We start from the raw sequence: 53,378 nt of genomic DNA, 5'->3' as shown, positions 1-53,378 counted from the left end.
GGTTAATCCACAGCACTTTAAAAACTGGTTTACAAGCTGCTGCTACTGTACTTCATAAACCTGGAATCGGCTGTAATTTGTATTGTGGAACAGGCATCTTGCCTGTTCCTGACAGAAAATAATTTTATTGTGGAACAGGCATCTTGCCTGTTCCTGACAGAGGTATCAGAAAATCCACGAATTTTTGGTTGAGCGATTTACAGTGGGGAGTGGGTTTACGAGATTATCTGTTTTAGCCAATTATAGTTGGGGAAACCCGCCCATACAAAGCACAACAAAAAATTATTACAATTGCTATTTAAATTCATCCAATTTAGCCTTAATAGCCTGCATATCTTGCCACATAAACCATTTCGGAGTCTCCGGTTCACGGGAGGGGTTTCGCAGCAAGTACGATGGGTGAAAAATTGGCATACACAAACGATTTTCCCATTCAATCCATTGACCTCGGATTTTACTAATTGGTCGCTTGTCGCTTAGCAAACCTTTGAGGGCTGTTGCACCGGTTAATAAAATAATTTTGGGGTCTAAGATGCGAATTTGTTCGAGCAAGTATGGTTTGCAAGCTTCGATTTCTTTTGCTGTCGGAGGGCGGTTGTTGGGAGGGCGACATTTGATGACGTTGGCAATGAATACGTCGGTTTCTGCACTCAATCCCACGGATTCTAAAATCTTATCTAACAGTTTGCCCGATCGCCCGACGAAGGGCAATCCGGTTTCATCTTCGTTTTGTCCGGGTGCTTCTCCCACAATCAAAATTGAGGCTTGAGGATTGCCGCGCCCGATGACAGCGTGAGTGCGCGTATTGCCCAATTCGCAGCGGTAGCAGCGGTTGCAGTGATCGCCGATTTGTTCCATATTTTGATAAGTGCCGGGAGGGATGGGAATTTTGGCATTTGCTGGTATTGAGTCTGTTTGGAAAGTGGCACTTTGATTGTTGTCAAAAAGGCTGAGTTGCAAGTCGCTGGACATACATTTTACAATTAGGGAGAGATTTTGGAGTCTAGAGTTTATAGTTTAGATCGGGTTTGGTGATTTGAGATTGGCTAGATGCTTGTGTGCGATGCTGTCGATTCGCTACGGGATAGCTACGCTCGATCGCACAATCTCCAATTAACACTGGCACAATCTCCAATTGTTTGGTTGAGCTCGTACAGGCAAAAATATGTTCTCTAACCCGTTTTTTGACGATCGCGCCGATGCAGGCGAAAAACTGGCCGAGGCAGTTGTGGACGAGTTCGGCAAGTTGAGTTTAATGACACAGAAGGCGGTGAAACCGATTGTTTACGCCTTGCCGCGCGGGGGTTTGCCCGTTGCTGTGCCGATTGCGCGTCGCTTGGGCTGTCCTTTGGATGTGGTTGTTGCCAAGAAAATTACTCGCCCCGATAATTTAGAATTGGCGATCGGGGCTGCAACTGCTGATGGTCACGTCCTCTGGGAAAAGCAAAAGCAGCACAATTTACGCTTGCAAAAATCAGCACTGCCCCTGGCTCAAAATAATGCTCAATCTCTGCTGGCAGATTTGTCTCCTGGACGCCCAAATATCAGCGCCGCTGGGGCTTTGGCGATTTTGGTAGATGACGGGATTGCTACGGGGATGACGATGGCTGTGGCGGCTAAGGCTTTGGAGTCGCAGCAACCGCTGGCTTTGTGGATTTGCGCGCCTGTCGCCCCGGCAGATTTAATGGGATTTTTGGCCCAAATGGGCGATAAGTTGATCGTTCTGGAGACTCCTCACCCTTTTTACAGTGTCAGTCGCTTTTATGGGCAATTTCCGCAGGTTGAGACGGCGGAGGCTTTAAGGTGTTTGCAGCAACAAACTGAATGGCGATCGTAGGTTAAGCTAGAAGGCTAAATCCAAAAGCTCGATCGCTAACACATGAGACCTTGGCAATATTGGTTGGACACTTTGATTCTGTCTACTCAGCACAATCCGCCTCGGTTTGTTGAGTTGGTGATGTTGACTTTGGCGATGATTTTGCTTGGGCTGTGGAGTGTAACATTGCAGTGGCAATATTTAACGCTGTCTCTGAGTTATATAATTGGTTCGTCTTTTTCAATTTTGGTGCGGGAATCGATCGGCCCGCGACCTCAATTTCAGCTAACTCACCTGACAGCATTGCTGTTATTAATTATCAGTTTTTATAGTTTTGCTGAACTAATTAGATAGTTAAGGCAGTTTTGACTTGTAGAGGTAAACTTTATAATGTAATTGCGAAGGTGGTGAAGCAATTGCATAACTTATATAGCAATCCTCAGCGGCTTGTGAACTAGATGTTTTTTTGAACGAACCGCGAAGCCGTTCCCGAAGGGTAGGAAGAGAAGAGAAGATCGAGAGTTCACCAATAATTAGCCCTCATCCTACATTCTCATGGGATTGATGTAAAATTATGCGGTTCCCGGCAGGATCGAAGGCATAGATTTCTAGACCGTGAGAAGCTTTGATAATTTCTCCGTTGGGCGGATAACCTAAAGCCCAAATTCGGGCGATCGCAGTTTCGATATCGCTGACTTCCAAACACAGACTCATGCCTGTTTTTGCTCGATTTGCAAATTCTGATTTGTGGGAATCTTTGGGTTTGAATATGCCGAGTCTTAAGCCTGGGAGTTGAAATTCAGCATAAGTATTGGGAATATAAGGGTTTGGTTCTATGTCTAGAAAATTTTTGTAAAATTTAACGAGAACTTCCTTATCAAGGTCTGCTAAAGTCACTAGGGCGGCGCTGTAGTGGAAACTCATATAAATTGGTAATGGGGAATTGGTAAGGGAAAATTAATAATATTATAACTTTCTATCTCTTTAAAATCCTCCAATTCGTCCGACTATTTGGATTTTACCTTGTCGATCGCTTTTGAGAATCACAGCTTCGCCGCTTTGCGGTACAATATCAGTGATAGCGGTAATATTTACTTGATGAGTTACCATAATAACCGCGCCTTTAGTGTTGCGGTTGTCAACAATCAACTTGCGAATTGCTGCTGTTTGTCTGGCTTCTTTGCTGCTGTCGCTAAAGAACGAGTTCAGCGCTGGGAACGGTTCGACTTTGCCTATATTTATCAGTTTTGCTGTTTCCAAACACCGACACCACTGACTGGATAAAACTCTGCCCACTTTGATGTTGCGGTTGCGAAATTCGGCTCCAATTTGCTTGGCTTGCGTTCTTCCTTGTGCTGATAAATTGCGCTGGGTGGAACAGTCACCCAACTTAAAGTTAGCAGGATCTCCCGTACCTGGGGCGATCGCGTGTCGCATTACTACAACCAACCCCGTCTCATCCCGCTGCAACAATTGCCACCCTGCTTGAGTTTGCGTGTTCGTTGCTGCGTCAGAACTGGCAGTTGCAGAAATTAAGCCGATCGACAATACTAAAGCTAGCGATCCGAAAAACCATTTCCAGTTGAGGTCAATCCGCGCAGCCATTGGTGCAGAAGTTAGGAATTAACTTATCATATTATAATACAACAAATATTGCTCTATGGAACTCACCAATTTTATTGCTCTGTCTGTCATTATTGCCCTCGTGCTGGGGATTGGGTTTGGAACAATGACTTGGGCTTACTTCGGCAAGGGCAGCATTTCTGTACTCTTTAAAGAACCAATTTTAACTTACCCAGAATTTCCCGATACCGACAGCGGCAGTAAAGCTTCCGTTTATTTTCAACAAGGAATTGAGGCTTATCAGTCGGGAAATTACCGCAAAGCTAAAGATAAATTTACCAGTGCTGTAGAACAAGTTTCAACTTTAGCAGAAGCTTACCACAATCGCGCCTTGGCTTGTGCGAATTTGCGCTCGGATGAGGAGGCAGTTGCAGATTTGATCCGTGCCAGCGAATTATACCAACAGCAGGAAGCTGGATTTGCAATCGACACGATTAAACAAAATCTTGCCGCCTTGAAGCAGCGCAAATTAGAACGAGAAAAACAACAAGCAGTTGCGCCATAAATTATTATGTTCGGTCAGTGGAACTCAACCCAAACCTAGAGTTGTGGTCTGAAAAACCCGGTTTCTTTGTGGTTGGGAGAAACCGGGTTTGTTTACAGAAGTTTTATTAAAGTTGAAAATCAAGATTTAACCTTCTCCTATTCAACTAAATTGTTCTGGAAGCTTCTATTTGGTCGATTTTAGCAATCATCATTTCTCGGCTAGGTGCCACAACTCGATAATTAGTAATGGGATCGTAAGCTTCCCACTCTTGAGTCACTTCGCTGTCTTGCCACAAAAACCATTCCCGGTAAATTTCGCCGTCATCAATGTCGCCACACAATGGCAGCCAATCATCTCCTCCCAAATTATCAAAATCTCCTCCTACTAAATCAATCCAAGCTGCAAGGATACAAGAGTCAATAGCATTATTGTTAACAGCAACGGTGTTATATTCAATAGAAGTTTCGGGAAAACAAAGTGTGGATTTCATAAGCTGTACCTGAATGTTATGTTATTAATTTATAAAAAAATCCTCTAGGTCAGTGACAGCAGAAGGCCACTATCCTAACCTCCACAGTTCCCACGTCGAAAAACCTTGACACCCAAAGCGCTCAAATGCCTCTGCTGTATGACTTGAGACCGCTTTGAGTCAAGTCGCTACACAGGCTAAATTGAGCCACTTTGCCAAGTGGCATAGAAGAAAGCCCGATCGGCCAAATATTGCTGGCGAAGGCTCTCGCGCATTGAGGAGCAAAGACAGCGCGACTGCCAATTGTATACTGGGTAAGTTGGCGAGTTTCCGTACAGTTTTTGTGGTAAAATTAGCAGTAACCGGACTTTCGTACCGACAGCCTCGTTTGGTCAAAATCTTTCCAACGAGCTTTCCAATCGTGGTGCGATCGCCAGTTTTAATTTATTGTTAATTTTGCGAAGTCCCGATCAACTGTTAGGGAAAAAAAATTATGCAAGCAACCAACCAAGAAAGAATTATCGATCTGACAATCCACTATACCAACGGCAAACAGCAACACTTCCAGTTCAGTGCGCCAGAGGGAACAGTAGGAGAGCAAGCAACTTTAGGCACTCGCCTGCACAAAATGTTGACAGCAGACCCGATAATTCTCGAATTGGCAGATAAACTGGTAGTTATCCCAGTTCACAACATACAAAGTATTGAAATATCGCCGATTCCTCCCAAATTGCCAGAGGGTGTCATTTCCCCAATGCGAGAAATTAAGAAATAGCTAAGGTGTTCGGCATCTAAATTCAACTGCAAAGACGGGCAAGAGACCCACCCCACGCAAGCTTTTAATAAACAGCAATGTCCCAATTAAAGGCGCGAAAACTTATTACAGCTAACAGATTGAAATTACCCAAAAACTTGTCGATCGCAGGGACGATATATGTCGCGTGAGTGAGGGGAATAATTGCAGGTTTTACAGACTTTAACTTACCCGAAAAAATGCTAGAGCTCCACTGCCACACTACTTATTCCGACGGCACTCTCACCCCTGCCGAACTCGTAGCCGCCGCCGCGTCTTCGGGGGTTCGCGCCTTGGCCGTCACCGATCACGATACGATGTCAGGTTGGGATGAAGCCTTCGCCGCCGCTGCTTTGCACGGTATCGAAATAGTCCCCGGACTCGAACTCAGCACCGTTCACAACGGCCGATCGCTGCACATTTTAGGTTTTTATCCCGATGCAAATAAGTTGCGCGTTCCTTTGAACGATCGCCTGGAAGGAAGGTTTCGCCGATCGCAGGAAATGGTCGAAAAATTAGCAGCAATGGGATACGCGATCGAACTGCCAAAAACATCCCCAGGAATGGCACCGGGAAGGCCTCACATTGCCTCTGCACTTGTAAAAGCCGGTCACGCCAAATCATCGCGGGAAGCATTCGATCGCTGGCTGGGAGATGACGGCCCGGCTTATGTTCATTACGAGAAATTCTCGATCGTCGAAGGCATCGATTTACTGAAGAGTTGCGGCGCAGTACCAGTGTGGGCTCATCCTTATTTATTTCGCGGCGGTGCTGTTGAGGAAGTCTTAAAAGAATTAGTAGATGCTGGTTTAATGGGAGTTGAAGTATACCATCCCAGCCACAGTTCTAGCCAAATCCAAAAGTTGAAAGATTTGTGTCTTCATTACGGTTTGCTGGCAACTGGTGGCAGCGACTATCACGGCCCCGATCCTGAAAGGAAAGCAGCAGATAGCACCCAATTGAATATGCTGCATTTGCCGTTAGAATTGCTCGAACCGATTAAAGTTGCTGCGGCGAGTTTGAAATAGTTTTTTAGGACAAATTTTGCCGACGTATTCAGTGGTCAAAAAAAGCAATCGTTTAGTTTTTGAGTGAGGAATTTGCACGAAGTAAGTCCTTAGAAGAAGACCGAGGTCAAGCAGAATATAAATTAATATGAAGTTAAAGGCAATTGCAGGCAAGTTGATTTTACAATGTTACTAAAGCAACTTGCCAAACGGAGCTTATTATGAGTGCAGAAGACAGAGCGAAGGCGATCGGCAAAAATTTAGAAGGCAAAGCTCAGGAAATTTTCGGTAATATCACGGGCAACAGAAAAGACCAGGTTGAAGGCAAAGCCAAACAAGCCGAAGCCTCCGCCCGCCACGCAGCAGAAGATGCTAAAGATGCTGTAAAAAATCTGACGAATAAAGCCAAAAGGTCGATCGACAAATTGTAGAAACCGCGCTATACCAAATCCTGGCTAATAGAATTCGCTTCATATCAAATCCTTTGCTATCAATAGGGTTTGATATGATTTATTTTTGGAATGTGCATAAAACGGGGCGACTCCTGCGATATCTCTTCAAAAGCGCAATGGAGAAGTCCCTATGATTGTCAATTTTACACCGGATTAATTTCGTAGTAAGGACTTCAGTCCTTATTGCATTACCTTTACGAAAAATTTTTGCTCAATTCTGCATAAAGCCGCCAAAACCTGCGATATCAGAGTATCAACACGCAAAAACTGGACTATGACGAGACATGATACCCCCGTCGAACCCTTAGCAGGTTTAGTTCCTGTAGGGGCAAGTTTCAACTTGTTGCTTCCAGCCACGGGTTGGGAACTCAAACCGATTTCCTTGGCTTTGTTATTGCTCGCACGTTACAGCACTATTTTCCCTGGGATAATCGAATTATCTCGATGTCATCCGAACGTGCCTGTGAACACCGACGAACAGTTACGCCAACTTCTACAACTCTTGAAAGACTCGCAAGAGAGTAGTAAGGAACAAGAAAGACTCAAAAATCAATTGTGCCAACTCATTCCCCATTTGCCCGGAATTCGCAAGCATCCTTATCCTAATATTGATTTAGAGGAAATGATGCAGGAAGCTTATTGCGGTTTTCTCAAAACGCTTTCGGCATTTTTGAGGGGAATTGACCTCGACAATCTCGCTGCTGATGTGTTGCGAACCCGAGTGGTTCAGCGGTTCAATAAAACTCTCAAGAACAAAGTCTATGAGCAATATCGCCGGATGCAGCAACAGATTTTTAGTGTTAGTTTTGATGCTCCGATTACGAGCAAGCGAGGTGAAAAGTTTGAGGCTCAAGAACCGATAGACCATACCACTAAAAATGGAATTGAGCAACTCATCGAGAGAGAACAAGCTCAAAATAAGCAGCGCATCGGCCACCAACTATGGCAGTGTATTGAAGACGATCCGATGGGAGAACTGCGAAACAGTTATCCCAATGAAAAAATAGATAAGAAGAAGCCAAATAATCCCGAAAATCGCCGCCCTCGACCGGATGCCAATTCTCACGTACTCGCACTGCGATTGCTGTTGCAAGACCCTCCAGATAAATTGTCAAAAATTGCCAGAGAGTTAAACATTGACTATCAAACTCTCAACTCTCACTGGAAAAGAACAGGTTTGGCTCTCGTCAAAGAGATTGCACTTAAGTTTGGATATCAACCCGAGGAATAATGGTGAATAGCATAGATACTTATTTGTTAGAAATTCCTCTGGAGCAAACTGCCCGCAATTTGGCTCTGCAATTTGCTTCAGAGCAAGCTAATCCGCAAAAAGGCAAGCGGGTTTATTTTAATACCCTGGCGGTTTGGGCGGTTAACTATTTCTTGGAATGGATGGAAATGGAAACCGATATTGATGGCGGTGATAGTTGGAATCCAGTAATGCGGGCGGTTGTGGATGTGGGCGATTTGGTTTTGCCGGGAATTGGCAAGATAGAATGCTGTCCGGTTCAGCTCGGAGAATGGGCTATTTCTCTGCCGGAAGTGCGGGAAAATCGCATTGCCTATATCGTCGTTCAGTTTGCCGAACCTTTCGATAAGGTGAAACTTTTGGGCTTTATTCCGGCTGTGGAAATTCTGGATGAAACTGAAGAGATTTCTCTAACTAATCTCAAACCAGTTGAGGAGTTGTGGGAGTATTTGGATCGGATTGAGTTGGCAATTCCGCTAGTGCAAAATGAAATTGAAGAGTTGCTATCTGATTTGGAAGAAAATGACCCGGCACAAGCACAAGTTCGGGAAAAATTGCAAAATAAATCTATTTCTGAAATAGTGGCAATTTTGAATAAAGTTTTGCACAGTAGTGAGAAATCTGACTGGGGCTATGAAGGGGGGAAGGCTTTAGCGGGAAGTGGTTATAGTAGTCGAGGTTTGGGAAATAGAGATATATCTTTCTCTGGTGATAAATCTTCACCTGTGGAGAAAGCTTCAGATATTGAGGAGGATGTGAAAGCGGAACTGAATTTGATTGCTGAAGATTTGTTGGAGAAATTAGCTGAAATTTGGGGAGATGGTGATGATTTTGCCTTGTCATAAATCGGCAATCTCTCAGAAATCTGGATAAATTGCTATGACTTGTAGGGGCGGGTTCACTAACCATATCTGATAAAAATCTACAATCTAAAAAACCCGCCCCATCTCTCAATACGAAAAAACAATTAAAATATTGCGTTTTTGGTTTTTTTGCATGGGGTGGGGGCGGGTTTTGGAGATTGTTTGTTGTTGGCGATTATAGGTGGTGAACCCGCCTCTACAAAATGGGAAGGATGTACATGAGATTTCTCGTTGGGTGGGGGCGGGTTTTTGAGTTTGTTTGTTTTTGGCGCTGATGGTGGGTGAACCCGCCCCTACAACATTCCAAAGACAAATATCTAGAATTTTTCAGGATATTTGCATAATTATCCCCCAAATTGCCGATCGATATATATACAGAATAAAGGGAAACTCTAATGGATGAACAACGCATCGCCGCCTATCTCGAACTGATTCAAGCCCTGCTTGAGTGCCCTAGCGGTGAAGAGGAGGATATTCTCAACGCCAATCGAGACTTAGTTGATGCCAATTTTGTGCAAGTCATGGCAGCGGAAGCGGAGAAGATGGCAGCAGAGGGCAACTCCAAGGCAGGTTGGTTGCAGAATCTAGCGGCACAATTGGCAAACTTTGTCGGCAGTACAGCAACTCCTCAAGAGTATTTTTCTTTCTTGATGGAGGTGTTGCAAGCAACGTCAGACAGTGGCGGAGATCCTCAAGTCGTATATCGTATTTTACAGCAAAATTTCGACAAATTGGATTTAAAATTTGCTCGAATCTTACAAGCTTGGGCTACATCCAAATTCACAAAAGTTACCTCAGAAGAAGCTGCAGCCATTGCAGCAGATATTGTCTCTTTTGGCAATTTAATTAATCAGTTTCCTCTGGGGCGGCGGGCAGGGAATTTAGAAATAGGTATTGCTTGTTATAGCACAGCATCAGAAGTCTATACCCGCGAGGATTATCCCAAAAATTGGGCAGCGACTCAAAACAATTTGGGGAATGCCTATAGGGACAGAATAGAAGGAGTCAGGGCAGGGAATATAGAAGAGGCGATCGCCTGTTATCGGGAAGCATTAAAAGTCTATACCCGCGAGAATTATCCCGAAAATTGGGCAATGACTCAAAACAATTGGGGGAATGCCTATAGTGGCAGAATAGAAGGAGTCAGGGCAAAGAATATAGAAGAGGCGATCGCCTGTTATCGGGAAGCATTAAAAGTCCGTATTCCCGAGAATTATCCCGAACAATGGGCAATGACTCAAAACAATTTGGGGGCTGCCTATAGTGACAGAATAGAGGGAGTCAGGGCAAAGAATATAGAAGAGGCGATCGCCTGTTATCGGGAAGCATTAAAAGTCTATACCCCTGAGAATTATCCCGAAAATTGGGCAATAACTCAAAACAATTTGGGGGTTGCCTATAGTCATAGAATAGAGGGAGTCAGGGCGACGAATATAGAACTGGCGCTCGCCTGTTATCGGGAAGCTTTAAAAGTCTATACCCGCGAGAATTATCCCGAAAAGTGGGCAGCGACTCAAAACAATTTGGGGCCTGCCTATAGTAACAGAATAGAAGGAGTCAGGGCAAAGAATATAGAAGAGGCGCTCGCTTGTTATCGCGAGGCTTTAAAAGTCTATACCCCTGAGAATTATCCCGAATATTGGGCAGCGACTCAAAACAATTTGGGGCCTGCCTATAGTGACAGAATAGAAGGAGTTAGGGGGGCCAATATAGAAGAGGCGATCGCTTGTTATCGGGAAGCATTAAAAGTCTATACCCCCGAGGCTTATCCCGCAAATTGGGCAGCGACTCAAAATAATTTGGGGAATACCTATAGTGACAGAATAGAGGGAGTCAGGGCGGCGAATATAGAAGAGGCGATCGCCTGTTTTCGCTTAGCATTAGAAATTCGCACTCCTGCTGCTTTTCCTTTAAACTGTCTCACAACCGGAAGAAACCTCGGCAATACCGCTTTCACTGCTGGTCTCTGGGATATCGCCCTGGAAGGATTCGAGAAAGCAATTCAAGCAGTAGAAAAAAGTAGAAGTTGGGCAACTTCCGACGATATCCGCCAGCAGATTTTAGCAGAATCGATCGATGTTTACGAAAAGGCAATTCAAGCTTGCGTCAACAGCAACCAACTGGAAAAAGCCATAGAATATTGCGACAGAACCCGGGCTCAGCGGTTAGTCGATTTAATGCACAGCAATGATTTGTATGCTAGCAGCGAAATTCCACCCGCCGTGCAAAAGTATTTGCAGGAATTTGAGGCCAAGCAGCGGGAAATTGACGCAGAAGTTGAACAACTCCGCAAACCTTCTGAAGGTCATAAAGAATTAGCCGGTGTGGGGAGTCAGTCGCGCAGTCGGGCAGAGTTATCTGCTTACACGGAGAAGATTCAAGAATTGGAAGCCCAGAAACAGCGAATCTGGGAAAATATTCGCAGTTTAGATCCAGTTTTAGCTGGACAAGTTCAAGTCGATCCGATGCAGTTTGCGAAAATGCAGAAACTTATTGACAATTCGCAGACGGTGATTCTCTGTTTTTATACCACGACTGATAACACTCATGTTTTTGTGATTTACAAGGATAAAGCGCCGCAGATTCACACTTGTCAGGGAGAGGGTTTGGGAAAATTTCAGAAGTGGATTCGCGAGAGTTGGTTGTTGCCTTATTTGCTGGATCGGAAAATTTGGCAACAGGGGATGGATGAGTTTTTGTCTCAGTTGTCGCAGCGGTTGAAAGTTGATGACTTGATTAATAATTGTTTGGATGGGATTGAGGAATTGATTGTGATTCCGCATCTGTTTTTGCATCAGATTCCGCTGGCGGCATTGCCGATAGAACCCCCCCACTCCACCCTGCTTAGCAAGGGGGGGCCGGGGGGGGTTCTTAGCGATTATTTCCTGATTCGTTACGTTCCCAGTTGCAGAATTTTGGAGTATTGCAGTAAAGATGAAAGCATAGAATCGCCGAAATACGGGATTGTGGAAAATGCCACTGATGATTTGTACTTCACTCCTTTTGAGTGCGAACAAATTGCCGAAATTGTGACCAAACCTGAGCGCTTAAAAGGAAGTCAAGAAGCAACAGTCGCAGCCTATCGAAACCTGATCCAAAAAGTGAATGTAATTCACTCCAGCCACCACGCTGTCTCGCGTTTGGACAATCCTTTAGAATCGCGATTGTTTTTAGGAGACGGGAGTATCACGTTAGGGGAATTGATGACACCTGGTTGGCGCTTGCCGCAGTTATCCGATGTGTTTATGTCCTGCTGCGAAACTAATTTAGGAGGGACGGAAATTACCGATAATCTTCTTAGTTTGGGAACGGGGTTTTTGTGTGCGGGGGCGCGGAGTGTGGTCAGCACTTTGTGGGCGGTAGATGATTTCGCTACTTCGCTATTTTCGATTTTTTACTATCAGTATCGTCGGGAAGGTTTGAGTCGTCCAGAGGCTTTGCGACGGGCACAGGTGAGGTTGCGGACAATTTCGGGTGCGGAGTTGAAAGAGCTTTATCAACCGCAAATCGATCCGTTGCTTCAGAGAATTATTGGGGATTTAAAGTCAAAATTGGCTGTGGTTCAAAAGGAAAAACAAAAGTTAAAATTGCTGCAGAAATTTTACCACAAGGAGACGGATGAGTTTAATAAGTTGGGGGCGGAGTTGAAGAAAATAACGAAGCGGGAGAATCAGATTCAGAAACAGAAGAAAAGATATGAAAGTTTGAAAGAAAATATTTACACTCTGTCAAATCCTTTTGATGATTTGAGTTATTGGTCGGGATTTATTTGTCAGGGTTTGCATTGATTTGTGGTGTTTGATGGTGTTAACAAACACGTCTGACACACATTCCGGCGGGGATTGAAATCCCCGCCTCATAGCGCAAGTCCTCTAAAGAGGACTAATGAATTTAACAGTCCTCTTCAGAGGACTTTCGCTATGAGACAGGGAATTAATTCCCTGTCGGACTTTCGGTTTCACCTGCTATTTCACCTACATTTATCGGCCTTAATCCCCGTTCACCTGCGCTTAAAAATCGGGTTCCGCAGCTAAAAGCTCGATCGACAAATCCATCTGTTTTTTCCCACGCGCCAAAAACCTTTCGCACTCCTGCCAACACTCCACAGCCACCCCAAACTGCTCGAAAACCTCCTCTAGAGGCAACTCTCCCGATTCCACCCGATCGATAATCGCTTCAATTCGATCGACCGTTTCCTCATAATTCCAGTCAGACTGGCGCAACTGCGAATCAATCATAACTTTTCTTCTGCATCCAATACTTCTACAATCTTAACTTTCAGCACGCCCCGACTCAACCTCACAGTCAATTCCTCTCCCAATTCCAAACCGTCAGTTGTGCGGACGATCGTACCGTCACTTTGGATTACCGCTGCATAACCCCTTTGCAATACCGCTGCCGGATTCAGTGCGGATAACTTTTCTTGCAATACTTCTAGTTTACCAGTTGCTTGCCGCAAAGTTCGGGATGTCGCAGGTAAGCGTTTTAAGCGATTTTGTAACAGTTGCAAATGCTCTTCTTCTGTCTGAAATCTTGCCCGCACAGCGTTTGCTAAATTGACCATTCGCTGCTTGTGTTCAAAATAAATATCTGCTAAAATTGGTACAGCTTGAGCGGCCGCCGCAGTCGGAGTGTGGGCTCGTTTATCTGCTACTAAATCGGCTAGAGATTCGTCTCTTTCGTGTCCGATACCAGTGATAATTGGAATCGCACAATTCGCGATCGCCCTGACAACTCTCTCATCATTAAAACAAGCCAAATCTTCCGCAGAACCGCCGCCGCGCGCTAAAACGATCACATCCGCCCTACCGTCCAATTCTACCCGGGCGATCGCCCTAGCAATCGCAGCAGCAGCCAATTCTCCCTGCACTCCTGTCGGCGACAGCAACACCCGCAAACCGGGATATCTTTGGGCTAGAGTGCGCTGAATGTCTCCCCAAGCAGCGCCTGTATCGGATGTCACCACGGCCACAATTTGCGGGTGTGCGGGAATCGGGCGCTTTCTGGCGGGATCGAAGAAACCCTCAGCATCCAAGCGCGATCGCAATTGCTGCAACCGCAAAGCCTGCAATCCTTCCCCAGCCGGTAGCGATTGCACAACTGTCAACTGGTACTCGCCGCGATTTTTGTAAACCCGGATGCTTCCCAAAACCAGCAACTGTTCGCCTTTTTCCGGGATTTGCACCAATTTTTGCCGCTGAGAATTCCACACCACGCAGCGAATCGCAGCGCTTTTGTCAGTGTCGCACAGAGTGAAAAAGCAGCCGCTGGGGTGGTGCGAAACGTTCGACACCTCGCCTGTCAGCCAAACTGATTGCAGGTTGCGATCGCCCTCCAACAACTCTTGCAGGTATGATGTTAGTCCGGCAACAGATAAAGCTGTATCGGGAAGAATTGAAGTCATCCAATTTTAGATTTGAGATTTGAGATTTTAGATTTAGGCTACTATCAATACTTCGGACAGTGTGTGATTGCCAAGGGTAAAATAAGCGTTTCAGGGCGAGTGCAGAATCCACTTGCTAACGGAAAATCAAGGGTTTCCGAGTAGGATCTCAAAATAGTCCGGACTATTGTAGTATATCTAAGGTAATTTATTTGTAGGCTGAGCGGGCAATCGTAAATTTAACTGCAAACAAACTAATGATATCAGATACAATGACTTCGATGAATGTCCTGCGCCAAGAGGCTGCGGCGATCGGCATTACTGAGGAAGAAGCCAGAAAATATGGCGACCTCCGACATAAAAGAACTTGGTCTTTGGCGATCGAACATCACCTGTCAATGCAAGATTTTGCCGATCGCATAGAACAATCCTTCACAACTTCCGAACCCGATTCCTCCACCGCACTCAACCACTCTCAGACTGCGGAGTCGAAAGACTATGGTATTCAGCTAACAGCGAACCTAGGCGAATCTAGAGTAACCAGGGAGAACCAAACAGCCTCTGTTGCTTCGCCACAACAGCAAGCAGAAGAAATCGGGCGATCGCACACACATTCCGACCACCGCAGCAACCAAAACCGAGGTTTTAAACAAGTAGTTCAAAATCATATTAAAGCATTAACAATTGCATCCGCCTCCCGCACAAATCTGCCCCATTCACAACTGGGCAATTGGGTTTGTCCTGAGTGTGGGCCGGAGGGCGAATTGGGATGTTTCCTCTGCGCCGGAGAAGGCAATGTAGGGGACATTGCAGCTATTGGCTGGACGCTAGCTTATATGGAAATGTTGGGCTGTTCTGCTCGCGAAATTGAACCCTTGAGAAAAAATTCGCCTTCATTGAATATTCTGGAATTGAATTTAAAAGTTTGTGTTGCTATCAAACAAAGTAGCGAAGTTTTAGCCAGGACAGAGAAATGGGTAATTAGTCATTAGTTACCTGAAAGCTCAACCAAATTAAGTATTGATTCTAGCTTTTTCAAAGCAACTTCCAAATCATCATTAACAACTTGGAAATCGAATTCCCCTGCTGCTTCAATTTCCTCTTTAGCCCGCACCAACCGACGGGCGATCGCAGTTTCGGAATCTTGACCCCGGCTCCGCAGCCGCCGCTCCAATTCTTCCCAAGAAGGAGGTAAAATAAAAATTCGCAGCGCCTCTGCAAACTTATTCCTAATTTGCCTAGCCCCTTCCAACTCTATTTCTAGGATTACCCATTTTCCCTCACCAATTCCTTGCTTGAGACCAAAATAAGGAGTACCGTAAAAATTACCGGCAAACTCAGCCCATTCCGCCAACTCTCCAGCCTCAACCATTTGTTCAAAGCGGCTGCGGCTGACAAAATAGTAGTGCTGTCCCTCAATTTCTCCCTCACGGGGCGATCGAGTTGTCACGGATACCGAAAGATATAATTCGGGATGGCGATTGAGGAGCGATCGTACTAAGGTGCCTTTCCCCACACCGCTAGGCCCCGTCAGAACAATTAATTTACCGGATTTCATTTTTAGAATAGAAACGTGTAACAATTTAAGTTTCCGCTTACTTTAGACTGTAAGCGCTCAAATTGCAACTGACCAACCTCAATCATCCCGACCTTGACCGTCTTTGCTGATCACAAAACGATTAGCAACCGTTTCCGGCTGAATCGCCGAGAGGATGACGTGACTCGAATCTGTAATAATTACCGCTCTCGTGCGGCGCCCGTAAGTTGCGTCTACCAGTTGTCCCCGCTCCCGCGCATCAGTAATAATCCGCTTAATTGGCGCTGACTCGGGACTGACAATGGCAATCACTCGATTAGCAGACACAATGTTACCAAAACCGATATTAATTAATTGAATATCCATGAAATTCTTAATCTGTAGGTGAACGATTGACTATCAATCCTTACTTTTGATCATATAATATACAAAGATTTTTTCTGATAATCCTCAAATTAATCCCAACTAAGTTTTTTAGTTTATACCTAAAATTTTCACCCTTTTGACGCCTAGTACCCCGTGCTTTATCAAAAATTTAAAAAAGACTCGCTGTTGCCACTCTATCTTAAAGATTCGGTAAAAGCGTCGATTTTTATTTGCAAATAAAAGCATTAGCTGTATAAAGAAAACAACCCGTAAATGTTGCGATATATAAATTTAATTTCCGCGAGATGTAATTCAAGTATAATCAGTGCTCAATAACAGTAAATATTCCCAAATCGAAGTCTATACTAACAGTATTGAGACTGATGCTGCTTTGAGGAGCTTTCCAACCTCAACTAAAAGCTGCTGGCGATCGCACTTTCTGCCCAATTTTTACCCAATGATTGGCGATGATGTGCCAAACTACAGATGTTTATTGCATGAGGTTCTACAATAAAATGGGCGGGTAGTGAAAATTTTAGTCCTATTAATACCAATAAAAAAAGTGTGGCTCCACTTATCAATCTTCTAACAATAAAACTTACGCAAAAAGTTGTTTTACGCATGAATTATAGCGTGTTCCCGGTTTAGGAAGTGTAGGGACACGGCATTGCCGTGTCCCTACGGGGAACCAACGATCTGTTGTGTGCTTCATAAACCTGGAATCTGCTGGATAGCGATAAGACTTCATGCACACCGCACCCTAGACATACAGGATCTGCCTAAATCTTGTTTAACAAAAAACAGGGATTAATGCCGATAAATTCATCCGCATTAATCCCCAGTTATTCCACAGTAGATTAAGGCAGATTAAGCCGCAACTAAACCGCTGTGTCTCAACAAAGCTTTAGTGCTAGGTTCGCGTCCCCGGAAAGTTTTAAACACTTCCATCGGGTGCAAACTGCCGCCCAATCCTAATACTGTATCTCGGAAGCGCTTGCCTGTAGAGGCGATCGCACTTTCATCTTCCAAACCCGCTTCCTCAAACGCCGCAAAAGCATCAGCGCTGAGAACTTCCGCCCATTTATAACTGTAATACCCCGCCGCATACCCGCCCGCAAAAATGTGTCCGAAAGCGCACAAAAATGCGTCTTCTTCCAGAGGAGGCAAAACAGTGGTAGTTTTAGCGATACGGTTGCGGACATCGGCCACAGTTTCGCTGCCGCCCGATCGATAGCGGTGGTGCAATTCGATGTCAACGCTGCTAAAATGTACTTGCCTGAGCATGACGGTGCCGCTCATGTAGTGGCGCGCTGCTAGCAGTTTTTGGTAATAGTGTTCCGGCAAAGTTTCCCCGGTTTCGTAATGCTTGGCCATCCCGAACAAAGTCGCGCGATCATAACACCAATTTTCCATAAATTGACTGGGCAATTCCACCGCATCCCACTCAACATTATTGATGCCCGAAGCCCCCGGATAGTCTACCGTTGTCAGCATATGCTGCAAACCGTGACCGAATTCGTGAAACAAAGTTTCGACTTCCAAGAAAGTCATTAAACTCGGTTTCCCGTCAACCGGAGGACTTTGGTTGCACACCAAATAAGCCACCGGCAACCGCGTAGTTGTTTTTCCCGCTTCGACAAATTTAGCGCGCACCACGCACTCGTCCATCCAAGCACCGCCGCGCTTTTCCTCGGGGCGGCTGTAGGGGTCTAAATAGAAATTGGCGATCGTATTTCCTGCTTCATCATCTATTTGGAAATAGCGCACATCTTTGTGCCACACAGGAGTTTGACCGTCCGCCGCAGTTACTGTCACGCCGAACAGCCGCTTTACTAATCCAAATAACCCCTCTAATACCTGTGGCAAAGCAAAATAAGGCCGCAATTCTTCGGCACTAAAAGCAAACTTTTCTTCCCGGCGCCGTTCCGACCAAAAACCTACATCCCAGTGCTTCAAATCTCCAGCTTCCGGCGCGCCTTTTTCTGCAGCAAAATCTTTCAATTCTTCTAAATCTTTAACAGCCGCATCATAACTAGCCTGGCGCAATTCTTCTAACAAAGCTTCCACTGCTGCAACGTCGGGAGCCATTTTGCTGGCCAAGCTCAATTCGGCATAACTGCTAAACCCGAGCAAAGCAGCTTTTTCCTGGCGCAAAGCCAAAATGCGATCGGTCAACGGCCAGTTATTCAATTCTCCGCTACTTGCTCTGCCGATAAAAGCTTTGTACAACTTTTCGCGCAAGTCGCGGCGGGTGCTGTGCTGCATGAAAGGGCCGTAACTGGGAAAGTCTAAAGTAATCCGCCAAGGGCCGTTTTCGGCATCCGCATTTTCTTCGCCGGCGCTGCGAGCGGCTTGAGCTGCTAAACTCAACAAACTCGGCGGCAAACCGTCAATTTCGTCTTTGTTTGTGAGGGTGATGCTGAATGCTTTGGTAGCGTCGAGGACGTGATTGGAAAATTGGGTAGTAATTTCGGCCAATTCTAATTGAATGGCATTAAAACGCTCTTTTTGCTCGCCTTCTAAACCGACGCCGGAGAGTTGGGCGTCTCGGAGAGAGGCTTCGACAATTCGCTTTTGAGCTGACTCTAAGCTGTCCCAATTTTCGCTAGCCCGCAGCGCTTTAAAAGCTTCATAAAGCGGTTTGCTTTGACTGAGCTTGCTCCAAAATTTTACTACTTCCGGCTGCACTGTTTCGTGAGCCGATCGCAATTCCGGGCTATTTTTCACACCCATCAAATGTCCGACAATGCTCCAGCTCCAATTTAAACGCTCTCCGAGTCGCTGCAATGGTTCTACTAAGCCGCTCCAAGTCGGCTCTACAGACCATTCTAACTCAGCTAGCGAGGCTTCTAGTTCGGTCAGCAGTTGGGTAACAGCGGGGACTACGTGTTGTGGTTCGATCGCGTCAAATGGAGGCAATCCTTGACCGATTAGTAACGGGTTATCAGCAATAGTTACGGTTGCAGTCATTTAATTTTCTTGTAACAGGTTGAAAACAGGTGAACTAGACAGATTAGCTTTTCATTTTTTAACACAGTTGTCGAAAAAATTGGGTTCGATCGGGCGTGAGTCGCAGAATCTCAGAGTCGAAAAATCTTCCTTCTGACTGATGACTAATGACTGCTGACTAATGACTACTGACGATTCTCTGGTGTGTGCTGCAACTCCTTGACAACCGAGATTAAGCGCTTGAGGTGAGGTTTGACAACTTCTTGCTGCTCGTGTTCCAAACGGTGGATTTGAGCTTGGACAATAGACAAATCTGCAGTCGATTGGTGCGCGGGAGCTTGCAGTTGGCTTTGCAAATTGGCCATGACTTTCTGGATTTCCAAAAATCGAGTATTTACTACTTCCCAGTCGTCTCTGGTGATAGAAGTTTCTGTCAAGCCTTGCGTCGCGCTTTGCAGTTGCTCTATAGCCTGTTCCACAGCTTGGAGATTCGCCCGTTGGCCAACCGATAAATCTTGCAGTTGTTCGCTCACCTGCTGGCGGACATCGAGCACAGCAGACGCCACGATTTCTTGCAAAGAAGCTACCGACTCTCCTAAACTCAGCAACTGCCGCTGGATATCGAGAGAATCCTCAAAGCCCTCTGCCCTAGGCATTGTCGCCATTTGCTGGCGCAGCGCTGCAATATCTGCAGACAACTGCCTGCGTAATTTAACAATTACCGTCACCGCCGTTTTTTCGACTTTATTGACAGACTTTTGGACTTGGGCCATTTCCGAATGTTGATGCACCCGCACTTGCTGCTCGAAGCGATACCGGTTAGCAACATTCAGCGACAAAGCCAAGGTTAGGGGAGCCACCCCGTAAAAAGCTTGACCCGACACAGCCACCGCGAGGGAACCCACACCAGAGGCCGCCAGAGAGGCGTACTCTGCCAGCTCCAGCCAGTGCCTTTGAGGAAAACTTGGTCTCAAGTGGTTTGCAACAGAGGGTTTTGGCTTCCGCACGGCTCTTTGGGTCATAGTATTTGCTCGTTGTTGGTAAGGTTGCGAGATTGGGTGGAGCATCGATTTATATCCTTTTTTCAGTTATATGTTTTAGATTATTTCTTGGCACTCTTCTATTTTTACCTTTGTGAGTAAGTTAAGGATGACTGCCATATTATTATGTATTTGGGAGCCTGTGACGATCGCGCCCAATTCCGGCTGTTAAAAGGTTCGCCCCAACGCGCCCTCTATTTTACAGGACGCGGGCGCGATCGGGTTCGGGCGATCAACAATAGCTGTCCAGGCTAACCGAAAAATTCCTAAGACTATTTGAGATTTTAGATTTTAGATTAAAAGTTGAAAAAATGCGACCTACTGAGGGCGAGCGTCGTTTGGAGGTTGTCGGGAGTTGCCTTTTTGTTCGCGCATTGGTATAATCTACTCTTTCTCAATTGACCCTCTAAAATTTACTGCCAAAATTGACCAATGAACTCAGAAAAACCCGGAATTGGCGATCGGCTAAAGTCTATTTTCAGTATCGCCATCTTTATCATTCTCGTACTCGCAGTAGGCTTTTTAAGCGTGAATTTTATTTCCGCTCTCTATGCAAAATTTTCTTAAAATTAGGACTTACGCATGGGGTTCATAAACCTAGTTTTTTTTACAAAAATACTGCGTCGCAGCCAGCCGAATCGGTAAAAAACACGGTTTTTTTTGTATTTATGCGTCCAGGACTAATTTGGTGATAACCCTTTGATATATGGCTTCTGTACAGGTGGCAAAGTGTAAAGACTTTCCTGTTTTTCGAGCAAGCCGCGCTGCGATATAGATTGCAATGCGTTTAGCAAATCTGATGATAATTGTCCGTTTTGTAGCAATTGGGCGAGCTTTACTGGCTGGTTTTCTCTCGCCAACAATGACATAACTTGTTTTTATAGTTGGGAAGTGGGTAGTCCTGGATAATCATGAAAAAATAAGGCTTTGACTCTATAGATAAACAGCCGTTATACTCATGAATAAAATACCCGATTTCTCCAATATGATGGGAGAGCTTTTAGAAAAGGAAAGAGTTTTTCTGACTAAACGAGATATTCTTTGTCTCATCGTATTGTTAAATCTTTCTATATAGGAAGTTTAGCCACTTTCCTTGACTACTGATTGGTGTCTCTTTTTTGGAAAAACTCTCTGATAAGCACTCCAAAAGTCGGTGAATAAACAAGCACCTTGACTCTGGAACTGTCGGTAGAGAATCCCACAATCCTTGAGTTCCTAAATGGTGACTAATGGCTAATGACTGATGACTGAGGACTAATGCAAAAACTTGCGGACTTGATATTCGCGACTTTCGGCGATCGCAATTTGCAAATCGCCCATTTTGGCATCCAACTCCTCGATTGTGCTTTGTGGCACAGACTTCCACTTCTCCCTAGTTTCCCAGCGAATCACCATCACCACCTCATTTTCCACCGGATCTACCCAAATTTCTTTGCCTAAAAAACCGTCCCAACTTTTTAGTCCCGCCGTCCAAACTTCCTGATCTCGCTGAATAAACTGCTCCCACTTTTCTTGAGGTACTTTAAATTTTAGCCACTCAATTACCATCTTATTTCCTATTTGTAAATAGCTAATTAATCGTTGCCGATCGCAATTTTAATTATCAACTCAGTTCCCTCTCCCGGACGCGAAACACAGTGCAACTTACCGCCGTGCTTTTCTACTACTAAATGCTGGGATATTGCTAGACCCAAACCAGTGCTCGTGTCTGGACATTTAGTGGTAAACAAAGGGTCAAAGATGCAGTCGAGGACTTCTTCAGTCATGCCAGGACCATTGTCACTAATGGCGATCGCCACTTCGTTTTCCCCTACCACGGAAGTCCGAATCCGAATTTCGGGATTGAATACTTCAGCTCTCGACCTGCCTGAAGACAAGTAAGACTGATTTTGAATTTTACCATACTTTTCGGGATTTCTCCCCCCTTCTTCCAAAGCGTCGATCGCATTTGTCAACAAGTGCATGAACACTTGGTTTAAGTGTCCCGCATAGCAGTGAACTCGCGGCAAATCTCCGTACTCTTTAACTAGAGAAATCCCCGGCCGTCCCCCTTTAGCTTGCAGGCGATTTTGCAAGATCAGCAAAGTGCTGTCCAAACCTTCGTGGATATCAGCAGGCTTCATTTGGGCTTCGTCGGTACGCGAGAACAAGCGGAGCGATCGCACGACATCGCGAATCCTTTCGGAACCCACTTTCATTGAATTTAGCAGTTTTGGCAAGTCTCTTTTGATGAAGTCTAAGTCTAATTCTTCCATCAAATCTTGAATTTCCGGCACGGGATGGGGATAATATTTTTGGTAAAGGTCGATCGCTCGCAGCAGTTCTTGAATGTAGCCAGTAGCATGGCTGACATTGCCGGAAATAAAACTAACTGGATTATTAATTTCGTGCGCTATTCCTGCTACCAACTGCCCCAGAGATGACATCTTTTCTGTTTGAATCAGTTGAGTTTGAGTTTGCTGCAAAATTAACAGCGTCTGCTCTAATTTAGCCGCTTGTTGTCGCAGGCGTTCTTCGGATTCTTGCAAAGCTAAAAGTGACTGTTTGCTTTCTGTAATATCCAATCCCACAAATACCGCCGCCGTATTGTTATGGTATTTTTGAGCCACTATTAGATAAGTTTTATTTTCTCCTCTAATGCTCGCTGTTACTTCTTGAGATGTTTTCTTTTTATGGTTGGCAAAGAACTCGTATACTAAATCGTTAAATTTGGGACTTGTCTCTAAAAAACCTACTTTTTGACCGAAAAATAGTTCTGCCGGCATTTTGTAAGCGCTAGCTAAATGTCGATTTACTCCCAAATAGCGCAAATCGGAACTTACCCAAGAAACTAATCCCGGCACCGCGTCCAAAACGGCTTGAAGTTGCTCTTTGGCCTCTACGAGCGCTGATTCTGCTGCGAGGCGAGCAGAAATGTCGCGGGCGATCGCGCAGCGGTATTCGCAGCCGCCGTATTCTAAATAATTGACTTTAACTTCGACGGAAAAACTGGCGCCGTCTTTGGTTTTGTAACTGGTTTCAAAAGTGAGGTTGGTTTGCTGCTTGAGTTGATCCCAGTGTTCTCGCCAATCCGATGCTGGCAAATGCGAATCGATGTCGCTAACCCTCATGTTTAGCAGTTCCGATTCCGAGTAGCCGAAAAGATGGCAAGCGGCTTTGTTCGCGTAGCAAATTTGACCGTCGGAGGTACTAAAAAAGATTGTATCAGCAGCATTTTCGAGGGCAATTTGAGTTAGTTGTGGTATTGTTCCTAACTGCTTGCTTTTGACCTCGGACTGAAATTTATTAGAGCAATTGGTTTGAGCGGGAGCCTCACCTATCTTAGATGCCAACAAAATTAAACCGCCGATCGCACCTTCGCTATTTTTCCAAGGCTGAAATACCCATCTTACCGACTCGCTGACAGAGCCACTTGCGGTTTTTCCTGATACAGATGCGATCGATCGCCCTGCCACAAACTCGCTGTATTCCAAAACTCCCGTCAAACAAGCCTGGGCATTTTGCTCCCAATATTCCGGGAGATTCGGGAACAGTTCCCAATGAGATCGGCCGATCGCCTCGCCGTCGCCCAACCCGCAATCTGTTTCCCAGCGATGAGAAACCGACAGATAGCGCATTTCACAATCTACCATTGCCACGGCTTCGGCGGAGCGCTCCACAAACCGCCGAAATCTGTCTTTACTCTCGGACACGGTTGCCTCTGCGGGTTGTTGGGCGATCGGGAAAGTCCCGTCAACGTACCTTCCCAGTCCCTGACTTTTTTGCTGAACTGGCTTAGTTTGCACGGTTTGGGATTTCCTCCATAGCTGTCAAGTTTGAAAAATTCTGTTTGAGACCAAAAATGCTGTTTTTCCCTGATTTGCTCTCTCGGACGATACCCTTAGAGGGTATCACCCATCATTGATATCATTTTTGATGGGGATATGTCTATAGGCATTAGTGTCAATTTAAGACCAAAGCTAGTGCCCGGTTGCTGTTTGACGATTAGGCATAGATCGCGCTGGCGCCCCCCGAATAATAGTCGGAGGGGACTGGAGTGATCTCTTGTCTCCCCCGACTATTCCGGGGCGCAAGAGGGCAGCGAGACTAGGCAAAAAACGAGAGAGAAAAAGGGTTTTAGGCGATAATTGACCGCAATGGTCTAGAGGTACCCAAGAAAGTTTCCCCCACACTTTGATATTCAGAAGATTTCCTGGTGATTGTTCGGTATTTTATACAAGTCCCCAAAAGAATGCAACTGTATGCCCGCGATCCAAATCATGAGCTTCTTCAGTCATTCCCAATTCTTTCATTGAAAATCCCACATCGAACATGGTATGAGATCGTGTAGCCAGTGCGATCGCCAGATAGCTTGAGAATGCAAGAGAGCGCTCAAACAAATTTGTGCGTAAATTCACTGGTAAAATCCACTCTCCCTTTCCGTAACATTGCAGGATCTAATCTTTCAGTAGTGTTGCAAGTCATCAAAACTACCAGTTTTTGCTGAAATTGAATGCCGTGTTCGTCGATGACGCTTTGATACAAAGTTCCATCCAGCAAACTCAAAATGTGTTCAGTTTTGTTAGTGCGTTGGGCTTCTGCAGTCGATCGATCTTGAGCCAAATTATCAGCCTCATTGATAATAATACAAATCCGCTCTAAATAACTCGGTGGCACAAAATTTTCCACAGCATCGTGATCTAAGATAAAAATTACATAACCCAGCGGCACTAAAATTTCCTTTGCTACCGCTTGCGTCCAAGCAGTTTTGCCCGTACCCGGTTCGCCACTAACCAAAACAGCCAACTGATTTTGATCCAAAATTGCCTGCTGAACAGTATCCGTAAAACTTTGAACCTCCGCAGAAAACGTGCGAATTGGGAACTGGCTGTGAACCTGTCCGACGCGGCTTTTGTACCCGCCCAGAATCACCGCTAAATTATAAGTTGCCTTGCTAACGAGTGGCGCAATATCTTGGCAAATTAGAGTGTAGCAGCGTCTTCCCCTGTCGTAGCTGTCAATTTGTAGCCAGCAGCCGAATCGAGCCCAAGAAGCATAAACAGTACCCAAAACTTCCAAGCGTTCCCAGCTAACAAATCGCTCCGGGGGATAAGAAAAATGCCGCTCCATAAAAGACTGGGTAATTGTATCGGGTTTCCCTAGCAAAGCCAGAACTTTGAAAACAGTAATTTCTTGGAGTTTGTTGAGAACGTAGTCGATGGGAATGCTAGCGCGGCTGACCAATTGCACCACAGGCGTTTCGGTAACTAAAACGTCTTTGTAGCGGTAATCCGGGTAAACAGGCTGCGGAGTAATGTAATCCCAAAATTCATCAATTTCGTAGCGAGTATTTTCCGAAAATACATTTAAAATATTGGCCCACCAAGTATATTGGTGTCGTCCCATTGCGTCGGCAATATCGCTAGCTGCACCTAAAGTTTTTTGAGCTAGTTCTTGGGGGTCGCTAGACGCTAAATGTACCAGGTGTTCCCAATCAAATTGACGATAAAAAGGTCGCCAACCCGAGCCTAGCAGACCTCTATTTTGAGAATTGTTTTGATGAAAATTGTTTTCGCGATCGCCCATATCTTCCGCACTCATTTTGCAAAACTCCTACTTACTCTTATTTTACAGTTTTTGTGCTACACATTCTACAAAAAAACTGAAATTTATCAACTTATTTTGAGATAAGCGGGCGGCACAAAATCTACTAACCAAACTTTGTTTTTCGAGCAGTAAAATGTATGACCATCGCGTTGCATAGCTGCGGTATCTACAGTAAAGACTGCCGGGATGCCATGTCTTGCACCTACTTGGCGCGCCGTCTGGATATTCACGGACAAATGAACATGATGCCGCGACATTTTCCTAATTCCTTGACTGAGAATAGACTCGACGGCAGTGCTACCTGTTCCGTGGTATAAAATATCCGGGGGAACAGCGGGTTCTAACTGCAAGTCAACCTCTACGGTGTGTCCTTGGTTGGCACGAATTAGAGTGCCTGTGGAGTCAAATGAAAAGCGCTGCTTGTCGTTTTGCGCGACTACTTTTTTGAGTTCTGCAAGCTGAACAGGAAAGTTATTTTTTTTGCACGCATCGAGGAGTTCGCTAACAGGAACCCAGCCACCTGGAACGAGTTCAATGCCGATGCGCCAGGGGGCGTGACGCAGGTGTTTGCTGAGATATCGGCTGATTTTTACTAATCGAGAATCGTTCATAATTTTACTTTATTTATTCAGATTTTAAATCACCTTTTACAAAATGTCAGTTGCGGGTTATATTGTCGGGGGGAGCGGGTTTATTGAATATGTTTGCACTGCCAGAGGGCTCTTGAGTGAACCCGCTCTTACAGGTTTTCGGAAAATGATTCCTGGACGTAGAAAAGGGTCTTACGCGCGAATTATAGCGGGAAAGATCGCCCTTAAGTACCTACATAATTAGGTTAGGCCTCCGGGAATCAAAAAGTGTTTGAGCGGCGATTTTTCACGAGCTTTATTTTTTTATAATTAGCAAAAACTCGGCATTCTGTCTAATGCCTTCTACCTTGGGATAACTCCGCCAAAAATAGCAAAGTTGAGATAGCGCCAGTGACATCCTACGTCGGCAAAACCAGCTTCTGCAAGCCACTTAGTCTGCTCTTCCACAGAGGAGGGAATATCTTCTTCTTGATATTTTTGAAACCAGGCTGCATCGTCTTCTCCGTTAGCTTTCATGTACTGCCGCCACAACTGTTCGTATTGCTCAGTCAGTCTGGGAGTAGCACCTGTCACAATATCTCGAATTAGCAAGATTCCCCCGGGATTCATCGAGTGGAAAAGTTTGTGAAATAGCTGTTGTTTGCCTGGGCTGTCGAGGTGGTGGATTGCCAAGCCTGAAACTACCAAATCGTAACCGCTGCCGAAATCATCTTCGGCAAAGTTTCCTTGCTGCAAGGTCAGCCGTTCTCGGAAAGCGGACAAGTTAGTTTGGCAAGTTTTCAGCATATTTTGGGCCATGTCAAAGGCTAGGACTTTTGCTTGAGGAAATGCTGACAGAATCACAGCCGACAGTATGCCAGTTCCCGCGCCTAAATCCAGAACTTTTATGTTACCCTTAGTTTCAGAAGGGATTAACTGCAATATTACATCGTGTTGCTCGCCATAGCGCGGAATGAGGCGGGGAATTAAGCCGTCATAATCAAAGGCTCTTTGTTCAAATTGCTCGCGTACAGCGTCTAAATTCACAGACGATTTTCCTCAAATTGTTAATAGTTGAGTGCGTCAAGGCAGTTTGCCGGTTCTCTTCTCGGAAACCATATTACATTTGATAATACAAAAAATATACAGAGCTGTCAAGATGTTGAAGAAAATAATTTAAAAGAAGTTACGGACGATCGCCAGACACGGACTTTGTGCGCCTTAACAGGCCCGTGATTTGGGAACTGTATAGCCCTGCACATATATCTCCTTCAGTGCAGATGAGGCAGATTGTCACAGACCCGAAAGCCTACTGAAGACGAGACTTTGTGCCAGATAGTAGGAGTATTTGTGAGAAAAAAGTTGACGGTTATGATACCAGTTTCAAACAAGAATGCAACTGTCGGTGTGTGATCGACACCATAAATTTCTCAGTAATTCCCCCTAGTAAAAGAGAAAAGATAAAAGATAAAAAGGAATCAGCCAGCAGCCGATGATCGGCTAGATATGAAAAAATCAGTCCTCAGATTGACAAACTTTAGGCAACTATAAACAAAAATTGAGTTGACTCCCGAGTGGATGTGGTACCTGCCAATTTTTCAGGAAGATGAAGAGATACAAAATATTACACCCGCCGGTGCGGGAAAGAAAATTGTGATAATGAATCAGGATGCGAGTAGATTAGGTGTCAGCCGTCAGGGGAAAATAGAAGCAATGGAAATCCAACAACGGAGTAAGGATAAGCCCGATCGCCAGCAACACAACGCGCCCGATCGGCTCGGTCAATTTTCTACGACAAAAGAACTAGATTGGTCGCTACAAGAATGTTTAGATTTTAAAAGAGCGCTCGACCGATCGACACTGGCGCTGAGGACTGACGCGCGAGGAATTATCAACTATGCCAGCGAACGAGTTTGCTCTATCTCCAACTATTCCCAGGCCGAACTAATCGGCTCCCACTTCGGCATCCTCCATTCGGAATATAAATCTTCGGAAATAATCAAAAATCTGCTCTTAACTGTTGCCAAAAATGAAATTTGGCAAGGAGACATTCACAATAAAGCCAAGAATGGAAGTGATTATTGGGTGTACGCAACAGTAGTTCCACTGTTGGACTGCCAAGGAAAACCCTGTCAGTATTTGGCGATCGGATTCGACATCACCGATCGCAAAGCCGTTGAAGCAGCCCAAGCCGAAGCCAACCGCGCAAAAGACGAATTTCTGGCGATCGCTTCCCACGAACTGCGATCGCCCCTGAGTGCGATTTTGGGATGGGCGCAGCTAGCTCGATCGCGCAATTTAAACGAAGCCACCACTAACCGCGCTTTGGAAATCATCGAGCGCAACGCCAAATTACAAAACCGTCAAATAGACAATCTCCTCGACCTCTCGCGGTTGCTGCGGGGGAAAGTGTGCCTCAACATCGGCCCAGTTCACCTCCCGTCTATCATAGAATCTGCGATCGACACCCTCCGTCCCGCCGCCGATGCTAAAAACCTCCGCCTAGAAAAACATTTCGACCCCGCCGTCAGCTACGTTTTGGCAGATGCAGAACGGTTGCAGCAAGTAGTCTGGAACCTCCTAGCCAACGCCATCAAATTCACCCCAGAATCGACACCATACCCAGTTCAAGTGCGGATCAAGCCTACTGAGTCGGGCGTGTTGATTCGGGTCACCGACAGCGGTTGCGGCATCGACCCCAAATTTTTGCCGCACATCTTTGACTACTTCCGCCCTGCAGACAGCTTCCAGAACAAGGAACAAAATCGGCTTGGGCTCGGGCTCTCAATTGTGCGACAGTTGGTGGAACTGCACGGGGGAAGTGTTTGGGCTTCGAGTCCCGGCCTCGGTCAGGGGGCGACCTTTGGGGTACTGCTACCGAGCGCCAACAAAAATGCACCCGACGATCGCACTGCTGCGATCGCCCAAAAGGAAAGCAAACCCGGATCGGTTTCCAAACCCCTAGCGGGAAAGGAAGTCCTGGTGGTGGAAAGCAGCGCCGAAATCCGGCAATTTCTTAAAACTGGCCTCGAAGCATTTGGAGCCAAGGTAATAGCGGTGGGTAGTGCCTGCGAAGCGATGGCCGAGTTGCAACAGTCGCGACCCGACGTGTTGGTGAGCGATATGACGGTATCGGGAGCCGACGGCTGCGATTTGATCCGCCGCATCAGAGCAATGGAAATGTCCGAGCACAGGGAACTGCTGCCGGCCGTGGCGCTGACGGGAGGTATTGAGGAAGAAGATTCGGCCGAAGCGCTGGAGGCGGGGTTTCAGAGGCATTTGTCGAAGCCGGTGGAAGCGAATCAGTTGGTGAGCGCGATCGCCCAATTGGCTGGACTGACGGGGTTCGGCTCTGGAGAGTGGGGTTCGGGAAATGTCCGGGGGACTACACCCCAGGCTGCGCTGCCGAAACCTAACAGTTTTGACGACAAAAATCATCTGGAAGAATTAACAAGTGACAGCCGAGAATTACCGCTGTTGCTGGTAGTAGAAGACAACAATTTTCTGCTGGCTTACCTCCAAACTTTATTAAGTCCGTACTATCGAGTCGCCGTCGCGAGTGACGGGGTTGAAGGTTTAGAAAAAGCCAAAAGTTTGCAGCCAAATTTGATTGTTAGTGACCAAGTTATGCCCAGACAAAACGGGCTGGATTTGCTCAAGGAGATTCGGAACACGCCAGAATTGAAATCTACTCCGGTAATCTTTTTGACAGCCCGATCGGGGATGGAATCTCGGATCGAAAGTTTGGATGCGGGTGCTGACGATTATATTTCAAAGCCTTTTGACGATAGGGAATTGCTCGCGAGGGTGAGAAATTTGTTGCGCTCGCACTCAGCCGAACAGCAGTTGGCGGAACTCAACCGTCAGTTGCTGCAGCAGAAACAGCAGTTAGAAACAGTGAATCGAGCCTTGCATTATTTGGCAAATTACGACAGTTTGACTGAGGTAAGAAACCGCCACTCTTTTAATGAATACCTTGATACGGAATGGCGGCGTTTGGCGAGGGAAGAAGCACCGCTGTCTTTAATTATGTGCGACATTGATTATTTCAAACTTTACAACGACACTTATGGTCACCAAGCGGGGGATGAATGTTTGCGGCAAGTGGCGGCGGTGATCCAGCATTCGGTAAAGCGAGCGGCAGATTTAGTCGCGCGTTACGGTGGAGAAGAATTTGTAGTAGTTTTGCCGAATACGGATATTGAAGGTGCGACTTGCGTAGCTGAAATGATCGCACAACAGGTGCGGGGTTTGCACATAGCTCACGCTAAGTCTGCTGTCAGCGAATATGTGACGCTGAGTTTGGGTGTAGCTTGCTGCATTCCGGAAACGAAGTCGCAGCCGGGGGAGCTAATTGCGATGGCCGATGAGTCGCTTTATCGGGCGAAAGAAGCAGGGCGCGATCGGGTTTCGGTTGCCACATTTCAAGGATAATATAATAGTTAAATCAACTTGTATGCTGCGTCAAATATCGATCCGTTCGATTTAAACAGGTTTTTTGGATCAGACGCAACATACAAATGTGCTGGCAAACTTGGGTGAATTCAAATTGCTATAAATATAGTTAAAGAAGGTCGTGCCATGACTGCAACCTTAGACAAACCAAAAGACCAGCGTTTATTGAATTCACTCCGGGATTGATTGGCAACAATTCAAGCTAATCGAGCAGGGGTTTTCTGATTCTCCCGGCATCTGACTTTTTTATTTCAAAGGTCAGGTAGAAATCTTGGCAGTTTCGCAAGAACACCAATCTTTCAGCAGGAGGACCGCAAGTTTGCTGATGAACTACTTTGTTGAAAAAGACATCGAGTTTAACCCCTTGGGTAGCTTTACCCAAGAGAAGGGGCAGGAAATCTCAGTACCAGCTGATGAATCTTTTTTAAGTGGCAAGTCAACAGGTATTACCCCCGATCTTGCCATCGAATTAGTGTTTACCAGTGGCGGAGAAAGCAAGTTGAATCGTTACCAAGCCTTGGGAGTCCCCGAAGTTTGGTTTTGAGAGGATGGAGTATTGGGCCTGTATCATTTGCGATCGCACGGATATGAAAAAATTGACCAAAGCGAAGTTCTGCCCGGTTTAGACATCAACCTGCTGTCTCGCTGCTTGCTGATGGCTTCTAGGGTGGAAGCAGTTAAGGAGTTTCGGCGCGGGATTTTTGCGGTTTAGAGAAAAAGTGGTTTGGGCGATCGCTCCCCCATTTATAAATATATTGTTAGGATACAAGACTAATCTTTCTCGTCTTTCATTTGCTGGCGAATGGCTGCCTCAATCTTATTATCGAAATCCAAATCTCCCACTTTCGTTATGATTGAATTAGATCGCTTTTTTTGCCTGTATAAGTAGGCTTGCAGTGCAGATTTATCCCCGCTATTTTTAAGAAAATAACGCTTCAAGTCTCCATCTGACATTGCAGTATAATCTACTTGGCTCATTAAAACACCTCCCCATTTGGAGCAATTTCAATCTCAGTTTCCTCGTCATATGTAGCCAATACAAACAAGTTTTTGCTTCTCTCGTCAACACAAACGAGGTGAATAGGTTGCAATGCCAAATATGTCAAGTAATAACTGATTCGATACAAACCCTCTAGCTGCGCGTAGGTAGGCATTCAAACCTAAAACTTTCTCGAAACTGGCATCTACTGTAGCATTCGTGTTTGCGATCGTACCTTCACCTTCCAAGATAAAGTCTGTCAGTGCAGCAAAGAGTTATGGAATCTGGTTTGTGGGTCTTGACAGCTATGTAGTACAAATGTAATATAGAGTTGCGGTAGAAAAGCTCGATCAACCGACACCAGCAAACAAAATTTAGAAAAAACCTATGCAACCCATCCGACAAGGCGACGTAATTCTCACCCCCGTACCGAAAATCGAAGGAGAAAAAAAACCTCACCTAACTCTCGCCGAAGGTGAAGTCACCGGACATTCTCACCAGATTATTGAAGGACAAGCTGAACTCTACGAAAAAGACGGCACTCTGTACTTGCGGGTGCTTTCACCGACAGCTTTATTGAGTCACGAAGAACACCATGCGATCGCAATTCCCGAAGGTAATTGGATGGTGCGAATTCAGCGCGAATATGAGCCGCAAGGTTGGAGGTATGTCGCAGACTAAGGTTAAAAAACTAACGCCCGAACAAGCAGCTTTGATTCCAGTTTATCGGAAAAAGTGGAGAGCGATCTCGCTTTCCACTGGTTCGATAAATCGCTCGCAAGCGGAGGAAACAATTAAATCGGCTTACAGTGCGATCGGCAAAAAAGCACCGGAAATCATTTTTGTCGATCGCCCCTACGAAGCTGCGGATCTAATCGTCAGTCGATTTGACAATCCCAGCAGCGAACTGCGGAGCCAATTCGAGACAAAACTTCGCAGCCCGCTAGAAAAACAACTGCGGGGTTATTTGGGAAGCCAACTAGAAACCGAACTGCAAAACCAACTGCCAACTCAACTGGAACAACGACTTTATACTCAACTGAAAACGCAATTGTGGGAGCCGGAGCGAAATTATTTAGCTGGCGAAATATCAAGCCAATTGCCACCGCAACAGGTGATCGATGAGCGGAGTGGAGAAATCCGGCCAACATTAGAAAAACACCTCAGTAATTGCATTCAACCAGAATTGTGGGCTGCTTATGGGAGTTTGTTGGATTTCTGCATTTCGGTTCTAAATTTACCTCATTCTTACGGCAGAAATTGGATTATTTTTCAATCGATTGTCCGGGATTGCGGCTGGATTTATCTTTATGACAAGGTTTGCATTGTCTGCTCCAAGCCGATCGCACTTTCCGTTGACAGCAACCACCGCTTGCACGCCGAAGGAAAACCAGCGGTACAATTTGCCGACGGTGTTTCGATTTACGCCTATCACGGCGTGATTTTACCCGAATGGTACGGCAGGCTGCACCCGCACGAGTGGCAGTCTAAGTGGGTGTTGAAGGAACAGAATGCAGAAGTTCGGCGCGCGTTAATTCAGGGAATTACTTACGATCGCATTTGTCAAGAATTAGAGGTGACAGAATTAGATAGTTGGCAAGAATACACTCTATTAAGCATCGAGTTTGACGATGATTTTGATTGGGTGGGTAATGCAAAGCCAGTTTATTTGTTAAAAATGACTTGTCCGAGCACGGGACACATTCACGCTTTGCGCGTGCCGCCTGATGTGCGATCCTCTTCGAGGGCTTCGCTAACGGCTCAAGAAGCAATTCGCTGGGTAAATTGGGACGTTGACCCCGAGGAGTTTTCCGTGCAAACCTGAGTAATACAAATTTAAAAAAGTCTGGCTAAAATCATCAGTCTTATACCAATTGTTAAAAGTCACAGAACCCCGCGCCGGACTTAGGATCAGGCGTTTCCATACCCGAGTATCTGTACTTCACTCAACTGGAAACCGCTATTTTGACAAAAACATTAATTCATCAAACACTAATCAACGTCCCACTATGTGCCAGTTCCAAGGGTGGAATGCACCAACCACCGATCGCCCACAAACGGTTAATAACATCAAGAAGAAGCCCACCCTCGATCGAAGGTGGGCTCTGTTCATGCCAGCTTACCGACAGCTAGGCAATCGGGTCTCTTGGCTGGTAGACGTAAAATATCGGAAAAAGATCCGAACGTCCGAAAAAACTTCTCGTCCACCATTAAGCTTCAGTTTACCCAACCCGATCGGGAAAATTGCGCCCGCAGCGATGTTCCCCTGACATCGGGGAACACTGGGGCTTAAACTTTTCAATAGACTTCTGCAAAAAAGCTCGTCTTGGGCCGGCAGGATGCCCAACCCCTACTCCGCACAAGAATTAAACTTGTTCGAGAAGTCTCATAATTCTCGTGTTTAACTTTGATTTCCCAACCGATTAGGCATCGTGATCGTGTGCAAAGCGACGGAACAGGAAATCTAGGGCGTAGTTCCGCAAATTGTAGTATTCCGGATCTTCCATCATTTGAACCCGATCGCGCGGACGCGGGAAAGGAATCTCCAAAACTTCGCCAATTGTGGCCGACGGGCCATTAGTCATCATCACAAGTCGATCGGCCAAAAACAGCGCTTCATCAATATCGTGAGTAATCATCAACACCGTACAGCGGTGATCGTTCCAGATTTTCAGCAACTCTTCTTGCAATTCCTCCTTAGTAATTGCGTCCAGAGCACCAAAAGGTTCGTCTAAAATCAGCACTTTCGGGCGAATTGCCAAGGCGCGGGCGATCGAAACTCGCTGCTTCATCCCCCCCGAAATTTGCGGCGGTCTTTTCTCAGCAGCTTCAGTCAATCCCACCATCGCCAAATGCTCTTTGACGATCGCATTTTTTTCTACCTTAGACTTATTCGGAAATACAGCATTAACCGCCAGATAAACATTTTCAAACACCGTCCGCCAAGGTAGCAAAGCGTAACCCTGAAACACCACCATGCGATCGGGGCCCGGCTTCGTAATCCGCTGCCCGTTAATAGACACGGTGCCCTGGCTCGGATGGCTAAAACCCGACACCATATTTAACAGTGTTGATTTGCCGCAGCCCGAGTGTCCGATCAGAGTAATAAACTCTCCCTCAGCTACATTTAGATTGACGTTTTCTAAAGCCCTGTAACCATTTGGATATTCTTTGTAAACATTGTCCATCACCAAAAAAGGCTGGCGGCGGCCTTTTCCCTGCTGGATTTGAGTTTTGGTGTTCGTCTGGTTTTTAGTGGTGTTGAGCATGGGTTTAGGAAATTGTGAGTGGGTGATTCGCAAAGAAAGAAGGAAGTTCGGCAACGAGCAATGTACGGGATTTAAGGGATGTAACGGAGGTCATGAATAGGGAATTGCTCACTAGCAATTAACAGCTAAAAACCAACAACTAACAATTAGCAATTCCCCTGTTTTTATCGAACAAAAAACCGCTCTAAGCAGCTCTCCGGCCGGAATCGAGTATAACTTCTGCCATCGTGAAATCGCGTTTGATCGCCAGATTGTTGAGATAGCCGATCGGATCGTCAGCATTAAACACCGAGCCGTCAAACAAGCTGAGAGAACCGCGAGTGTAATTAATATCAGCCATCCCCAGCTCTCGCGCCGCCGTGCTGAACGCACCGACTCGTACCACCCGCTCCAAAATTTCCACCCAGTTGCGCGGGAACACAGTATCGCCCCAGCGCGCCATCTGCACCATGTGCCACAGTTGTTCGGTGCGGCTTGGGCGATTCACCCCCTCTCCAGAAAACAAGTGGTGGGCGTATTCCCGCATCGGAGTATCGAGGTTGCAAGCAACTGATTGCGGGTCGCCGAGTTGGATGTAACTCTTATCAGTAGCGACGTACTCCCTTCCCGCGACAATTTCCGAAACCTCGGCGGCGTGATTTGGATCGGCGCAATACTGGCAAGCTTCCAGCAAAGCTTTGACTAGAGCAATGTGAGTGTTGGGATAAGCATTTGCCCAGTCTTCCCGAACTCCGAGAATTTTCCCGGGGTGTCCGGGCCACAGTTCCAAATCTGTCGCCACCGTAAAGCCGACTCCTTCCATCGATGCCCGCAAGTTCCAAGGTTCGCCGACGCAGAAACCGTCAATAGTGCCGCCCTGCAAGTCAACGATCATCTGAGCCGGTGGGATATTTTTCAGCAACACATCGCGATCCGGGTCAATGCCACCGGAAGCCAGCCAGTAACGCAGCAACAGGTTGTGCATCGAAGAAGGGTGGACGATGCCCATGCGGTGCGTTTGCGCGGGCGTTCTCTGGAGCATTTTTTTAAAGTCTGCCAGAGTGTAGATCCCTTGGTCGTAAAACCGCCTCGCGAGGGTAATTCCGTTGCCATTGCGGCTCATGGTGAGGGCTGTAACCGTCGGAATCGGCTTCTCTTGGTGGCCTCCCAAGCTCAACCACACCGCCATCCCAGAGGGCATTTGAGCTGCGTCTAAGTAACCTGCGGCGATGCCGTCTACGATGCCGCGCCAGCTTGTTTCCCGCACGAGGTGGACTTCATCGAGGCCGTGCTTGGCAAAAAAGCCTTTTTCTTTGGCGACAGCGAGGGGAGCACAGGCTGCGAGGGGAATAAAGCCGAGTTCGAGGTTGACTTTTTCTAGGCCGTGGCGGGCGATCGCGGGTACTTTCCGCGCCCGCAGTTTTTTGACGCGCTTCTGCTGGTTGAGGAAGTAAATCATTTCGCTGCGTAGAGCGTAGTAGCTGGGGTGCGAGACTACTTCCATGCGTTTGCGGGGGCGGGGGATGTCTACTTCGAGAATGCCCCCAATCTTCGATTCTGGGCCGTTGGTGAGCATGACGATGCGATCGCTCAGCAACACGGCCTCATCCACGTCGTGCGTTACCATCAGGGCGCTGATTTCGTACTCTTGGCAAATTTCCATCAACTTTTCTTGCAAGTTGCCGCGAGTCAAAGCATCCAAAGCGCCGAAGGGTTCGTCTAAGAGTAACAGTTTGGGGCGCAGGGCCAGAGCACGGGCGATCGCCACGCGCTGTTTTTGTCCGCCCGACAGCAGTGCGGGTTGTTTCTCGGCGTGGGGCGTCAAGCCCACCATGTCGATGTGTTTTTGAATGATTTCGAGGCGTTCGGCTTTGGGTAAGCCGCTCATTACCGAGTCTACGGCTAGGGTAATGTTTTCTCTGACCGTCCGCCAAGGTAGCAAGGAATAGTTTTGGAATACTACCATGCGATCGGGGCCGGGCTGGGTGATTCTTTGTCCTTCTATTGTCACCAATCCTTCTGTTGGCAGATCCAAACCTGCCACCATATTTAGTAGCGTAGATTTACCGCAGCCTGAGTGTCCTATCAAGGAGATAAATTCTCCTTTTTTAATTTCTAAGTCGATGCCTTTGAGGGCTATGTATGTACCGCCGTCTGTTAAATTAAATACTTTTCCGACTTGTTCTACTGCAATCAAAACAGACATGATTTTCTTGCCTTGTTTGTAGGTTTGTTATTTCGCTAGATATTGATTGTTGACTGTGGACTGTTCGCTGTTTGCTGTGGACTGTTCGCTGTTAACATATAACAGCTAATAGTTAATACATTCCTGGATGCCTAAAACTGGTCTTTAAACTAACCAAAATACTTTGTTTAATCCCTCAACAATAGTTTGACAAACAGGTTTCTGAGTCTCGGAGTTCGTACTTCCTGTAACAGTCAACAGTCAACAGTCAACCGTCAACTGTTAAACCATCGAATTAGCTACTTTCCTTGAGGGGGAGCAATCTTTTGCTGCAACCAAGCCATCATGCGATCGAGCAACAAACCAACAGCCCCAATGTAGAACACAGCTAACAGAATTTCGCTGATGTAGTTTTGCTGGTAAGCATTCCAAATAAAGAAGCCGATACCCGTAATCCCCGACATCACGATTTCCGCTGCAATAATCGCCAGCCAAGCCAAACCGATCGCAATTCTCAATCCTGTGAAGATATAAGGAAGCGCCGACGGAAACAAAATATTCATGTAATATTCCTGACGAGAAAGTTGCAGCACTTTCGCCACGTTGTTGTAATCGTCGGGAATTTGGCGAACACCTTCAGCCGTGTTGATTAAAATCGGCCACACTGAAGTGATAAAAATCACGAACAAAGCAGCAGGTTCGTTTTGTTGCAGCGCAGCCAGGGCGATTGGCACCCAAGCCAGAGGCGCAACCATCCGCAAAAACTGAAAAATTGGGTCTAAAGCCTTGTTCAGAAGCGGATTTGTACCTACCAAAACACCCCCAGCAATTCCCACAGCAGCGGCTAGAGTGTAGCCTTTTGCCACCCGTTCCAAACTAGCCAAAGTTTGCCAAAACAAGCCGATTCCGTAGGTTTTGGAATTCATGAAAGGATACAGCAACAATATCCGCGTCCGTTCGTCAGTCCAAACACTGATCGGTCCCGGCAGTTTGATCAGTCCGATGCTCGACAGGAATTGCCAAACTAACAGAAATCCAATTATTCCCAAAATTGGCGGCAAGATATTTGGGGAATTCTTCTTCCAAAACTCGCCAAATGCTCCTTGTGCATTGCCGCCTCTCCGACTTGTACTTACAGCCATGCTGCTAATCTCCTATCTCTGGTGCTGTGTATTTTCGAGACTAAATTTCGAGACTAAATTATGGGAAGCTAAGACCCCATCACACTTTTTTAATTGCCAAACTCTTGAGATAAGCTTCGGGATTTTCCGGGTTGAATTCTTTGCCGTCAAAGAACTTTTCAACGCCGCGAGACGTACTTTTCGGAATGTCAGCATCAGCAACTCCGGCTAATTTAGCTGCCTTCTTCCAGATATCTTCTCGGTTGACTTTATCGATGATTGTCTTTTTGTCTGCCAAGGTTTTTGTCGGCAGGAAACCCCAGCGCACGCTTTCGGTTAAGAACCACAAATCGTGACTCTTGTAGGGATAGGAAACGTTGCCGATGTCGTCTTTCCAGTACAGCGGACTCATCTTGAAGTCGTTGATGTCTGGTTTGCCGTCGCCCATAACATAATTGCCTTGATAAGGAGGCGTCAAAACCGTCGGAGATACGTCAAAGAAGTTTCTTCCAGAAGTAATGGCGACTAATTCGGCTCGATGTTCGGGCTTGTCGCACCACTGCTGCGCCTCAATTAGTCCTGCGAGTAAAGCTTCGGTGGCTTTGGGGTGTTTGTCTACCCAGTCGCCGCGAATTGCTAGATATTCCTCTGGATGTGCTTTCCAGATTTCGGAGGTGAGGGCGGACATGAAGCCGATGTTTTCTTTGACAATCCGCAGCGGCCAGGGGTCGCCGGTGCTGAAAGCGTCCATACTTCCAGTTTTCATGTTGGCGACGGTTTGGGCAGCGGGTACTGTTAGCAACTCGGCCTCTATGTCGGGATCGATGCCGTTAGCTGCCAGCCAGTAGCGAATCCAAAAGTCTTGGTTGACTTTGGGGAAGGTGTAGGCTGCTTTGAAGGGAGTACCTGCTTGTTTGAGGCCTTTGATGTAGTCTTGGGCCGCTTGATCTAGTTTAAGTCCGAGGCCTTTGCCTTGGTGTTTGGCCGCGATCGCAATTCCGTTTCCGTGAGTGTTCAACTGGGCTAGAACATACATGGGGATTTGGACGCTGTTTTTGGTGATCAGACCTTGACTAATTTGATAAGGCATCGGCATTTGCCACTGGCCGCCGTCAATGCCGCCGCCTGCCGATCCAATTTCTAGGTTATCTCTGGCAGATCCCCAGTTGGCTTGCTTAGCAACTGTTACCTCAGTCATGCCGTATTTGGCAAAAAAGCCTTTTTCTTGAGCAATGATTAAAGGTGCTGCTTCGACGATCGGGATGTATCCCAATGTGATTTTAGTGCTTTCAATTCCTTCGACTCTTTTCTCGTTGGCAACAGCCACTACTGAGCTAGCTGCGGGTATTGCGCCGTCAGCACCGGCAGTTGCACCGGGTTCTGGGGGATTTCCCAAACAACCTTTGAGCAGTATTGAACCCAGAGCAGATGCACCTGCTTTGATGATAAATTTACGCCGAGAAAGCGCAGAAAATTCATCTGAAAATCTTGTCATAGCCTAGCCTCGCTGCAATTCATAATCTTCTGTAACAACATTCACTGAAGGTTATCAACGCGCTTTTTTGCTGTTCGCTAATTGGGTTTAGCTAACTGTTTTGAGCGCTGGTTGGCAGGAGGGAGCAAAAGATTTATAGCTAGTATAAGTCTTTAAACTATCCCTGCTGATTTGACTGGTTTGATTAATATCGATATTTCGATCGGCCGAGTTGTGTGAACTCACTTTTTGCGAGCTGCACGTTTCCTTGACTTGATAATTAACTCTACCGTACTCTTGCGGAAATTATAAAACAATTATTAAATTCGATTGATAAGTAAATCTTTTGGGACTGCGCTCTCGATAAGGAGCCGTTGGGAAGAGCGATCGGGTTTGCTTATCAAAACTGGTTCAAACCAAGACTCGCTGGGCAAAGGTTGTAGCGAAGGGCGATCGGGGGTCATTTAAATCTATTGTCAATAAGCAACCAATATCGCCCCCAGCGCACATTTACTTTGTTAATATCTCTCTACTTTTTTAAGGGTTAATTGTAGTAGGTTATACAGAAATAATTAAGGCTTTACGAAACTGCTGTTTTCAAAGGGTTAACGGGTTTTCAGTGGTGGACTAAAATTGGCGCTTAATCGTAAGTAATTTAACGGATATGATATGACGCGGGCTTTCAGGTTCGATTTCTGTAAAACAGAGAAACCCGGTTTCTTCAAGAAACCGGGTTTCTGAACACCCGAAATTACTAATCGATCGCAGTACCTACAAATTCGATTAGTTGGGCGGGTCAAAGCGGTTGACCCAGAGAGCAACACCGATCATCGGTAGCGCGACTCCGAAGCAAATCAGCCACTGATCCAAGTTCATTGGAGCCGTCTCAAATATGCGATTGACAAACGGAGAGTTAGCAAAGATGATCTGCAAAATCACCGCCAGGACAATTCCCACACCGAGAGCGGGAGCGCCGCTAACTTCTTCCTTAGAACCGCTAAACTTAGCAATCAAAGAAGGCAACAACTGGCTGAGACTCAACAGGTAAAAAATTCTCCCCATTACCAAAGCTTGAATCGCCATCGTGCGGGCCAGTGCCAAAGTTCCCCAATCCGCTTGGCGCACCCATTCAAACATTCCGAAAATCAGAGTCCAGTTGTAAAGAGAAATAGCGATGATTCGCTTGATCCGATTTCCGGTGAGGAAAGCTTCGTTTACCGGTCGGGGCTGCTGTTTCATCACTCCCGCTGACTTGGGCTCGAAAGCCAGAGGCACAGTCATGGTGATCGAGTTGAGCATATTCAGCCAGAGAATTTGTAGCGACAAAATCGGCAATTCTCGACCGAGGAGGGTGCTGAGCAAAATAGTCATCGATTCTCCGCCGTTGACTGGGAGAATGAAGCTGATTGCTTTGAGCAGATTTTTGTAAACCGATCGCCCTTCTTCGACAGCAGATTCGATCGACGCAAAGTTATCATCGGTAAGAATCATGTCGGCGGCTTCCTTAGAAACCTCCGTACCGCTACCCATCGCAATGCCGATATCCGCTTGTTTCAGCGCTGGCGCGTCGTTAACGCCATCTCCCGTCATCGCCACGATTTCGCCTTTTTGCTGCAAAGCTTCTACGAGGCGGAGTTTTTGTTCGGGGGCGACGCGGGCAAAAACTGAGCCGGCTTCTACAGCTTCGCCGAGTTCCTGCTTGCTCATTTCGGCGAGTTGAGCGCCGGTGTAGGCTACAAGTTCTCTGTGGTGTTTCGTTTTGCGGAATCCCATGCGGCGGGCGATCGCCTTGGCTGTAGCGATGTGGTCGCCGGTAATCATTTTGACTTGGATGCCGGCGGTTTGACAAGCTTGGACGGCTGCGATCGCTTCTGCCCGCGGTGGGTCAATCATGCCTTGCAGTCCCAAGAAAATCAGCCCTGACTCCAAATCCGAGTGATCGACGGAATTTTGGCTTTGGGGTACTGGCTTTTTCGCTAAAGCCAAGACGCGCAAGCCTTGCTTTGCCATTTCATCGACTTGGTGGTGAATTTGTGCGCGATCGACTTCTACCGGATTTCCTTGAGTGTCGAGACTAGAACCGCAGCGGCCGAGAATTGATTCTACGGAACCTTTGACGTACAAAATTTTGCCACTGGGAGTTCGGTGCAGCGTCGCCATGTATTGAAACTGAGATTCAAAGGGAATTGAATCCAGCCGCTGCATTGACTTCGACAAAATTTGCTGGCTCAAATCAGCTTTTTTGCCCGCAGCAATTAACGCTCCTTCTGTCGGATCTCCGACGACAATCCAATTATCGTCTTTGAATTCCAGGTGAGAGTCGTTGCAAAGGAGTCCAGCTTGCAAACATTCTTGCAAAGTTGGAGTTTGGCTGACAGTAATTGGCAGTTGGTTGAGTTGAATTTCACCTTCGGGGCTGTATCCCGTACCCGTAACCGAGTAGGATTCGCCACCCGAATAGATTTCTTGCACCGTCATTTGGTTTTCCGTCAAGGTTCCGGTTTTGTCGGAACAGATGACTGTAGCGCCGCCGAGGGTTTCCACTGCGGGCAATTTGCGGACGATCGCGTGGCGATTTGCCATCCGGGAAACGCCTACGGCTAGGGTGACGGTAATGACGGCGGGTAAGCCTTCGGGAATTGCGCCGACAATCAGGGCGACAGCGGGTTCGACTGCTTCTTTAAAGGCTGAAACCCCCGCAGGGACTGGCCGCCCCAATCTGACGGCGAAGGTCAAGGTCGCCATTCCCAACACGAATAACAGCCAGTTTTGACTGAATTGGTTGAATTTGCGGGTTAAGGGGGTGGTGAGGTCGATGTGGCGATCTAATAGTTGGGAGATTTTGCCGGTTTCGGTTTTATTGGCGATCGCAATTACGATGCCGCTAGCTTGGCCAAAAGTGACAAAACTGCCGGCATAGGCCATGTTATCCCGTTCTGCTAGCGGCGTTTCTTTTGGTAGAACTATGTCTCCAGATGGTCCTAATTCTTTTTCGACAGCAACTGATTCCCCGGTGAGTCCCGATTCGTCAATTTGCAAGTCGCGCACTTTCACTAAGCGCAAGTCTGCCGGTACTTTGTCGCCGGAACTCAGGATTACTAAGTCACCGACTACGAGTTCTTTGGAGGGAATTCTTAATTTTTTGCCGCCCCGAATGACTGTGGCTTCGGTGGTGACAGCTTGGGCTAGGGCTTCAATTTTTTTCTCGGCTCCAGCTTCTTGGATGAAACTAATAGTAGCGTTGGTGGTTGTTACGCCCCAAATTACGCTAGCGTTTAGCCATTCTCCGATCACTGCTTTGATTAAACCTGCACTCAGCAAGATGATCAGGAGGGGTTGGTTAAATTGCAGGATAAATTTTAACCAGGCTGGTTTCGCTGCTTTAACCGTTAGTTCGTTGGGCCCGAATTTCTGTTGGCGATGGTTGGCTTCTGTCGGTTCTAAACCGCTTTCCAGGTTGGTTTCTAAGATAGTTGCAACCTTGGATATTTCTAGGTAGTGCCAATATTGCTCTGCTACGTCTACATCGTTGGCGGATCTTGATGGCATGATTCTTCCTGAATATTTGGGGTGTCTGACGAGCTTTGATCGCTCCTTAATAGGCACGCTCAATACAATTCATCGCTCGTTGGAGCGTGAATATATTGAGCGGCTTAATTGTTGGTTGATTACTTTAACGGGCTGTGACTTACATCTATATTACAACCGATGTGGCCGTTTGTGGCAAGAAATTTGGGGGATTTTTTCCGGCGCTAAATCTTGTTTGGGACTTGGTGGCTAAAGTGGGGAAAAGTCGATAAAATCCCTTGACATTTTGCCAATTTTAGGTGTGGTTGAAGAAAGAGGGAAGAAGGCAGGAGGCAAAAGAAAAATGCTGTCACTCCCCCACTCTCCTCCTCCTCCTCCGCTTCCCCACGGACGATCGCATAAATGTTAAAACCCTAGTTTAAGCAACAAAATTTTGAGTTGACGGAAATACTTGTGACGCTGGTGCTGGGTTCGGTACTGTTAGCCTGGGGAATGCGTTTCGGGCGGGTGTTTGTTCGATCGTCCGTTACAAAAGAGGATTTGTTTAAGGGCAGAAATTCCCTCGCCCTGGCTTTGGCGATGCAGTCGCCTGCGATCGTTTTGACTTGGATGCCGCAGGTTTGACAAGCTGTGAGGGCTGCCAGCTCAATTCGTGACTCAATGCTATCAATTGCTAGTCTCTTAGTCCAAAACACTGAGCACCCTTTAGACAATTGAATTGAGATTTTGGGCTGCATCGTTCAATTGTTGAGTGCCTACTTTGGTTTGACTAATACCACTAGCTGTTTCTTTTGCCGATAGGTTGAGGGTGTTCATAGTATCCACTACTTGTTTAATAGCAACTGCTTGTTGTTGAGCCGTTAGAGAAATTTGTTGATTGTTCAATACCACATTGTTAACAGCATTTGCTACTTCCGAGAAAGCTGCTGCCGTTTCTTGACTGATTTTGGTTCCTTCTTCTACTGTTTTAGTACCTTCCTTTGTCACCGTTACAGTGGAATTTATCGCATTCTTGATATCATCGACTAGGCGGTTAATTTTCTCGGCTGATTTCTTACTTTTATCTGCTAGTTTGCGGATTTCTGTGGCTATGACAGTAAAACCTTTGGCGTTTTCGCCCGCCCGGACTGCTTCTACTGAGGCATTCAGTGCCAGCATATTTGTTTGATTTGCTAAATCTGTGACATCAGTAGAGATATTGCCAATCTGATGGGTTTGTTGGCTCAATTGCAGAATTTGTGCCGCGATCGCCCCGACATTTTCTTTCAATATTATCATCGATTCCAGTGTTTGCTCCACTGCTAAGGTTCCTTTTTCAGTGATCTTTAAAGCTTGCCGTGCAGATTCCGCACCCGCTTGGGCTTGCTGGGCTGATTGTTGGGAAGCCGCGCCCAACTCATCCATTGTGATTGTAGTTTGATTTACAGAACTCGATTGCTGTGCGGCTGTGCGTTCCTGCTGTTCAACTGTGGCCGCAATCTCTGTGGAAGAACTGGCGATCGTATTTGCTACCTGATTGATTGGTCGGATAATTTTATTTGAAATAAATAATACAATAAAGGAACCCAAGACTACAGCAACAACTGTACCTCCTATAGAAACCATCGTCGCTAATTGCTCCGACTGTTTTGCTAATTTTGTTCGTTGAACCAGTAGAGTATCTTCTACCTTAAGCATTTCTGCCAGCTTATACCGGATTTCATCCATAAATATCTTGCCTTTACCTGAAATCACCAAGGCTCTTAGCTCTGGTTCTTTCCCAGCCCTTTTCAGGGATATACTTTCCGCTAATTCATCTAGTTTTTGCTGACCCAAATTTTCAAGTTCCTCCATATTTTTCAGTTGTTCAGGGTTATCTTTTATTAACTCTCTTGTCTCATTTACTGTTTTATAAAAGGCGACTGTCCCCTTTTTGTAAGGTTCTAAAAATTCCTCCTTTCCAGCGAAGATAAACCCCCGCTGTCCTGTTTCAGCATCCACTAAATCTTTTTCTAGGGCTTGCAAATTTGTCTTGACTACATAAGTGTGCGTTTGCCACTCAATAGCTTCTGCTAAATTATCCATACTCAATTTAGTCGAAAATCCGATGCTAATCATTAACAAAAAAATGGAGCCGAAGCCCAACGGAACTACTTTACTAAGCCGAATAATATTTTGCCACATTTCAGTTTGTACTCCTTGATTGGTTGTTGACTTTTGTGGGTAAGTTGCAGCATCAATAATTTCCTGCTATTTTTCCCCCAAGTAGTTATTTAATCCCTAATACTAATTCATAATTAATGCCCCTTTTTTCGTGGGAAAAACTTCCAGCGCTTTTTTTTGCTTTCCTTGCTTTACTAACTCAACCATTGACTCAAACTCATCAACCAAAATCTGACCCAACTTAATGTCGAGCAAGCGATGCAGGTCAAGCGTTTAGAATTAAGGGTTGTTTTGCCTGCTTCGATTGTGGATAAATCCTGTTTATTCGATTGTAGCGGGAAATTCAGGAACCAAACCCAAACATCGTCAAATACTCTTCCCCACTCTTCTTCTCTCCCACTATTGATTGGGGTTCAAGTCGATCGCAGAGCGTGTTAAAACCTAGTTAAGCGAGCATATTCCGAACTTATAGAAATAGTAGTGACCCTGGTGCTGGGTTCGGCGCTGTTAGTCTAGGGAATGCGTTTCGGGCGCGTGTTTGTTCGATCGTCCGTTACAGAAGAGGATTTGTTTAAGGGCAGAAATTCCCTTGCCCTGGCTTTGGCGATGCACTCGCCTGCGATCGTTTTGACTTCAATGCCGCAGGTTTGACAAGCTGTGAGGGCTGCCAGCTCAATTCATGACTCAATGCTATCAATTGCTAGTCTCTTAGTCCAAAACACTGAGCACCCTTTAGACAATTGAATTGAGATTTTGGGCTGCATCGTTCAATTGTTGAGTGCCTACTTTGGTTTGACTAATACCACTAGCTGTTTCTTTTGCCGATAGGTTGAGGGTGTTCATAGTATCCACTACTTGTTTAATAGCAACTGCTTGTTGTTGAGCCGTTAGAGAAATTTGTTGATTGTTCAATACCACATTGTTAACAGCATTTGCTACTTCCGAGAAAGCTGCTGCCGTTTCTTGACTGATTTTGGTTCCTTCTTCTACTGTTTTAGTACCTTCCTTTGTCACCGTTACAGTGGAATTTATCGCATTCTTGATATCATCGACTAGGCGGTTAATTTTCTCGGCTGATTTCTTACTTTTATCTGCTAGTTTGCGGATTTCTGTGGCTATGACAGTAAAACCTTTGGCGTTTTCGCCCGCCCGGACTGCTTCTACTGAGGCATTCAGTGCCAGCATATTTGTTTGATTTGCTAAATCTGTGACATCAGTAGAGATATTGCCAATCTGATGGGTTTGTTGGCTCAATTGCAGAATTTGTGCCGCGATCGCCCCGACATTTTCTTTCAATATTATCATCGATTCCAGTGTTTGCTCCACTGCTAAGGTTCCTTTTTCAGTGATCTTTAAAGCTTGCCGTGCAGATTCCGCACCCGCTTGGGCTTGCTGGGCTGATTGTTGGGAAGCCGCGCCCAACTCATCCATTGTGATTGTAGTTTGATTTACAGAGCTCGATTGCTGTGCGGCTGTGCGTTCCTGTTGTTCAACTGTGGCCGCAATCTCTGTGGAAGAACTAACAATCATATTGACTGACTGATTCATTGTCTTTGCAATGCCTGAAGCAATCCACAGAGCGATCGCAATTGCCGTAAGTGCAGCTAAAGCCGTGCTTAAAATCACGACTGTAGTCAGGAACTGCAAAGCTTGAATTTGCTCTTTTTCTCTGTCAGCCAAAATTTGTTCCTGGGTGCTTTGAAACTCCTTAGCTATAGCATCAACCTGACGAAGCTTTGGTACAATTTGTGTCTTCCACAAGTTAAGTCCATCGTCTCGCTTACCTTGATCAACCAAAGAAAACGCTTGTCTATAGCCTTGGTCTATCTGATCTTGTAATACATTCATTTCATCTAGCCGCTGGAGCTGCTTCGGGTTTTGAACCCGCTTAAGTAAATCTTGATAGAAGTAGTCAAAGCTGTTTACCTGTTCATTGTATTCAGTTAAAAAATCACTCTCTTGTGCCAAAAAATAGCCGCGAGCCGCTTTCTGCATACCTGAAAATCCCAGCTCAAGATCTTTTAAACCTATAACAATAGCATTAGAATTATTGAGAATTTTTGCTTTTCCTTCTACTTCTTTAGCATTAAAAAAAACCAAAGTAGCTGCTCCAACTGAAAGCAAAATTGGTAGGGAATATCCCCACAGAATACGATCTCTTAATTTGGTGGCTTTGAAGTTAATCATCTTAAATTTTTCCTGTCTTTAAAAAAAACAAATTAATCCCCTTCAAAGCAATGGGAACTGCATATCCGAGTCGCCTCCGGTTTCTCAGCTTTAAGTTGGCAAACATGGCAATATCTCCTGTTGGGTTAGGTAGCGGAATTATCTCATTCTCAACCATTGACTCAGACTCATCAAGAAAAACCTGAAAAACTTAATATAGAGCAAGCTATGCAGGTCAAAGGCTTGAGAATTAAGGGTTGTTTTACCTGCTCCGATTTTGGATAAATCCTGTTTATTCGATTGTAGCGATAAATTCAGGAACGAAACCCAAACATCATCAAATTCTCTCCCCCACTCTTCCTCTCTCTCACTCTTCCTCTTTCCCACTTTTGATTGGGGTTCAAGTCGATCGCAGAGCGTGTTAAAACCTAGTTAAGCAACACAATTTTGAGTTCATGGAAATAGTAGTGACGTTGGTGCTGGGTTCGGTGCTGTTTGTCTGGGGAATGCGGTTCGGGCGGGTGTTAGTTCGATCTGGAGTGACGGCTAATGATTTGTTTAAGGGCAGAAATTCGATCGCCCTGCTGTTTTTGGGTTTTTATATTGCCTTGCTGCTACTGGCTCTAAATATGCCTCAAATGCCTGTTTTGCCGATCGAGTGGCGCTTTCACGGGATGCGAGTTACTTGGACTTTGCTCAGAGTGATGCTGATGGGAGTCTGCGGTATTGGGTTTAGTATAAGTTGGTTGACAGCGCGACCCCAAGTAATCGCAGTAATTTTAATTTGCTTGCTGGGATGGGGAGGATTTACAGGCGCTGAAAACTATTTTATGGCGCCAATTTACGCGGATTTAATAGATAATTTGCAGCCCAACGGTGTATTTCGGCAAACATCTAACAGCAGTTGCGCGCCGGCGGCCCTAGCAACAGTGTTAAGGCGTTGGGGAATCGATGCGACGGAATCGAGTGTAGCGCGTTTTGCCGGGACGAGTCGCTTGGGAACTTCGATGCCCCAGTTAATTATAGCAGCAAGAGCTTTGGGCGTAAATGCGATCGAACTGGCGCCGACTTGGGAGCAAATTCAGCAAATTAATCGCCCCGGAGTGCTAGCAGTTTGGCTGTTTGACGGCCCTCGGAAGCTACCGCACGCGGTGGCTTTGCTGGGAATGAATGACAGTATTGCTGCAATTGGAGACCCGGCGCGGGGCAGGATTTTCTATTTAGATAGGGCAACTTTTGCCCAGATTTGGCGGGAGGAATACGTGCCGATTTTTCGTTCTGCGGATATCTGGTTAAGTGACAAACAAGCTATGGACTATTTGAGTAAATTAGGATATAATAGCGGCGATTTAAAAGCAAATATCGAGCGCTTTCAAACAGATAAAAAATTAAAAGTCAGCGGTAAGTTAGACCGGATGACTGAATTAATGTTGAGCGGCAGTTTTTTGCAAGAAGTCCCCAGACTGGATGGGAAATAGTTATGGAAAATCGTCAACTGCTGAGGAACTCTTGACCGACAGGGAAGAGGAATCATGCGGTTTTTTCAAACAATCTTTGAGTCATTCGTTGATAGTGATCGCAAAAATTCGATCGCCCCAGCAGATGATCGACGATCGCACCTTGGTAGCGTGGCTGCATGAAATTACCGTAAGCGTAGGCAGTTGCATCTAATTCCTCCTATATTTTTACCGTCGATCGCACCTTGGCTACGCCTCACCGTTTTTGACAATTGGGAACAGTTGAATCGCCCATTTTAGGCTCAGACAGCTTGACTTCCCATCCAGGTAAATTCCACCAATTAACTCGCTGATTCGGCTGAATCCAAAAGTTTAGTTGCGTGATCTTGCCATCCTCAAATCTGAGTGTGGGAAAGGTAGGATAACTGGTATCATCGGTTTCGCGATAAGTGCGTCCAAGGTAATTTAGGCAGGTCGTTAATCCGTCAGTAATTCCCAATTCTTCTACTCCCGTTCCCTTCAATTTGGCATCATCGTAGCTGAAAGAACCGTTGAATGAATTGCCCGCTAAACCGCCTTTGGTAACAGTGATGGTGAAATCGTAGGTTACGGGAACTGCGTAGGCTTGGGTTGCAGTGACAACTGTGCTCAGAATAGTCGTGGCGATGCCCACAGAGAGTTTTGAAATTGCTTGCACACTCGCATCCCGAAACAAAACAACACTATAAATTTCGCTTTCAGTCATCGGGAAACTCCTTAACTACGCTTCTCTCGGAAGTGATTTATCGGATATGATATCATAAGTAATCAGTTAAATGCGATCGCAGCAGAGTGCCAAGCAAACAAAAATTATCGCCTAGGATTGATAATGTATACTTTTTTGGCACTGAAAAACCCAACAGAAAACAAGCGTCTTTAATCGCCCAGAATTAACTGAGTAGATTGGACAATATTCATTCCCGCCGCCGCAAATTTTTGATAAGCTGCATCTGCTTGTTCCGTAAAATCAACAACACCCGGAACAACCACAGGCGAAGTGCAATCTTCCAGCAAATAAACCTTCTTTGCCAAATTCGGATCTCGCGCCAAAATTTCCGTTAACAAATCATCAATTGTCCAAGCAACGCAGTGACTTTTGGCTTGTCCGGCAATAATTACTGCATCAAAATCGAGTAATTTATCAATAAACTTAGCATTCTTTTCCGCAATCGGATTGCCGTCGAATCCATCTAAAACTTCCGGCCGCAAAACCGAATAGTTTTCTGTCAGTGGATTCCCGCCTTTGATTTCAAAAAGTGCTTGGCTGTTGCGGGCTATAGTATGAAAAAATACTGCTTCTTCCACCGCAGAAACCAGGGCGTGTCCGATGCCACCCAGCATCGAGTGATAGGGCCAAATTGTCAGGGGATATTTCCCATCGTCGCTGAGTTTTTTGACGTAGTGGCAAGCCTGTTTTTCCAGTGCTGAGAAATTAGCCCCGCTGATGCTGTGGGCGATGGCGGGATTGACTTTCCAAATGCCTTTTTGGACATCTTCGAGTGTAATAGAAGTTGCGGCTGGTAGGGGGTGTTCGCCTGCTTCGTCGATCCAAAAGATTGGATGAAAAATTTGCATGGCGGTGTGGGTGTCCATTGTCGGCGCAATGGTTGTAATTGCATTTAAATTGCGGTAAATAAATTCGCACAGCCGCAGGTTGTCATCAACTGCGCCGCTACCGGAACGCCCGCCAACAAATAGTTCAAATTCGGGCAAACAAAAGGTATTTTGGGCATCAATTATCAGCAAACAAATGCGGTTTTTGTCGCTGGATGCTGGCTGAATGCTGTGCTGACTTGCCCAATCTTTCGCTTGGGCGGCTCGTTCTCGGTAGGGGACTCGCCAGACTTCGCCTACTTTTTTGGGGTCAAAATGTTCGGGAATTGGAAGTTGGGCTTTTGGTGTCATGACAATCGCTTTTAGGCTAGTTTACAGTAATAATTTAAGTTTGGAGTATAATGCTGATAAATCTTTGCGGGTGAATCATGGCAAAAGAACGAATCCAAGATTATGCTAGGGTAAAATTTAAACGCATAGTGTTGTTTTTTTCGATCGCAATTTTGCTGGCTCTCTTGATTGTAGCAACTAGATCTGCCTACGTTCAAGATGTTTTGAGAACTCTGTTAATGCGGATCGAGGAGTTAGGGTGGTGGGGGCCGGTGGCTTTTGTAGCTACTTATAACTTGGCTACTGTGCTGTTTGTACCGGGTTCGGTACTGACGCTGGGAGGGGGGGCGATTTTTGGTTTGTGGTGGGGTTCAGTTTACGTATTTGCGGCGTCCATTTTAGGTGCTGTATTTGCTTTTGCGATCGGGCGCTATTTGTGCCGCGATCGCGTGGTAAAATATATGGAATCTCACCCCAAGTTTAAAGCTCTCGATCGCGCAGTTTCCCAACAAGGATTAAAAATAGTTTTTTTGACTCGTCTTTGTCCTTTATTTCCTTTCAATTTATTGAATTACGCTCTGGGAATTACTCAGGTTTCTTTGAAAGATTACGTGCTGGGTTCCTTTGGGATGATACCGGGTACAATTATGTACGTTTACTCGGGTTCTTTGGTGGGAGAGGTTGCTGCGATAGGCACCGAAACTGTGTATGCAAGTCCTCAAGATGCCGCCATAAAATGGTTGATTAATACTATCAGTTTTCTTGCTATAGTTGCTGTTACTGTCTTTATCACTAGCATAGCCAGCAAAGCTTTGGAAGAAAGTATTTAATTAGGAGAATTTGCGAATGTCGCAGTCAAAAGTCGATCGCGTAATAGTCCCCCCAATGGACGAACACAACCAGAAATTAGTTTCCTATTTGCATCCCTCCGATTGGGTAAATCCCCAGCCAGCTAGTTCTTATAATTTAGTAGTAATTGGCGCAGGACCCGCCGGATTAATTGTTGCTGCCGGTGCCGCAGGTTTGGGCGCGAAAGTTGCTTTGATTGAAAAACATTTAATGGGCGGCGACTGTTTGAATGTCGGTTGCGTGCCTTCAAAATCTTTAATTCGATCGTCTCGCACTGTCGGCGATCTCTGGGAAGCAAGTAAATTTGGAGTTAATGTTTCTGACAGTGTAGAAGTGGATTTTGCCGCTGTGATGGAACGGCTGCGCCGCATCAGGGCAGGAATCAGCGATGTTGATTCTGTTGAACGCTACCAGTACAAATTAGGAGTTGATGTTTTTTTAGGTTCTGGTCGTTTTACTAGCAATAATACAGTAGAAGTTGCAGGTCAAACTCTCCGGTTTAAAAAAGCAGTAATTGCCACAGGTGCAAGGGCGCTACAACCGCAAATTCCCGGCTTGCAGGAAGCTGGATATCTGACAAATGAAACTGTCTTTAACCTCACAGAAAGACCTCAGCGTTTGGCAGTAATTGGCGCAGGGCCGATTGGCTGCGAATTGGGTCAAGCCTTTCGGCGGCTGGGTTCGGAAGTCGTATTGCTGCACAAAAATGCTCAGATTTTAGACAAAGAAGATGCGGATGCGGCTAAAATCGTGCAGCAGGCTTTTGTACGCGAAGAAATTCAACTAATACTAGAATCCACAATAGAGCGCGTTGAGAAAACAAATGCAGGCAAAGTAATTTATTATAAATCTCAAGGTAAGGAAGCATCGGTAACAGTAGATGAAATTATTGTGAGTACAGGGCGATCGCCTAACGTCGAAGGATTGAATCTGGAGGCTGTCGGCGTCGAGTATGATACACATACGGGCGTATGTGTCAACGACAACTTGCAAACTACTAATCCCCGCATTTATGCCGCAGGCGATATTTGCATGAAACATAAATTTACTCACGCTGCTGATTTTGCCGCGAGAATGGTAATTCAAAATACTCTATTTTTCGGACGCAAAAAGCTCAGCGCTTTGACGATACCTTGGTGTACTTACACAAACCCGGAAATTGCGCGCGTCGGAATTGGGGCACACGAGGCTAAGGAAAAAGGCATTGATATCGATACATTTTTAATTCCTTTCAGTCAAGTCGATCGGGCAATTATTGACGGCGAAGAGGAAGGATTTGTGAAAATTCACGTCAAAAAAGGCAGCGATAAAATATTAGGTGCAACTATTGTAGCGCGACACGCTGGGGATATGATTAGCGAAATTACTTTAGCAATGGTTAACAATATTGGTTTAGGAAAAATTGCTAGCACAATTCACCCGTATCCGACACAAGCTGATGCAATTCGGAAAGCGGGAGATGCTTACAATCGCACTCGTTTGACTCCGTTTGTGAAAAATTTGTTTAATCGCTGGCTGGCTTGGACGCGATAAGTAAATAATTGTGGAACAGGCATCTTGCCTGTTCATTATCGGCTTTTATGGGCCAATACGGTTCAGTTAAGGCTCAAACCCTGGTAAATTAGGTATTGTTTCCAAAAATGGAGAGTAAGTTAGCGTGCA

At 45.9% G+C, this 53,378-nt stretch carries 52 protein-coding genes and 1 pseudogene; 24 read left to right on the top strand and 29 right to left on the bottom strand.

Annotation, left to right across the window (positions count from 1 at the left end; translation table 11 throughout):
- Positions 1-294: 294 nt before the first annotated feature.
- Positions 295-972, bottom strand: a complete 678-nt coding sequence (locus QUA57_RS18210; protein ID WP_333062725.1) for a uracil-DNA glycosylase — start codon at positions 970-972, stop codon at positions 295-297.
- 193 nt (positions 973-1,165) lie between these two features.
- Here QUA57_RS18210 and QUA57_RS18205 point away from each other — a divergent pair, with 193 nt between their 5' ends.
- Together QUA57_RS18205 and QUA57_RS18200 are read left to right on the top strand one after the other, a co-directional pair.
- Positions 1,166-1,837 (top strand): phosphoribosyltransferase family protein, encoded by a 672-nt coding sequence (locus QUA57_RS18205; protein ID WP_333062723.1) that lies wholly within the window; start codon positions 1,166-1,168, stop codon positions 1,835-1,837.
- A 42-nt stretch (positions 1,838-1,879) separates the two neighbouring features.
- A complete protein-coding gene (locus QUA57_RS18200; protein ID WP_190661269.1) occupies positions 1,880-2,170 on the top strand; it encodes a hypothetical protein in 291 nt (96 codons plus the stop codon).
- A 186-nt stretch (positions 2,171-2,356) separates the two neighbouring features.
- On the opposite strand, the gene QUA57_RS18195 is transcribed toward QUA57_RS18200, so the two are convergent.
- Positions 2,357-2,740: a VOC family protein gene (locus tag QUA57_RS18195; protein WP_333062722.1), complete on the bottom strand. Its 384-nt coding sequence runs from the start codon at positions 2,738-2,740 to the stop codon at positions 2,357-2,359.
- Between the two features lie 60 nt (positions 2,741-2,800).
- The gene (locus tag QUA57_RS18190; RefSeq protein WP_333062720.1) at positions 2,801-3,421 is read right to left on the bottom strand and encodes a histidine phosphatase family protein; all 621 of its coding nucleotides are present in this window, start codon (positions 3,419-3,421) and stop codon (positions 2,801-2,803) included.
- A gap of 55 nt (positions 3,422-3,476) precedes the next feature.
- Here QUA57_RS18190 and QUA57_RS18185 point away from each other — a divergent pair, with 55 nt between their 5' ends.
- The gene (locus tag QUA57_RS18185; RefSeq protein ID WP_333062718.1) at positions 3,477-3,944 is read left to right on the top strand and encodes a hypothetical protein; all 468 of its coding nucleotides are present in this window, start codon (positions 3,477-3,479) and stop codon (positions 3,942-3,944) included.
- A 145-nt stretch (positions 3,945-4,089) separates the two neighbouring features.
- Here the strand turns inward: QUA57_RS18185 and QUA57_RS18180 are convergent, their stop codons facing one another.
- Positions 4,090-4,416, bottom strand: coding sequence for a hypothetical protein (locus QUA57_RS18180; protein ID WP_333062717.1), 327 nt, complete (start codon positions 4,414-4,416; stop codon positions 4,090-4,092).
- Between the two features lie 472 nt (positions 4,417-4,888).
- On the opposite strand from QUA57_RS18180, the gene QUA57_RS18175 reads away from it, so the two are divergent.
- From QUA57_RS18175 to QUA57_RS18150, 6 genes are all read left to right on the top strand, one after another.
- Entirely contained in the window at positions 4,889-5,170 is a 282-nt protein-coding gene (locus tag QUA57_RS18175) for a hypothetical protein (RefSeq protein WP_190733754.1), read from the top strand.
- Between the two features lie 218 nt (positions 5,171-5,388).
- Positions 5,389-6,216: a PHP domain-containing protein gene (locus QUA57_RS18170; protein ID WP_039886987.1), complete on the top strand. Its 828-nt coding sequence runs from the start codon at positions 5,389-5,391 to the stop codon at positions 6,214-6,216.
- A gap of 200 nt (positions 6,217-6,416) precedes the next feature.
- Entirely contained in the window at positions 6,417-6,626 is a 210-nt protein-coding gene (locus QUA57_RS18165; protein WP_190733750.1) for a CsbD family protein, read from the top strand.
- 295 nt (positions 6,627-6,921) lie between these two features.
- Complete coding sequence (locus QUA57_RS18160) at positions 6,922-7,878, top strand: hypothetical protein (protein ID WP_333062716.1); 957 nt, start codon at positions 6,922-6,924, stop codon at positions 7,876-7,878.
- Positions 7,878-8,741 carry a DUF1822 family protein gene (locus QUA57_RS18155; RefSeq protein ID WP_333062715.1) on the top strand — a complete coding sequence of 288 codons (864 nt, stop codon included), beginning with the start codon at positions 7,878-7,880 and terminating at the stop codon, positions 8,739-8,741. The genes QUA57_RS18160 and QUA57_RS18155 overlap by 1 nt, the downstream gene beginning before the upstream one ends.
- Before the next feature lie 413 nt (positions 8,742-9,154).
- Positions 9,155-12,547 carry a CHAT domain-containing tetratricopeptide repeat protein gene (locus QUA57_RS18150; RefSeq protein ID WP_333062714.1) on the top strand — a complete coding sequence of 1,131 codons (3,393 nt, stop codon included), beginning with the start codon at positions 9,155-9,157 and terminating at the stop codon, positions 12,545-12,547.
- A 222-nt stretch (positions 12,548-12,769) separates the two neighbouring features.
- Here QUA57_RS18150 and xseB read toward each other — a convergent pair whose 3' ends face one another.
- Positions 12,770-12,997 (bottom strand): exodeoxyribonuclease VII small subunit, encoded by a 228-nt coding sequence (xseB, locus tag QUA57_RS18145; protein WP_333062712.1) that lies wholly within the window; start codon positions 12,995-12,997, stop codon positions 12,770-12,772.
- Positions 12,994-14,163, bottom strand: coding sequence for an exodeoxyribonuclease VII large subunit (gene xseA / locus QUA57_RS18140; RefSeq protein ID WP_333062711.1), 1,170 nt, complete (start codon positions 14,161-14,163; stop codon positions 12,994-12,996). Before xseA ends, xseB begins: the two co-directional genes overlap by 4 nt.
- Before the next feature lie 236 nt (positions 14,164-14,399).
- Here xseA and QUA57_RS18135 point away from each other — a divergent pair, with 236 nt between their 5' ends.
- The gene (locus QUA57_RS18135) at positions 14,400-15,134 is read left to right on the top strand and encodes a hypothetical protein (RefSeq protein ID WP_333062709.1); all 735 of its coding nucleotides are present in this window, start codon (positions 14,400-14,402) and stop codon (positions 15,132-15,134) included.
- On the opposite strand, the gene gmk is transcribed toward QUA57_RS18135, so the two are convergent.
- The 4 genes from gmk to QUA57_RS18115 form a co-directional block, all read right to left on the bottom strand.
- Positions 15,131-15,700, bottom strand: a complete 570-nt coding sequence (gene gmk, locus QUA57_RS18130) for a guanylate kinase (protein ID WP_333062706.1) — start codon at positions 15,698-15,700, stop codon at positions 15,131-15,133. The genes QUA57_RS18135 and gmk overlap by 4 nt on opposite strands.
- A 78-nt stretch (positions 15,701-15,778) precedes the next feature.
- Positions 15,779-16,045, bottom strand: a complete 267-nt coding sequence (gene remA, locus QUA57_RS18125; RefSeq protein ID WP_006632566.1) for an extracellular matrix/biofilm regulator RemA — start codon at positions 16,043-16,045, stop codon at positions 15,779-15,781.
- A gap of 867 nt (positions 16,046-16,912) precedes the next feature.
- The gene (locus tag QUA57_RS18120) at positions 16,913-19,015 is read right to left on the bottom strand and encodes a M3 family metallopeptidase (RefSeq protein WP_333062703.1); all 2,103 of its coding nucleotides are present in this window, start codon (positions 19,013-19,015) and stop codon (positions 16,913-16,915) included.
- A gap of 164 nt (positions 19,016-19,179) precedes the next feature.
- The gene (locus tag QUA57_RS18115; protein ID WP_333062702.1) at positions 19,180-20,016 is read right to left on the bottom strand and encodes a hypothetical protein; all 837 of its coding nucleotides are present in this window, start codon (positions 20,014-20,016) and stop codon (positions 19,180-19,182) included.
- Between the two features lie 144 nt (positions 20,017-20,160).
- Between QUA57_RS18115 and QUA57_RS18110 the strand changes: the two genes are divergently transcribed.
- Both QUA57_RS18110 and QUA57_RS18105 read left to right on the top strand, forming a co-directional pair.
- Positions 20,161-20,289 (top strand): hypothetical protein, encoded by a 129-nt coding sequence (locus tag QUA57_RS18110; RefSeq protein WP_333062701.1) that lies wholly within the window; start codon positions 20,161-20,163, stop codon positions 20,287-20,289.
- Between the two features lie 177 nt (positions 20,290-20,466).
- The gene (locus tag QUA57_RS18105; protein ID WP_333062699.1) at positions 20,467-20,601 is read left to right on the top strand and encodes a hypothetical protein; all 135 of its coding nucleotides are present in this window, start codon (positions 20,467-20,469) and stop codon (positions 20,599-20,601) included.
- A 113-nt stretch (positions 20,602-20,714) separates the two neighbouring features.
- Here the strand turns inward: QUA57_RS18105 and QUA57_RS18100 are convergent, their stop codons facing one another.
- From QUA57_RS18100 to QUA57_RS18065, 8 genes and pseudogenes are all read right to left on the bottom strand, one after another.
- Positions 20,715-20,903: a hypothetical protein gene (locus QUA57_RS18100; protein ID WP_333062697.1), complete on the bottom strand. Its 189-nt coding sequence runs from the start codon at positions 20,901-20,903 to the stop codon at positions 20,715-20,717.
- A gap of 71 nt (positions 20,904-20,974) precedes the next feature.
- Positions 20,975-21,238 (bottom strand): annotated as a pseudogene (locus tag QUA57_RS28730) (IS1 family transposase); the annotation flags it as partial.
- Positions 21,239-21,288: 50 nt separating this feature from the next.
- On the bottom strand, positions 21,289-21,582 hold the full coding sequence (locus QUA57_RS18090) for a TIGR03792 family protein (protein WP_333038786.1): 294 nt from the start codon (positions 21,580-21,582) through the stop codon (positions 21,289-21,291).
- A gap of 26 nt (positions 21,583-21,608) precedes the next feature.
- A complete protein-coding gene (locus QUA57_RS18085) occupies positions 21,609-23,819 on the bottom strand; it encodes a PAS domain S-box protein (RefSeq protein ID WP_333062695.1) in 2,211 nt (736 codons plus the stop codon).
- Between the two features lie 426 nt (positions 23,820-24,245).
- Positions 24,246-24,431 (bottom strand): hypothetical protein, encoded by a 186-nt coding sequence (locus tag QUA57_RS18080; protein ID WP_333062693.1) that lies wholly within the window; start codon positions 24,429-24,431, stop codon positions 24,246-24,248.
- Positions 24,406-25,614, bottom strand: coding sequence for an AAA family ATPase (locus QUA57_RS18075; RefSeq protein WP_333062691.1), 1,209 nt, complete (start codon positions 25,612-25,614; stop codon positions 24,406-24,408). Before QUA57_RS18075 ends, QUA57_RS18080 begins: the two co-directional genes overlap by 26 nt.
- A gap of 71 nt (positions 25,615-25,685) precedes the next feature.
- Complete coding sequence (locus QUA57_RS18070) at positions 25,686-26,231, bottom strand: RNA 2'-phosphotransferase (RefSeq protein ID WP_333062689.1); 546 nt, start codon at positions 26,229-26,231, stop codon at positions 25,686-25,688.
- Positions 26,232-26,552: 321 nt separating this feature from the next.
- Positions 26,553-27,236 (bottom strand): class I SAM-dependent methyltransferase, encoded by a 684-nt coding sequence (locus QUA57_RS18065; protein WP_333038779.1) that lies wholly within the window; start codon positions 27,234-27,236, stop codon positions 26,553-26,555.
- 516 nt (positions 27,237-27,752) lie between these two features.
- On the opposite strand from QUA57_RS18065, the gene QUA57_RS18060 reads away from it, so the two are divergent.
- From QUA57_RS18060 to QUA57_RS18050, 3 genes are all read left to right on the top strand, one after another.
- Positions 27,753-30,623, top strand: coding sequence for a diguanylate cyclase (locus QUA57_RS18060; protein WP_333062686.1), 2,871 nt, complete (start codon positions 27,753-27,755; stop codon positions 30,621-30,623).
- A gap of 292 nt (positions 30,624-30,915) precedes the next feature.
- The gene (locus QUA57_RS18055) at positions 30,916-31,188 is read left to right on the top strand and encodes a hypothetical protein (protein ID WP_333062685.1); all 273 of its coding nucleotides are present in this window, start codon (positions 30,916-30,918) and stop codon (positions 31,186-31,188) included.
- Positions 31,189-31,200: 12 nt separating this feature from the next.
- Positions 31,201-31,356: a hypothetical protein gene (locus QUA57_RS18050; RefSeq protein WP_333062684.1), complete on the top strand. Its 156-nt coding sequence runs from the start codon at positions 31,201-31,203 to the stop codon at positions 31,354-31,356.
- Positions 31,357-31,415: 59 nt separating this feature from the next.
- Here the strand turns inward: QUA57_RS18050 and QUA57_RS18045 are convergent, their stop codons facing one another.
- Positions 31,416-31,622: a DUF6887 family protein gene (locus QUA57_RS18045; protein ID WP_333062682.1), complete on the bottom strand. Its 207-nt coding sequence runs from the start codon at positions 31,620-31,622 to the stop codon at positions 31,416-31,418.
- Positions 31,622-31,798, bottom strand: coding sequence for a DUF6888 family protein (locus QUA57_RS28725; protein WP_445304489.1), 177 nt, complete (start codon positions 31,796-31,798; stop codon positions 31,622-31,624). Before QUA57_RS28725 ends, QUA57_RS18045 begins: the two co-directional genes overlap by 1 nt.
- Before the next feature lie 212 nt (positions 31,799-32,010).
- On the opposite strand from QUA57_RS28725, the gene QUA57_RS18040 reads away from it, so the two are divergent.
- From QUA57_RS18040 to QUA57_RS18030, 3 genes are all read left to right on the top strand, one after another.
- Entirely contained in the window at positions 32,011-32,304 is a 294-nt protein-coding gene (locus tag QUA57_RS18040; RefSeq protein ID WP_006632553.1) for a hypothetical protein, read from the top strand.
- Positions 32,291-33,448, top strand: coding sequence for a DUF6745 domain-containing protein (locus tag QUA57_RS18035; protein ID WP_333062679.1), 1,158 nt, complete (start codon positions 32,291-32,293; stop codon positions 33,446-33,448). The genes QUA57_RS18040 and QUA57_RS18035 overlap by 14 nt, the downstream gene beginning before the upstream one ends.
- A 184-nt stretch (positions 33,449-33,632) precedes the next feature.
- Entirely contained in the window at positions 33,633-33,893 is a 261-nt protein-coding gene (locus QUA57_RS18030) for a hypothetical protein (RefSeq protein ID WP_333038768.1), read from the top strand.
- A 153-nt stretch (positions 33,894-34,046) separates the two neighbouring features.
- Here QUA57_RS18030 and QUA57_RS18025 read toward each other — a convergent pair whose 3' ends face one another.
- From QUA57_RS18025 to QUA57_RS18005, 5 genes are all read right to left on the bottom strand, one after another.
- On the bottom strand, positions 34,047-34,892 hold the full coding sequence (locus QUA57_RS18025) for a nitrate ABC transporter ATP-binding protein (RefSeq protein ID WP_333062677.1): 846 nt from the start codon (positions 34,890-34,892) through the stop codon (positions 34,047-34,049).
- A 184-nt stretch (positions 34,893-35,076) separates the two neighbouring features.
- Positions 35,077-37,077, bottom strand: coding sequence for a nitrate ABC transporter ATP-binding protein (locus tag QUA57_RS18020; protein WP_333062676.1), 2,001 nt, complete (start codon positions 37,075-37,077; stop codon positions 35,077-35,079).
- 278 nt (positions 37,078-37,355) lie between these two features.
- On the bottom strand, positions 37,356-38,198 hold the full coding sequence (gene ntrB / locus QUA57_RS18015; protein ID WP_333062675.1) for a nitrate ABC transporter permease: 843 nt from the start codon (positions 38,196-38,198) through the stop codon (positions 37,356-37,358).
- 79 nt (positions 38,199-38,277) lie between these two features.
- The gene (locus QUA57_RS18010; protein WP_333062674.1) at positions 38,278-39,672 is read right to left on the bottom strand and encodes a CmpA/NrtA family ABC transporter substrate-binding protein; all 1,395 of its coding nucleotides are present in this window, start codon (positions 39,670-39,672) and stop codon (positions 38,278-38,280) included.
- Between the two features lie 762 nt (positions 39,673-40,434).
- A complete protein-coding gene (locus QUA57_RS18005; RefSeq protein WP_333062672.1) occupies positions 40,435-43,200 on the bottom strand; it encodes an HAD-IC family P-type ATPase in 2,766 nt (921 codons plus the stop codon).
- A 417-nt stretch (positions 43,201-43,617) separates the two neighbouring features.
- On the opposite strand from QUA57_RS18005, the gene QUA57_RS18000 reads away from it, so the two are divergent.
- The gene (locus QUA57_RS18000) at positions 43,618-43,803 is read left to right on the top strand and encodes a hypothetical protein (protein ID WP_333062671.1); all 186 of its coding nucleotides are present in this window, start codon (positions 43,618-43,620) and stop codon (positions 43,801-43,803) included.
- An 81-nt stretch (positions 43,804-43,884) separates the two neighbouring features.
- On the opposite strand, the gene QUA57_RS17995 is transcribed toward QUA57_RS18000, so the two are convergent.
- Complete coding sequence (locus QUA57_RS17995; protein WP_333062670.1) at positions 43,885-45,342, bottom strand: CHASE3 domain-containing protein; 1,458 nt, start codon at positions 45,340-45,342, stop codon at positions 43,885-43,887.
- A gap of 498 nt (positions 45,343-45,840) precedes the next feature.
- On the opposite strand from QUA57_RS17995, the gene QUA57_RS17990 reads away from it, so the two are divergent.
- Positions 45,841-45,972: a hypothetical protein gene (locus QUA57_RS17990; protein ID WP_333062667.1), complete on the top strand. Its 132-nt coding sequence runs from the start codon at positions 45,841-45,843 to the stop codon at positions 45,970-45,972.
- Between the two features lie 81 nt (positions 45,973-46,053).
- Here the strand turns inward: QUA57_RS17990 and QUA57_RS17985 are convergent, their stop codons facing one another.
- On the bottom strand, positions 46,054-47,508 hold the full coding sequence (locus QUA57_RS17985) for a methyl-accepting chemotaxis protein (RefSeq protein WP_333062665.1): 1,455 nt from the start codon (positions 47,506-47,508) through the stop codon (positions 46,054-46,056).
- A gap of 434 nt (positions 47,509-47,942) precedes the next feature.
- Here QUA57_RS17985 and QUA57_RS17980 point away from each other — a divergent pair, with 434 nt between their 5' ends.
- Positions 47,943-48,965: a cysteine peptidase family C39 domain-containing protein gene (locus QUA57_RS17980; RefSeq protein ID WP_333062663.1), complete on the top strand. Its 1,023-nt coding sequence runs from the start codon at positions 47,943-47,945 to the stop codon at positions 48,963-48,965.
- Positions 48,955-49,158, top strand: a complete 204-nt coding sequence (locus QUA57_RS17975; protein WP_333062660.1) for a hypothetical protein — start codon at positions 48,955-48,957, stop codon at positions 49,156-49,158. The genes QUA57_RS17980 and QUA57_RS17975 overlap by 11 nt, the downstream gene beginning before the upstream one ends.
- 42 nt (positions 49,159-49,200) lie before the next feature.
- On the opposite strand, the gene QUA57_RS17970 is transcribed toward QUA57_RS17975, so the two are convergent.
- Positions 49,201-49,689, bottom strand: coding sequence for a hypothetical protein (locus QUA57_RS17970; RefSeq protein ID WP_333062659.1), 489 nt, complete (start codon positions 49,687-49,689; stop codon positions 49,201-49,203).
- Positions 49,690-49,859: 170 nt separating this feature from the next.
- Positions 49,860-50,888, bottom strand: a complete 1,029-nt coding sequence (locus QUA57_RS17965) for an isochorismatase (protein WP_333062657.1) — start codon at positions 50,886-50,888, stop codon at positions 49,860-49,862.
- A gap of 77 nt (positions 50,889-50,965) precedes the next feature.
- Between QUA57_RS17965 and QUA57_RS17960 the strand changes: the two genes are divergently transcribed.
- Complete coding sequence (locus tag QUA57_RS17960; protein ID WP_333062655.1) at positions 50,966-51,697, top strand: TVP38/TMEM64 family protein; 732 nt, start codon at positions 50,966-50,968, stop codon at positions 51,695-51,697.
- Between the two features lie 16 nt (positions 51,698-51,713).
- Entirely contained in the window at positions 51,714-53,249 is a 1,536-nt protein-coding gene (locus QUA57_RS17955; RefSeq protein ID WP_333062654.1) for a mercuric reductase, read from the top strand.
- Positions 53,250-53,378 lie beyond the last annotated feature (129 nt).

It is taken from the genome of Microcoleus sp. Pol7_B2 (assembly GCF_036701035.1).
Classification (GTDB): Bacteria; Cyanobacteriota; Cyanobacteriia; order Cyanobacteriales; family Microcoleaceae; genus Microcoleus.
The sequence above is the reverse complement of the archived record's forward strand: the minus strand, read 5'-3'. Positions and strand labels throughout refer to the sequence as shown.

What these genes read in the sequence shown, in the direction of transcription:
- QUA57_RS18210 (WP_333062725.1), bottom strand. Translation starts at nt 972, where the DNA reads ATGTCCAGCGACTTGCAACTCAGCCTTTTTGACAACAATCAAAGTGCC.
- QUA57_RS18205 (WP_333062723.1), top strand. Translation starts at nt 1,166, where the DNA reads ATGTTCTCTAACCCGTTTTTTGACGATCGCGCCGATGCAGGCGAAAAA.
- QUA57_RS18200 (WP_190661269.1), top strand. Translation starts at nt 1,880, where the DNA reads ATGAGACCTTGGCAATATTGGTTGGACACTTTGATTCTGTCTACTCAG.
- QUA57_RS18195 (WP_333062722.1), bottom strand. Translation starts at nt 2,740, where the DNA reads ATGAGTTTCCACTACAGCGCCGCCCTAGTGACTTTAGCAGACCTTGAT.
- QUA57_RS18190 (WP_333062720.1), bottom strand. Translation starts at nt 3,421, where the DNA reads ATGGCTGCGCGGATTGACCTCAACTGGAAATGGTTTTTCGGATCGCTA.
- QUA57_RS18185 (WP_333062718.1), top strand. Translation starts at nt 3,477, where the DNA reads ATGGAACTCACCAATTTTATTGCTCTGTCTGTCATTATTGCCCTCGTG.
- QUA57_RS18180 (WP_333062717.1), bottom strand. Translation starts at nt 4,416, where the DNA reads ATGAAATCCACACTTTGTTTTCCCGAAACTTCTATTGAATATAACACC.
- QUA57_RS18175 (WP_190733754.1), top strand. Translation starts at nt 4,889, where the DNA reads ATGCAAGCAACCAACCAAGAAAGAATTATCGATCTGACAATCCACTAT.
- QUA57_RS18170 (WP_039886987.1), top strand. Translation starts at nt 5,389, where the DNA reads ATGCTAGAGCTCCACTGCCACACTACTTATTCCGACGGCACTCTCACC.
- QUA57_RS18165 (WP_190733750.1), top strand. Translation starts at nt 6,417, where the DNA reads ATGAGTGCAGAAGACAGAGCGAAGGCGATCGGCAAAAATTTAGAAGGC.
- QUA57_RS18160 (WP_333062716.1), top strand. Translation starts at nt 6,922, where the DNA reads ATGACGAGACATGATACCCCCGTCGAACCCTTAGCAGGTTTAGTTCCT.
- QUA57_RS18155 (WP_333062715.1), top strand. Translation starts at nt 7,878, where the DNA reads ATGGTGAATAGCATAGATACTTATTTGTTAGAAATTCCTCTGGAGCAA.
- QUA57_RS18150 (WP_333062714.1), top strand. Translation starts at nt 9,155, where the DNA reads ATGGATGAACAACGCATCGCCGCCTATCTCGAACTGATTCAAGCCCTG.
- xseB (WP_333062712.1), bottom strand. Translation starts at nt 12,997, where the DNA reads ATGATTGATTCGCAGTTGCGCCAGTCTGACTGGAATTATGAGGAAACG.
- xseA (WP_333062711.1), bottom strand. Translation starts at nt 14,163, where the DNA reads ATGACTTCAATTCTTCCCGATACAGCTTTATCTGTTGCCGGACTAACA.
- QUA57_RS18135 (WP_333062709.1), top strand. Translation starts at nt 14,400, where the DNA reads ATGATATCAGATACAATGACTTCGATGAATGTCCTGCGCCAAGAGGCT.
- gmk (WP_333062706.1), bottom strand. Translation starts at nt 15,700, where the DNA reads ATGAAATCCGGTAAATTAATTGTTCTGACGGGGCCTAGCGGTGTGGGG.
- remA (WP_006632566.1), bottom strand. Translation starts at nt 16,045, where the DNA reads ATGGATATTCAATTAATTAATATCGGTTTTGGTAACATTGTGTCTGCT.
- QUA57_RS18120 (WP_333062703.1), bottom strand. Translation starts at nt 19,015, where the DNA reads ATGACTGCAACCGTAACTATTGCTGATAACCCGTTACTAATCGGTCAA.
- QUA57_RS18115 (WP_333062702.1), bottom strand. Translation starts at nt 20,016, where the DNA reads ATGACCCAAAGAGCCGTGCGGAAGCCAAAACCCTCTGTTGCAAACCAC.
- QUA57_RS18110 (WP_333062701.1), top strand. Translation starts at nt 20,161, where the DNA reads ATGTATTTGGGAGCCTGTGACGATCGCGCCCAATTCCGGCTGTTAAAA.
- QUA57_RS18105 (WP_333062699.1), top strand. Translation starts at nt 20,467, where the DNA reads ATGAACTCAGAAAAACCCGGAATTGGCGATCGGCTAAAGTCTATTTTC.
- QUA57_RS18100 (WP_333062697.1), bottom strand. Translation starts at nt 20,903, where the DNA reads ATGTCATTGTTGGCGAGAGAAAACCAGCCAGTAAAGCTCGCCCAATTG.
- QUA57_RS18090 (WP_333038786.1), bottom strand. Translation starts at nt 21,582, where the DNA reads ATGGTAATTGAGTGGCTAAAATTTAAAGTACCTCAAGAAAAGTGGGAG.
- QUA57_RS18075 (WP_333062691.1), bottom strand. Translation starts at nt 25,614, where the DNA reads ATGAGTGCGGAAGATATGGGCGATCGCGAAAACAATTTTCATCAAAAC.
- QUA57_RS18070 (WP_333062689.1), bottom strand. Translation starts at nt 26,231, where the DNA reads ATGAACGATTCTCGATTAGTAAAAATCAGCCGATATCTCAGCAAACAC.
- QUA57_RS18045 (WP_333062682.1), bottom strand. Translation starts at nt 31,622, where the DNA reads ATGAGCCAAGTAGATTATACTGCAATGTCAGATGGAGACTTGAAGCGT.
- QUA57_RS28725 (WP_445304489.1), bottom strand. Translation starts at nt 31,798, where the DNA reads ATGCCTACCTACGCGCAGCTAGAGGGTTTGTATCGAATCAGTTATTAC.
- QUA57_RS18040 (WP_006632553.1), top strand. Translation starts at nt 32,011, where the DNA reads ATGCAACCCATCCGACAAGGCGACGTAATTCTCACCCCCGTACCGAAA.
- QUA57_RS18035 (WP_333062679.1), top strand. Translation starts at nt 32,291, where the DNA reads ATGTCGCAGACTAAGGTTAAAAAACTAACGCCCGAACAAGCAGCTTTG.
- QUA57_RS18030 (WP_333038768.1), top strand. Translation starts at nt 33,633, where the DNA reads ATGTGCCAGTTCCAAGGGTGGAATGCACCAACCACCGATCGCCCACAA.
- QUA57_RS18025 (WP_333062677.1), bottom strand. Translation starts at nt 34,892, where the DNA reads ATGCTCAACACCACTAAAAACCAGACGAACACCAAAACTCAAATCCAG.
- QUA57_RS18020 (WP_333062676.1), bottom strand. Translation starts at nt 37,077, where the DNA reads ATGTCTGTTTTGATTGCAGTAGAACAAGTCGGAAAAGTATTTAATTTA.
- ntrB (WP_333062675.1), bottom strand. Translation starts at nt 38,198, where the DNA reads ATGGCTGTAAGTACAAGTCGGAGAGGCGGCAATGCACAAGGAGCATTT.
- QUA57_RS18010 (WP_333062674.1), bottom strand. Translation starts at nt 39,672, where the DNA reads ATGACAAGATTTTCAGATGAATTTTCTGCGCTTTCTCGGCGTAAATTT.
- QUA57_RS18005 (WP_333062672.1), bottom strand. Translation starts at nt 43,200, where the DNA reads ATGCCATCAAGATCCGCCAACGATGTAGACGTAGCAGAGCAATATTGG.
- QUA57_RS17995 (WP_333062670.1), bottom strand. Translation starts at nt 45,342, where the DNA reads ATGTGGCAAAATATTATTCGGCTTAGTAAAGTAGTTCCGTTGGGCTTC.
- QUA57_RS17990 (WP_333062667.1), top strand. Translation starts at nt 45,841, where the DNA reads ATGCGTTTCGGGCGCGTGTTTGTTCGATCGTCCGTTACAGAAGAGGAT.
- QUA57_RS17985 (WP_333062665.1), bottom strand. Translation starts at nt 47,508, where the DNA reads ATGATTAACTTCAAAGCCACCAAATTAAGAGATCGTATTCTGTGGGGA.
- QUA57_RS17980 (WP_333062663.1), top strand. Translation starts at nt 47,943, where the DNA reads ATGGAAATAGTAGTGACGTTGGTGCTGGGTTCGGTGCTGTTTGTCTGG.
- QUA57_RS17975 (WP_333062660.1), top strand. Translation starts at nt 48,955, where the DNA reads ATGGGAAATAGTTATGGAAAATCGTCAACTGCTGAGGAACTCTTGACC.
- QUA57_RS17970 (WP_333062659.1), bottom strand. Translation starts at nt 49,689, where the DNA reads ATGACTGAAAGCGAAATTTATAGTGTTGTTTTGTTTCGGGATGCGAGT.
- QUA57_RS17965 (WP_333062657.1), bottom strand. Translation starts at nt 50,888, where the DNA reads ATGACACCAAAAGCCCAACTTCCAATTCCCGAACATTTTGACCCCAAA.
- QUA57_RS17960 (WP_333062655.1), top strand. Translation starts at nt 50,966, where the DNA reads ATGGCAAAAGAACGAATCCAAGATTATGCTAGGGTAAAATTTAAACGC.
- QUA57_RS17955 (WP_333062654.1), top strand. Translation starts at nt 51,714, where the DNA reads ATGTCGCAGTCAAAAGTCGATCGCGTAATAGTCCCCCCAATGGACGAA.